At 51.4% G+C, this 57,232-nt stretch carries 58 protein-coding genes and 1 pseudogene (2 of these 59 cut by a window edge); 34 read left to right on the top strand and 25 right to left on the bottom strand.

All coding sequences use genetic code 11. The features are described 5' to 3' along the window. Both prlC and rsmJ read left to right on the top strand, forming a co-directional pair. Positions 1–1,384, top strand: partial view of an oligopeptidase A gene (prlC, locus tag ACJHXA_RS07595; protein WP_001295214.1) — the 3' portion only. 659 nt of this gene lie to the left of the window's left edge; the window shows 1,384 of its 2,043 coding nt (coding positions 660–2,043); its start codon lies beyond the left edge, outside the window; the stop codon is at positions 1,382–1,384. Positions 1,385–1,391: 7 nt separating this feature from the next. Then, positions 1,392–2,144, top strand: a complete 753-nt coding sequence (gene rsmJ / locus ACJHXA_RS07590; RefSeq protein ID WP_000686627.1) for a 16S rRNA (guanine(1516)-N(2))-methyltransferase RsmJ — start codon at positions 1,392–1,394, stop codon at positions 2,142–2,144. 48 nt (positions 2,145–2,192) lie between these two features. Here the strand turns inward: rsmJ and dtpB are convergent, their stop codons facing one another. Beyond that, on the bottom strand, positions 2,193–3,662 hold the full coding sequence (dtpB, locus tag ACJHXA_RS07585) for a dipeptide/tripeptide permease DtpB (protein ID WP_001098647.1): 1,470 nt from the start codon (positions 3,660–3,662) through the stop codon (positions 2,193–2,195). Between the two features lie 165 nt (positions 3,663–3,827). On the opposite strand from dtpB, the gene ACJHXA_RS07580 reads away from it, so the two are divergent. Then, entirely contained in the window at positions 3,828–3,881 is a 54-nt protein-coding gene (locus ACJHXA_RS07580; RefSeq protein WP_212591402.1) for a hypothetical protein, read from the top strand. A 98-nt stretch (positions 3,882–3,979) separates the two neighbouring features. Here the strand turns inward: ACJHXA_RS07580 and uspA are convergent, their stop codons facing one another. Beyond that, positions 3,980–4,414, bottom strand: a complete 435-nt coding sequence (uspA, locus tag ACJHXA_RS07575) for a universal stress protein UspA (RefSeq protein WP_000323571.1) — start codon at positions 4,412–4,414, stop codon at positions 3,980–3,982. Between the two features lie 390 nt (positions 4,415–4,804). On the opposite strand from uspA, the gene uspB reads away from it, so the two are divergent. After that, complete coding sequence (gene uspB, locus ACJHXA_RS07570; RefSeq protein WP_000626187.1) at positions 4,805–5,140, top strand: universal stress protein UspB; 336 nt, start codon at positions 4,805–4,807, stop codon at positions 5,138–5,140. 70 nt (positions 5,141–5,210) lie between these two features. Here uspB and pitA read toward each other — a convergent pair whose 3' ends face one another. Then, complete coding sequence (pitA, locus tag ACJHXA_RS07565) at positions 5,211–6,710, bottom strand: inorganic phosphate transporter PitA (protein ID WP_000902780.1); 1,500 nt, start codon at positions 6,708–6,710, stop codon at positions 5,211–5,213. Between the two features lie 231 nt (positions 6,711–6,941). On the opposite strand from pitA, the gene ACJHXA_RS07560 reads away from it, so the two are divergent. Next, positions 6,942–8,144, top strand: coding sequence for an NAD(P)/FAD-dependent oxidoreductase (locus ACJHXA_RS07560; RefSeq protein ID WP_000439180.1), 1,203 nt, complete (start codon positions 6,942–6,944; stop codon positions 8,142–8,144). 315 nt (positions 8,145–8,459) lie between these two features. On the opposite strand, the gene ACJHXA_RS07555 is transcribed toward ACJHXA_RS07560, so the two are convergent. Further along, a complete protein-coding gene (locus tag ACJHXA_RS07555) occupies positions 8,460–9,512 on the bottom strand; it encodes a DUF2776 domain-containing protein (RefSeq protein WP_001028905.1) in 1,053 nt (350 codons plus the stop codon). Positions 9,513–9,895: 383 nt separating this feature from the next. Here ACJHXA_RS07555 and ACJHXA_RS07550 point away from each other — a divergent pair. From ACJHXA_RS07550 to ACJHXA_RS07515, 8 genes and pseudogenes are all read left to right on the top strand, one after another. Continuing rightward, positions 9,896–11,520: pseudogene (locus tag ACJHXA_RS07550) on the top strand (DUF4049 domain-containing protein). Between the two features lie 261 nt (positions 11,521–11,781). After that, positions 11,782–13,404: a DUF4049 domain-containing protein gene (locus tag ACJHXA_RS07545; protein WP_001315886.1), complete on the top strand. Its 1,623-nt coding sequence runs from the start codon at positions 11,782–11,784 to the stop codon at positions 13,402–13,404. Positions 13,405–13,593: 189 nt separating this feature from the next. After that, positions 13,594–13,707 carry a protein YhiY gene (gene yhiY / locus ACJHXA_RS07540; protein WP_001296785.1) on the top strand — a complete coding sequence of 38 codons (114 nt, stop codon included), beginning with the start codon at positions 13,594–13,596 and terminating at the stop codon, positions 13,705–13,707. A gap of 62 nt (positions 13,708–13,769) precedes the next feature. Continuing rightward, the gene (locus ACJHXA_RS07535) at positions 13,770–14,837 is read left to right on the top strand and encodes an HlyD family secretion protein (RefSeq protein WP_000361467.1); all 1,068 of its coding nucleotides are present in this window, start codon (positions 13,770–13,772) and stop codon (positions 14,835–14,837) included. After that, entirely contained in the window at positions 14,834–17,569 is a 2,736-nt protein-coding gene (gene rbbA / locus ACJHXA_RS07530; RefSeq protein ID WP_000149165.1) for a ribosome-associated ATPase/putative transporter RbbA, read from the top strand. Before ACJHXA_RS07535 ends, rbbA begins: the two co-directional genes overlap by 4 nt. Beyond that, on the top strand, positions 17,569–18,693 hold the full coding sequence (locus ACJHXA_RS07525) for an ABC transporter permease (RefSeq protein WP_001314210.1): 1,125 nt from the start codon (positions 17,569–17,571) through the stop codon (positions 18,691–18,693). Before rbbA ends, ACJHXA_RS07525 begins: the two co-directional genes overlap by 1 nt. A 103-nt stretch (positions 18,694–18,796) precedes the next feature. Continuing rightward, on the top strand, positions 18,797–19,027 hold the full coding sequence (locus tag ACJHXA_RS07520) for a type II toxin-antitoxin system HicA family toxin (protein WP_042014162.1): 231 nt from the start codon (positions 18,797–18,799) through the stop codon (positions 19,025–19,027). Beyond that, on the top strand, positions 19,024–19,383 hold the full coding sequence (locus tag ACJHXA_RS07515; RefSeq protein ID WP_000593555.1) for a type II toxin-antitoxin system HicB family antitoxin: 360 nt from the start codon (positions 19,024–19,026) through the stop codon (positions 19,381–19,383). The genes ACJHXA_RS07520 and ACJHXA_RS07515 overlap by 4 nt, the downstream gene beginning before the upstream one ends. Before the next feature lie 119 nt (positions 19,384–19,502). Here the strand turns inward: ACJHXA_RS07515 and nikR are convergent, their stop codons facing one another. From nikR to ACJHXA_RS07475, 8 genes are all read right to left on the bottom strand, one after another. Further along, positions 19,503–19,904: a nickel-responsive transcriptional regulator NikR gene (nikR, locus tag ACJHXA_RS07510; RefSeq protein WP_001190062.1), complete on the bottom strand. Its 402-nt coding sequence runs from the start codon at positions 19,902–19,904 to the stop codon at positions 19,503–19,505. 5 nt (positions 19,905–19,909) lie between these two features. After that, positions 19,910–20,716 carry a nickel import ATP-binding protein NikE gene (gene nikE / locus ACJHXA_RS07505; RefSeq protein WP_000173666.1) on the bottom strand — a complete coding sequence of 269 codons (807 nt, stop codon included), beginning with the start codon at positions 20,714–20,716 and terminating at the stop codon, positions 19,910–19,912. Further along, positions 20,713–21,477, bottom strand: coding sequence for a nickel import ATP-binding protein NikD (nikD, locus tag ACJHXA_RS07500; RefSeq protein ID WP_001136236.1), 765 nt, complete (start codon positions 21,475–21,477; stop codon positions 20,713–20,715). Before nikD ends, nikE begins: the two co-directional genes overlap by 4 nt. Next, positions 21,477–22,310, bottom strand: coding sequence for a nickel ABC transporter permease subunit NikC (nikC, locus tag ACJHXA_RS07495; protein ID WP_001008963.1), 834 nt, complete (start codon positions 22,308–22,310; stop codon positions 21,477–21,479). Before nikC ends, nikD begins: the two co-directional genes overlap by 1 nt. Then, positions 22,307–23,251, bottom strand: coding sequence for a nickel ABC transporter permease subunit NikB (gene nikB / locus ACJHXA_RS07490; protein ID WP_000947068.1), 945 nt, complete (start codon positions 23,249–23,251; stop codon positions 22,307–22,309). The genes nikC and nikB overlap by 4 nt, the downstream gene beginning before the upstream one ends. Beyond that, positions 23,251–24,825 carry a nickel ABC transporter substrate-binding protein gene (gene nikA / locus ACJHXA_RS07485; protein WP_000953356.1) on the bottom strand — a complete coding sequence of 525 codons (1,575 nt, stop codon included), beginning with the start codon at positions 24,823–24,825 and terminating at the stop codon, positions 23,251–23,253. The genes nikB and nikA overlap by 1 nt, the downstream gene beginning before the upstream one ends. Positions 24,826–24,935: 110 nt before the next feature. After that, positions 24,936–25,523 (bottom strand): 4'-phosphopantetheinyl transferase AcpT, encoded by a 588-nt coding sequence (gene acpT, locus ACJHXA_RS07480; RefSeq protein ID WP_000285784.1) that lies wholly within the window; start codon positions 25,521–25,523, stop codon positions 24,936–24,938. 54 nt (positions 25,524–25,577) lie between these two features. Beyond that, positions 25,578–26,627, bottom strand: a complete 1,050-nt coding sequence (locus ACJHXA_RS07475) for an AI-2E family transporter (RefSeq protein ID WP_001307441.1) — start codon at positions 26,625–26,627, stop codon at positions 25,578–25,580. Between the two features lie 131 nt (positions 26,628–26,758). Between ACJHXA_RS07475 and ACJHXA_RS07470 the strand changes: the two genes are divergently transcribed. Beyond that, positions 26,759–27,976: an MFS transporter gene (locus ACJHXA_RS07470; protein WP_001367032.1), complete on the top strand. Its 1,218-nt coding sequence runs from the start codon at positions 26,759–26,761 to the stop codon at positions 27,974–27,976. A gap of 3 nt (positions 27,977–27,979) precedes the next feature. Here ACJHXA_RS07470 and dcrB read toward each other — a convergent pair whose 3' ends face one another. Both dcrB and ACJHXA_RS07460 read right to left on the bottom strand, forming a co-directional pair. Continuing rightward, positions 27,980–28,537 (bottom strand): phage sensitivity protein DcrB, encoded by a 558-nt coding sequence (gene dcrB / locus ACJHXA_RS07465; protein WP_001245295.1) that lies wholly within the window; start codon positions 28,535–28,537, stop codon positions 27,980–27,982. 72 nt (positions 28,538–28,609) lie between these two features. Continuing rightward, positions 28,610–29,275, bottom strand: coding sequence for a 7-cyano-7-deazaguanine/7-aminomethyl-7-deazaguanine transporter (locus ACJHXA_RS07460; protein ID WP_001100467.1), 666 nt, complete (start codon positions 29,273–29,275; stop codon positions 28,610–28,612). Positions 29,276–29,495: 220 nt separating this feature from the next. Between ACJHXA_RS07460 and tusA the strand changes: the two genes are divergently transcribed. Next, entirely contained in the window at positions 29,496–29,741 is a 246-nt protein-coding gene (gene tusA / locus ACJHXA_RS07455; protein WP_000130621.1) for a sulfurtransferase TusA, read from the top strand. A gap of 101 nt (positions 29,742–29,842) precedes the next feature. On the opposite strand, the gene zntA is transcribed toward tusA, so the two are convergent. Then, positions 29,843–32,041, bottom strand: coding sequence for a Zn(II)/Cd(II)/Pb(II) translocating P-type ATPase ZntA (gene zntA, locus ACJHXA_RS07450; protein WP_000106510.1), 2,199 nt, complete (start codon positions 32,039–32,041; stop codon positions 29,843–29,845). Between the two features lie 73 nt (positions 32,042–32,114). Next, entirely contained in the window at positions 32,115–32,741 is a 627-nt protein-coding gene (locus tag ACJHXA_RS07445) for a lysoplasmalogenase (RefSeq protein ID WP_000964718.1), read from the bottom strand. 140 nt (positions 32,742–32,881) lie between these two features. Here ACJHXA_RS07445 and ACJHXA_RS07440 point away from each other — a divergent pair, with 140 nt between their 5' ends. Then, positions 32,882–33,241 carry a DUF2500 domain-containing protein gene (locus tag ACJHXA_RS07440; RefSeq protein ID WP_000042873.1) on the top strand — a complete coding sequence of 120 codons (360 nt, stop codon included), beginning with the start codon at positions 32,882–32,884 and terminating at the stop codon, positions 33,239–33,241. Between the two features lie 2 nt (positions 33,242–33,243). Here the strand turns inward: ACJHXA_RS07440 and ACJHXA_RS07435 are convergent, their stop codons facing one another. Both ACJHXA_RS07435 and rsmD read right to left on the bottom strand, forming a co-directional pair. Continuing rightward, entirely contained in the window at positions 33,244–33,513 is a 270-nt protein-coding gene (locus tag ACJHXA_RS07435) for a DUF1145 family protein (RefSeq protein ID WP_001295207.1), read from the bottom strand. Then, positions 33,503–34,099, bottom strand: coding sequence for a 16S rRNA (guanine(966)-N(2))-methyltransferase (gene rsmD / locus ACJHXA_RS07430; RefSeq protein WP_000743193.1), 597 nt, complete (start codon positions 34,097–34,099; stop codon positions 33,503–33,505). The genes ACJHXA_RS07435 and rsmD overlap by 11 nt, the downstream gene beginning before the upstream one ends. A gap of 149 nt (positions 34,100–34,248) precedes the next feature. On the opposite strand from rsmD, the gene ftsY reads away from it, so the two are divergent. The 7 genes from ftsY (at position 34,249) to ataT (ending at position 40,890) form a co-directional block, all read left to right on the top strand. After that, positions 34,249–35,745 (top strand): signal recognition particle-docking protein FtsY, encoded by a 1,497-nt coding sequence (gene ftsY, locus ACJHXA_RS07425; RefSeq protein WP_001040689.1) that lies wholly within the window; start codon positions 34,249–34,251, stop codon positions 35,743–35,745. A gap of 2 nt (positions 35,746–35,747) precedes the next feature. Then, the gene (gene ftsE, locus ACJHXA_RS07420) at positions 35,748–36,416 is read left to right on the top strand and encodes a cell division ATP-binding protein FtsE (RefSeq protein WP_000617723.1); all 669 of its coding nucleotides are present in this window, start codon (positions 35,748–35,750) and stop codon (positions 36,414–36,416) included. After that, entirely contained in the window at positions 36,409–37,467 is a 1,059-nt protein-coding gene (gene ftsX / locus ACJHXA_RS07415; protein WP_001042003.1) for a permease-like cell division protein FtsX, read from the top strand. The genes ftsE and ftsX overlap by 8 nt, the downstream gene beginning before the upstream one ends. Positions 37,468–37,711: 244 nt before the next feature. Beyond that, positions 37,712–38,566: an RNA polymerase sigma factor RpoH gene (gene rpoH, locus ACJHXA_RS07410; protein ID WP_000130217.1), complete on the top strand. Its 855-nt coding sequence runs from the start codon at positions 37,712–37,714 to the stop codon at positions 38,564–38,566. Between the two features lie 270 nt (positions 38,567–38,836). Next, positions 38,837–39,940: a branched chain amino acid ABC transporter substrate-binding protein LivJ gene (gene livJ / locus ACJHXA_RS07405; protein WP_001021996.1), complete on the top strand. Its 1,104-nt coding sequence runs from the start codon at positions 38,837–38,839 to the stop codon at positions 39,938–39,940. Positions 39,941–40,089: 149 nt separating this feature from the next. Then, entirely contained in the window at positions 40,090–40,356 is a 267-nt protein-coding gene (gene ataR, locus ACJHXA_RS07400; RefSeq protein ID WP_001277108.1) for a type II toxin-antitoxin system antitoxin AtaR, read from the top strand. A 6-nt stretch (positions 40,357–40,362) separates the two neighbouring features. Beyond that, positions 40,363–40,890: a type II toxin-antitoxin system toxin acetyltransferase AtaT gene (gene ataT / locus ACJHXA_RS07395; protein WP_000342449.1), complete on the top strand. Its 528-nt coding sequence runs from the start codon at positions 40,363–40,365 to the stop codon at positions 40,888–40,890. On the opposite strand, the gene panM is transcribed toward ataT, so the two are convergent. After that, on the bottom strand, positions 40,887–41,270 hold the full coding sequence (gene panM, locus ACJHXA_RS07390) for an aspartate 1-decarboxylase autocleavage activator PanM (RefSeq protein ID WP_119180785.1): 384 nt from the start codon (positions 41,268–41,270) through the stop codon (positions 40,887–40,889). The genes ataT and panM overlap by 4 nt on opposite strands. Positions 41,271–41,693: 423 nt before the next feature. Between panM and livK the strand changes: the two genes are divergently transcribed. The 10 genes from livK to ugpQ all read left to right on the top strand — a co-directional run bounded on the left by livK (position 41,694) and on the right by ugpQ (position 51,881). Next, positions 41,694–42,803, top strand: a complete 1,110-nt coding sequence (gene livK / locus ACJHXA_RS07385) for a high-affinity branched-chain amino acid ABC transporter substrate-binding protein LivK (RefSeq protein WP_000827696.1) — start codon at positions 41,694–41,696, stop codon at positions 42,801–42,803. 47 nt (positions 42,804–42,850) lie between these two features. Next, positions 42,851–43,777: a high-affinity branched-chain amino acid ABC transporter permease LivH gene (gene livH, locus ACJHXA_RS07380; RefSeq protein WP_001295111.1), complete on the top strand. Its 927-nt coding sequence runs from the start codon at positions 42,851–42,853 to the stop codon at positions 43,775–43,777. After that, positions 43,774–45,051 (top strand): branched chain amino acid ABC transporter permease LivM, encoded by a 1,278-nt coding sequence (gene livM / locus ACJHXA_RS07375; protein ID WP_000803771.1) that lies wholly within the window; start codon positions 43,774–43,776, stop codon positions 45,049–45,051. The genes livH and livM overlap by 4 nt, the downstream gene beginning before the upstream one ends. Continuing rightward, positions 45,048–45,815 (top strand): high-affinity branched-chain amino acid ABC transporter ATP-binding protein LivG, encoded by a 768-nt coding sequence (gene livG, locus ACJHXA_RS07370; protein WP_000082101.1) that lies wholly within the window; start codon positions 45,048–45,050, stop codon positions 45,813–45,815. The genes livM and livG overlap by 4 nt, the downstream gene beginning before the upstream one ends. Position 45,816: 1 nt before the next feature. Further along, positions 45,817–46,530, top strand: a complete 714-nt coding sequence (gene livF, locus ACJHXA_RS07365; RefSeq protein WP_000416895.1) for a high-affinity branched-chain amino acid ABC transporter ATP-binding protein LivF — start codon at positions 45,817–45,819, stop codon at positions 46,528–46,530. Between the two features lie 395 nt (positions 46,531–46,925). Then, complete coding sequence (ugpB, locus tag ACJHXA_RS07360) at positions 46,926–48,242, top strand: sn-glycerol-3-phosphate ABC transporter substrate-binding protein UgpB (RefSeq protein WP_000803193.1); 1,317 nt, start codon at positions 46,926–46,928, stop codon at positions 48,240–48,242. A gap of 97 nt (positions 48,243–48,339) precedes the next feature. Beyond that, on the top strand, positions 48,340–49,227 hold the full coding sequence (gene ugpA / locus ACJHXA_RS07355; protein ID WP_000099275.1) for a sn-glycerol-3-phosphate ABC transporter permease UgpA: 888 nt from the start codon (positions 48,340–48,342) through the stop codon (positions 49,225–49,227). Then, positions 49,224–50,069 carry a sn-glycerol-3-phosphate ABC transporter permease UgpE gene (gene ugpE, locus ACJHXA_RS07350; RefSeq protein ID WP_000572179.1) on the top strand — a complete coding sequence of 282 codons (846 nt, stop codon included), beginning with the start codon at positions 49,224–49,226 and terminating at the stop codon, positions 50,067–50,069. The genes ugpA and ugpE overlap by 4 nt, the downstream gene beginning before the upstream one ends. Before the next feature lies 1 nt (position 50,070). Next, positions 50,071–51,141, top strand: coding sequence for a sn-glycerol 3-phosphate ABC transporter ATP binding protein UgpC (gene ugpC / locus ACJHXA_RS07345; RefSeq protein ID WP_000907790.1), 1,071 nt, complete (start codon positions 50,071–50,073; stop codon positions 51,139–51,141). Beyond that, positions 51,138–51,881, top strand: coding sequence for a glycerophosphodiester phosphodiesterase (gene ugpQ, locus ACJHXA_RS07340; protein ID WP_000073609.1), 744 nt, complete (start codon positions 51,138–51,140; stop codon positions 51,879–51,881). Before ugpC ends, ugpQ begins: the two co-directional genes overlap by 4 nt. Here ugpQ and ACJHXA_RS07335 read toward each other — a convergent pair. Continuing rightward, positions 51,868–52,308, bottom strand: coding sequence for a DUF2756 family protein (locus ACJHXA_RS07335; protein ID WP_000825996.1), 441 nt, complete (start codon positions 52,306–52,308; stop codon positions 51,868–51,870). The genes ugpQ and ACJHXA_RS07335 overlap by 14 nt on opposite strands. A gap of 119 nt (positions 52,309–52,427) precedes the next feature. On the opposite strand from ACJHXA_RS07335, the gene ggt reads away from it, so the two are divergent. Next, positions 52,428–54,170 (top strand): gamma-glutamyltransferase, encoded by a 1,743-nt coding sequence (gene ggt, locus ACJHXA_RS07330; protein ID WP_000595084.1) that lies wholly within the window; start codon positions 52,428–52,430, stop codon positions 54,168–54,170. Positions 54,171–54,207: 37 nt separating this feature from the next. Here the strand turns inward: ggt and ACJHXA_RS07325 are convergent, their stop codons facing one another. From ACJHXA_RS07325 to yhhY, 5 genes are all read right to left on the bottom strand, one after another. Beyond that, entirely contained in the window at positions 54,208–54,492 is a 285-nt protein-coding gene (locus ACJHXA_RS07325) for a YrhB family protein (protein WP_000634159.1), read from the bottom strand. 199 nt (positions 54,493–54,691) lie between these two features. Then, the gene (gene yrhD, locus ACJHXA_RS07320; protein WP_001307436.1) at positions 54,692–54,847 is read right to left on the bottom strand and encodes a protein YrhD; all 156 of its coding nucleotides are present in this window, start codon (positions 54,845–54,847) and stop codon (positions 54,692–54,694) included. 94 nt (positions 54,848–54,941) lie between these two features. Further along, positions 54,942–55,436, bottom strand: a complete 495-nt coding sequence (yrhA, locus tag ACJHXA_RS07315) for a protein YrhA (RefSeq protein WP_000988496.1) — start codon at positions 55,434–55,436, stop codon at positions 54,942–54,944. Then, on the bottom strand, positions 55,433–56,611 hold the full coding sequence (gene tssD, locus ACJHXA_RS07310) for an Hcp1 family type VI secretion system effector (protein WP_000065907.1): 1,179 nt from the start codon (positions 56,609–56,611) through the stop codon (positions 55,433–55,435). The genes yrhA and tssD overlap by 4 nt, the downstream gene beginning before the upstream one ends. 233 nt (positions 56,612–56,844) lie before the next feature. Further along, a protein-coding gene (gene yhhY / locus ACJHXA_RS07305; RefSeq protein WP_001295206.1) for an N-acetyltransferase crosses the window boundary here: on the bottom strand, positions 56,845–57,232 show its 3' portion. 101 nt of this gene lie beyond the right edge of the window; the window shows 388 of its 489 coding nt (coding positions 102–489); its start codon lies off the right edge, out of view — the gene reads right to left on this strand; its stop codon occupies positions 56,845–56,847.

Genomic DNA, 57,232 nt, shown 5'->3' with positions numbered 1-57,232 from the left:
GCCGGTAATGACCTACTGCGACAACCAGGCCTTGCGTGAAGAGATGTATCGCGCTTACAGCACCCGCGCCTCCGATCAAGGCCCGAACGCCGGTAAATGGGATAACAGCAAGGTGATGGAAGAGATCCTCGCTCTGCGTCACGAACTGGCGCAACTGCTGGGCTTTGAAAACTACGCCTTTAAATCCCTTGCCACTAAAATGGCAGAAAACCCGCAGCAGGTGCTGGATTTCTTAACCGATCTGGCAAAACGCGCGCGTCCGCAAGGCGAAAAAGAGCTGGCACAACTGCGCGCCTTCGCCAAAGCGGAATTTGGCGTCGATGAGTTGCAGCCGTGGGATATCGCGTACTACAGCGAAAAACAAAAACAGCACCTCTACAGCATCAGCGACGAGCAGCTGCGTCCGTACTTCCCAGAAAACAAAGCGGTTAACGGCCTGTTTGAAGTGGTGAAACGTATTTACGGCATCACCGCTAAAGAGCGTAAAGATGTTGATGTCTGGCATCCGGATGTACGTTTCTTCGAACTGTATGACGAAAATAACGAACTGCGCGGCAGCTTCTACCTCGATCTGTATGCCCGTGAAAACAAGCGCGGCGGGGCGTGGATGGATGACTGCGTAGGCCAGATGCGTAAAGCTGATGGTTCGCTGCAAAAACCGGTCGCGTATTTGACTTGTAACTTCAACCGCCCGGTAAATGGTAAACCGGCGCTGTTCACTCACGACGAAGTGATCACCCTGTTCCACGAGTTCGGTCACGGCCTGCACCATATGCTGACCCGCATCGAAACCGCTGGTGTTTCCGGTATCAGCGGTGTGCCGTGGGATGCGGTCGAACTGCCGAGTCAGTTTATGGAAAACTGGTGCTGGGAGCCGGAGGCGCTGGCGTTTATCTCCGGTCACTACGAAACCGGCGAACCGCTGCCGAAAGAGTTGCTGGATAAAATGCTGGCGGCGAAGAACTACCAGGCGGCGCTGTTTATTCTGCGCCAGCTGGAGTTCGGCCTGTTCGATTTCCGCCTCCATGCCGAGTTCCGCCCGGATCAGGGAGCGAAAATCCTCGAAACTCTGGCAGAAATCAAGAAACTGGTTGCCGTAGTACCGTCTCCATCCTGGGGCCGTTTCCCGCACGCTTTCAGCCATATTTTCGCCGGTGGTTATGCCGCAGGTTACTACAGCTACCTGTGGGCTGACGTACTGGCGGCAGATGCTTTCTCGCGCTTTGAGGAAGAGGGCATTTTCAACCGTGAAACCGGGCAGTCGTTCCTCGACAACATTCTGAGCCGTGGCGGTTCAGAAGAGCCGATGGATCTGTTCAAACGCTTCCGTGGTCGTGAACCGCAGCTGGATGCGATGCTGGAGCATTACGGCATTAAGGGCTGATCATTCAGTGAAAATCTGCTTAATTGATGAAACAGGCACCGGAGACGGTGCCTTATCTGTTCTGGCGGTCCGCTGGGGGCTGGAGCACGATGAAGACAACCTGATGGCGCTGGTGTTAACGCCGGAACATCTGGAATTGCGCAAGCGTGATGAGCCAAAACTTGGCGGCATCTTTGTTGATTTTGTTGGCGGAGCGATGGCGCACCGACGCAAATTCGGCGGTGGTCGCGGTGAGGCGGTGGCGAAAGCGGTGGGCATTAAAGGCGATTATTTGCCGGATGTGGTGGATGCCACCGCAGGGCTGGGGCGCGATGCCTTTGTGCTGGCTTCAGTCGGCTGCCGCGTGCGGATGCTGGAGCGTAATCCAGTCGTTGCCGCATTGCTCGACGACGGCCTGGCGCGTGGTTATGCGGATGCGGAAATCGGCGGCTGGTTGCAGGAGCGGTTGCAGTTAATTCACGCCTCCAGCCTGACGGCGCTGACTGATATTACCCCGCGCCCGCAGGTGGTTTATCTCGACCCGATGTTCCCGCATAAGCAGAAAAGCGCGCTAGTGAAAAAAGAGATGCGTGTCTTTCAGTCGCTGGTGGGACCGGATCTTGATGCCGATGGATTACTGGAGCCTGCACGCTTGCTGGCGACCAAACGCGTGGTGGTAAAGCGCCCGGACTACGCGCCACCGCTGGCGAATGTCGCCACGCCAAACGCGGTAGTCACTAAAGGGCATAGGTTTGATATTTATGCAGGTACGCCAGTGTAAAAGTAAACCAGGGTAGCGATAACGCTACCCTGCTTTCTGCAAGAATAATTAATGGCTTTCCGGCGTCGCAATCATGCGTTTCAGCCACGGCACCATCAACAGCATCACTACTGCAACGCCCAGTGTGACCAGACCAATCTTACCAAACACGTTGGTATAGACGGGCAACGTCTCAAGCGGATCGGTAATGTTGTCCGGCACCGCGGTAAATGTTGCCACATAGCCGCCCAGCAAGAACGCGGCAGCCTGCGTCAGGAACCACATCCCGAGAATAAAGCCCATCAAATGCTGCGGCACCAGGGCAGCAATCATCGCCAGGCCAAGGGCGCTAATAAACAGTTCACCTAAGCTCTGGAATAAGTACACCAGCACGATAAACCATGGCGATGTCAGCCCCTGGGCATCCGCAAACCACATTCCCGCAGCTGCAGCCGTCAAAAAGCCCAGAGAGCACATAAACATGCCGAGAGTAAATTTCATCGGCATCGAGAGGTCTTTGCCTTTGTTACCCAGATGCGTGTAAATGCCTGCCAGTATTGGGCTGGCGAGTACCACCCAGAACGGGTTAAGCGCCTGGAAGCTGACCGGGTTGATGGAAAAACCGAGAATTTCATGATGCACGTTGTTGATGGCAAAGAAGTTCAGCGATGTTGGCATCTGGGCGTAGAGAATGTAAAACACCACCGCTTCGAGCATCAGGACAAAGGCGACAAACATTTTATTGCGCCCGGTTTTATCCAGCTTGAATGCCTGACGAAAGAAGATGATGGTGACGACGATGGAGAGAACAATCAGCACCAGATTGGCGACTTCTACGTTGTGCATCAGCCATGCACATACGAAGATCATCACCACGCTGCCAAGTAATACGTACAACAGTTTGCTGAAGCTCATCGGCTTGAAGTCGGGTTCAGAACCAATGTCTTTCACCATTCCACGACAGGCGATGTAAACCAGTAATGCGATAATTAACCCCGCCCCGCACAGGTTGTAGGTGACTGAATAACCGAATCTATCAGCGATCACAGGGGCCAGCGATAACGCTATCAACGAGCCGATATTGATCGACATATAGAACAGGGTGAATGCGCCATCAAGCCGCGGATCTTTCGGCGGATAGCACTTCGAAAGCAAGCTGGCTGGGTTAGCTTTAAACAGGCCGTTACCGACAGCGATAGTCCCCAGGGCGATGAAAATCAGGTCAGGCTTAAGTAGCGACATGCCGGTCATGAAGTAGCCAATCGCCAGCACAAGTGCTCCGAGAACAATGGTGCGTTTGGTCCCCAGCAGGTGGTCGCCGACATAGCCGCCAATGGAAATGAGGCCATAGACCAGCGCAGCAAAAGCACCAAAAGTGACAAAAGCCTGCTCTTGCGAGAATCCAAGCTGTTTAACGAAGAAAACCGCCAGTACGCCCTGCACGCCGTAGTAGCCGAATCGCTCCCATAACTCGACAAAAAAGATCATGAAAAATGGGCGAGGTTGCTGCAGCATCCCCATGGGTGTTGTTGTATTCATATTTATTAACCTTCCAATACCATCCTGAAAAGTATGAACGCGTAAGGGATAACGCGCGAAAAAGTTTACATCTGTCAGAGATTCTTAATATTGATGCGGTGAATAGATTAATACACTATTACAACAGAAAATAACCAGCTGATCACACTAATGATGGAAAATATGATGGTGTTAAATGTTGTATTGGCAGGAGATTTTGATTGCGTACGCAGATCGTAGGCCAGATAAGGGGTTTACGCTGCATCAGGTAACAAGGCGCGCCAAAAAGCAAAACGCCCGCATATGCGGGCGTTCAGGAACACGTCGTGGAGGGATGATTATTCTTCTTCGTCGCGCAGCGGAACAATCAGCATATCAACGTGAACGGTGTTGATCAGCTGACGTGCGGAAGACATCAGTTTGCTCCAGAAGTCCTGGTGGTGACCACAAACCACCAGATCCATATCGTATTTCTTGATTGCATCGACCAGAACCTGGCCCAGGTCGCCGCTGCCGCTCAGGGTTTCAGTGATTGGGTAGCCTGCATTAGTGGAAAGCTCGGTCAGCGCATGATGTGTCTCTTCAGAGATGCGTTTCTGCATATCACCCAGATTCACATCAATAAGCCCGGTGTATAGGTCAGAGTAGTTTACATCTACGTGGATCAGAGAAACTTTCGCATTGTAGGGGCGAGCCATAGAGACTGCTTTCTCTACCAGAACTTTGCTTTCCGGGGAGAGATCGACTGCGATGAGAATGTGTTTATAAGCCATAGTGTTACTCCTTCCATAAAGTTGTCGATGACTGGCCAGCTAGCGTTTCTTGTGCCGTTACGTCACCCGCGTCCTGCGAACTACGTGCGCGGGGCTAACCCAGCCGTAAAGATTCAGTGTTAAGACCATCCTTACCTTATAGCGACCCGGATGATCCGTCAATCCGCCTTGCTTACCCGTTAGATAAACAAATTTTCGACATGAATATATTGATAGTGGTTAACCTTCTGGAAAAAAAACAACCTGATCTCCTACACTATCTATAGAGCCGCTCGGATGTTGGTCACCACAAAAGCGGTTTCTCCAGGACCTGGTGTTAACTGATTGGCAGCGTATCGGGAGCGGTAGCCCCGGGGTGGAACTCCGCGGGCAGGTCGCCGGGGAGGAGGTATGATAAGCACCGTCGCATTATTTTGGGCTTTATGTGTCGTTTGCATTGTTAACATGGCGCGCTATTTCTCATCACTACGCGCGTTGTTAGTGGTACTGCGTAACTGCGATCCATTGCTCTATCAATATGTTGATGGAGGGGGCTTTTTTACCTCACATGGCCAACCCAACAAACAGGTGCGTCTCGTTTGGTATATCTATGCCCAACGTTATCGCGATCATCACGATGATGAATTTATTCGCCGCTGTGAGCGGGTGCGTCGGCAGTTTATTCTGACCAGCGCATTGTGTGGTCTGGTGGTGGTCAGCCTGATTGCATTGATGATTTGGCATTAAGCACTTCAGCAATAATAACGCATAAAAAAAGCGGGCCAGTAAACTGACCCGCTCGTTTTGGTGTGTACGATTACAGGAACTGCAAGGAGAGCCAGTACAGCCCGCCGGAAAGCAGTACCGCAGCCGGAAGGGTAAACACCCAGGCCATCAGAATGCTGGTCACGGTTTTACGCTGTAAGCCGCCACCATCTACCACCATCGTCCCCGCGACAGAAGAGGAGAGTACGTGAGTAGTGGAAACCGGCATCCCGGTATAACTCGCCAGGCCGATAGACACTGCCGCCGTCATCTGGGCAGACATCCCCTGAGCGTAGGTCATGCCTTTCTTACCGATTTTCTCACCGATAGTCGTTGCCACACGGCGCCAGCCAATCATCGTACCGATACCTAACGCCAGCGCGACCGCCATGATGATCCACACCGGTGCATACTCGATGGTGCTAAGCATGTCAGACTTCAGTTTCTTCAACAGGCGCTGATCGTCAGCACTCACGCCAGGCATCTTCACCACTTTGTCGATAGTGTCAGAAACGCACAGCATAATGCGGCGCATCTGGCTACGTTGATCAAGCGACAGCTTGTCGTAGCTTTCCACATCGGTGGTCAACATACCTTTCAGGCGGTTGAGCGCGTTAATGGTATTCGACGGATGGCAGTGGAACTCCGCAGGTTGCGTTGCGCCAGCTTCCGGAGCCGGTACTAACTGATCAGCACCGGTAGCCTGTTTGAGCAGCGCAGGATGCTGCTCAAAGTAAGCTTCGACGTTGTTGATGGCATCACGGGTACGGGTGATTTCGTAGCCAGTGGCATTCATGTTCACCACGAAGCCTGCTGGCGCGACGCCAATCAATACCAACATAACCAGACCAATGCCTTTCTGACCATCGTTCGCGCCGTGCGAAAACGCCACGCCGATAGCGGAAAGGATCAGCGCGATACGCGTCCAGAACGGCGGCTTTTTCTTGCCGTCTTTCTTTTCACGCTCCGCTGGGGTCAGGTGGATACGGGCGCGTTTCTTGGTGCCGCTCCAGTAGCGACGCAGCAAGAAAATCAGACCGCCAGCAAACACCAGGCCGACAATAGGGGAAACGATCAGAGAACCGAAAATACTTAATACTTTCGGGATATTGAGTGCATCCACCACTGACGTCCCGGTCATCAACGCATTGGTTAAACCAATCCCGATGATCGCGCCAATCAGCGTATGAGAGCTGGATGCAGGTAAACCAAAGTACCAGGTACCCAGGTTCCAGATAATCGCCGCCAGCAACATAGAGAACACCATGGCAAGGCCATGAGACGATCCCATATTAAGCAGCAGATCCGTCGGCAGCATATGCACAATGGCATAGGCAACACTCAGACCACCCAGCAAAACACCCAAAAAGTTGAACACCGCCGCCATAACCACGGCGAGCTGAGAACGCATCGCGCGGGTATAGATAACGGTTGCCACGGCGTTGGCTGTGTCATGGAAACCATTGATGGCTTCGTAGAACAGCACAAAAGCCAGTGCAAGCAATAATAACAGCCCGGTATGCAAATCCAGGCCAGCAAACAAATGTAGCATAGGACGTTACGCCATTTTGAGGACATGAACGCGGCGCATTATCAGTGACTTTCGCGGCGCGGGCAAAGTGAAATATAGACTTTTTTTGATTTGCCTCCTGTATGGATTTCACTCAAAAAATAATTATCTTATATAATTCAGGCAAATACTTCCTTTTAGTAATATTGATGCTGGTGCGACCACTGAGGAATCTTTACAATTCACGCCCGTTTTTTCTAAGAGGAGCGCAACGTGGAAAGGTTTGATGCCATTATTATAGGCGCTGGTGCGGCGGGTATGTTCTGTTCTGCGCTGGCAGGTCAGGCAGGACGCCGGGTTCTGCTGATCGATAATGGTAAAAAACCAGGGCGCAAAATCCTTATGTCTGGCGGTGGGCGCTGCAACTTTACCAACCTTTATGTCGAACCAGGCGCTTATCTGAGCCAGAATCCGCATTTTTGTAAGTCTGCACTCGCGCGTTTTACCCAGTGGGATTTCATTGATCTGGTCAATAAACACGGCATCGCCTGGCACGAGAAAACGTTAGGACAACTCTTCTGCGATGACTCCGCGCAGCAGATTGTCGACATGCTGGTGGATGAGTGCGAGAAGGGCAATGTAACCTTCAGATTGCGTAGCGAAGTGCTGAGTGTGGCGAAGGATGAAACAGGCTTCACGCTTGAACTGAACGGCATGACTGTCGGTTGCGAAAAGCTGGTCATCGCGACCGGTGGGCTGTCAATGCCGGGGCTGGGCGCGTCGCCGTTTGGTTATAAGATTGCCGAACAATTTGGCCTCAACGTGCTGCCGACCCGCGCGGGTCTGGTGCCATTCACTCTGCATAAACCGTTGCTCGAAGAGTTACAGGTGCTGGCGGGCGTGGCGGTGCCTTCCGTGATTACCGCTGAAAACGGCATCGTTTTCCGTGAGAACTTACTCTTCACCCATCGCGGCTTGTCTGGACCGGCGGTGTTGCAGATTTCCAGCTACTGGCAACCGGGTGAATTTGTCAGTATCAATCTGCTACCGGATGTGGATCTCGAAACCTTCCTGAATGAGCAGCGTAACGCACATCCGAATCAGAGCCTGAAAAACACACTGGCGGTTCATCTACCGAAGCGGTTGGTTGAACGCTTACAGCAACTCGGGCAAATCCCGGATGTTTCGCTAAAACAGCTCAACGTGCGTGACCAACAGGCACTGATTAGCACATTGACCGACTGGCGCGTACAACCCAACGGCACTGAAGGCTATCGCACTGCCGAAGTGACGCTCGGCGGCGTGGACACCAACGAACTCTCTTCACGGACGATGGAAGCGCGCAAAGTGCCTGGGCTGTACTTCATCGGCGAAGTGATGGACGTTACCGGCTGGCTGGGGGGCTATAACTTCCAGTGGGCGTGGTCGAGTGCGTGGGCTTGTGCGCAGGATTTGATTGCAGCGAAGTCGTCCTGACCTGTTACCTAAAGATGAAAATTATTAGAGCCGCATTAAAAATGAGCTAATTTTGATAGTGGCTATCTTGTGATTATTTTCTAATGAGCCCGTGAACTGAAACCCTCCAGGCTTAATATAAGGTGGAAGGAAAGGTGATTGAAAACTCACCCAGTGGCCAGATCTTTATAAAATATGAACAGGTTGAAAAAAACAGTAACTTTGTTGTTTTTTTATCCTTAACCACTATGCATTAATGCTGCGTTATTTCATGATGCCTAAGAAAAACCAGCGTTACGCAAATGGTCAACGCTGGTTTTATCCGGTACGTTGCAATTATTTTTTAGCAGAACCTGCTTCTAATATTGAAACGATTGAGAACAACGTAAAGCATACCGCTCCTAAACCGACCAAAACCCGCGAAGGAATAAAATATCCCATGTCGGTCTGCGCCATTTCCGCAAGAAACGATGCCAGGAAAAGGCAAAACAGGCAGGTGAAGACGGGAATCATCGGTATTCTGTTGGCTAACGAACAGGTACGTCTCCATACCAGTGCCAGTAGCCAGACTTTTGAGAATATGCTGTAACAGATCATTCCGAGGCAAATAAGAATAATGCCGGGAGCCAGTCGGGCGCTTGCATCGGAACTGACTAAGACGTATATCCCCTGCAGTACCGTGATTGAGCCGAGAAAAATAACCCAATAACACCACAGCCAGTGTTCTTTAGTTGAAAACGTATTACGTGTTTGATGGACAATTGTGGCAACAAGGCCAATTAGACAGGCACAGATTGCGGTTAACCCAAGCAATACGTGACCCGCGACATAATGCGGAGTTATGTCAGCACTACGTAACAGCGTAATAGACCAAATGAAACCGAGCAGGGTGAGTAAAACGGGAACGGCAATGAGGCAATTACCGATTAATGAAGAATAAGCCTGTACCGGCGTTCCATCGCTCTTGCTCCCCGCTGCATTTTTGGGAATGAGCAGAAAGTGACCGGATGACGCTGCCACCGTCGATACACAGGCGGCAATCATACCAACGCCGAAAATAACATGGCCGGCGACAAACTCGTCTGCCATCACATCATTGCCTGCTAACAGTGCCCAACCCCATATCATGGTGATAATTGACCCCGCATAGCCAATAATGGGGAACAATGTATTGTAAAACGTATTAACGCCGCGCGTGAGCTGCGAAATGATAATAAATGCGGTAGTGAATAATGCCAGGCATATGGCCGCCAGAGAAATCAGCACATGACCCGCGACGAAATACTCGCTTTGCCCTGAACTTTCCAGCACAAAGCCACCTAACGCGATGCAAATTAATCCCATAATCAAAGGGATTAATTTGAAAAGCCACCCGATATATATGTTCACTTTAAACTCCTCAGGTATCCCTGCTAATAATGAAATGTGCATTAATGATAATTTCAGCCTGTTAATATAACGACGAGATATCATTAAAGACAAATGCATAGCATAACTATAGCGGGGTTTACTGTGCCGAGTGCCATTTTTTACCGGTTAAAAGGCCATGATAAATAAATATTTATCCTAAGATTAATTCTTATTCTGTTGTTTTTTTTACAATTATCTTCCAGGGATGGATTGTTTTCCATTATTTAGTAAAAGACCGGATAGTCTCGGTGCTTAAAATCATCGAACATATAAGTATTATTGCTTTGTATCATCGTAAATATGTCTTTCAGACATGTATTGTTTATTTTGTTACTAACAAGTAAAAATATTACAGGTTATTTATGAAAGTATTTCACAATATATTTAAGCACTTCTCTTCAAACCATCAAGATAAGCATTCAGATAAAGTTAACAGTCATCAACACCATGGCAAGGTTGATAAAAAATATCGATCAAACACAGTTGAAGTTAATATGCTGAATGACTTTTCGCAAATAGATAACGATTTAGGCCTGAATATCATCTATTTCCTGCAACATGGTCACTGGAGGGTAAATGAACATAGTCTTCAGATGGAGAAAATATGGTTTTACAATAGTGAGCCATCTATAGATATTCAAGAATATAATAGTTTCGCCGATAATACTACTAACACGTTTATCTTTACAATTATACCAGACAATAACCATGTGATAAAATTATCGTCTCCCATTACAGTTAAGATTGAGTGTAAGGATGGTTATTATTTTATTAATTTCTCCGGAGATAAATCAGACATAATTTATAAATCAGACATAACTTATAAAGTTAATGGGCTTTCTATCATACCTGAAAATTTCTTTACTCTTCTTAGCGGTAATTTTAAAGCTGACTGGCGTTGGGATGTCTCTAAAGAGACGTTTCCTAAGGATAAGTTTGATAGCTATGTTAAATCTGTGTTTTCTAAAATAGACTTTTATAAACAATGTGGTGTGATTAACCCACAAAATGCCAACACGGCTTATTTTGGCGATACAGATGGAAGAGTAGGCGCTGTACTTTATGCATTGCTCGTTTCAGGGCATATAGGCATCAGGGAAAAGGGTTGGAGTTTATTATGTGAATTATTAAAACACGAAAACATGGCTTCATCTGCATACATACATAAAAATAATAAATTGCTCTACAATTTATTAAATACGAGAGACATGATATTGAATGAGTTGCATCAACATGTTTTTTTAAAAGGCGATGCGATTACCCCTTGTATCTTCCTTGGGGATCATACAGGCGATAGATTCAGTACTATTTTTGGTGATAAATATATCCTTACTTTGCTAAATTCTATGCGAAATATGGAGGGTAATAAAGATAGTCGTATAAATAAAAATGTCGTCGTTCTGGCTGGAAATCATGAAATCAATTTTAATGGTAACTATAGTGCACGACTAGCAAATCATAAACTCTCTTCCGGTGATACGTATAACTTAATTAAAACGCTCGATGTTTGTAATTATGACTCAGAAAGGAAAGTTTTAACCAGTCATCACGGAATAATAAGAGATGAAGAAAAAAATGTTATTGTCTCGGTGCTTTGCAGGTTCCATTTAATCAGATGAAAAATCCTACTGATCCTGAGGAATTAGCCAATATTTTTAATAAAAAACATAAAGAACACATGGATGATCCTCTGTTCCATCTAATCCGAAGCAATACTTTGAAACCCACACCTGTATATGCTAATTATTTTGATAACACTACTGATTTCAGACCAGCACGTAAACGTATCTTCATATATGGGGAGACACTCAAAGGTGAAGACCCCAGCAAATACATTAGACAAAAATATGGGCATCATGGGGTCGGGGTAGATCAGAATCAACAATTTGATAATGGTATTATGGGGCTAAATTCCCTGAAGGAAGCACGTGATAAAAATAATAAAATAATTTATTCCTCAGGGCTTAGTTGTTTTCAATCTCATTAAAACTCCATGAATACGGTGGTATGTCTTTTTAATCCTGCCAGTATTTCATAGGTTTTCTTAATCGATTGTAGAGGCATGTTCTGATGACGCCTTTACAATCTTTAGGGACTTTCTCTGCTATGAGATAAGAAATTTCATATTATGCTTTAAGGCTGAATGATTTGTGCAAAATATAATTATTTTTCCATCGAACATGAGGTGTATGTCATAAGATTAAATGTTAACTATGCATTCCTCGCGGTGAATTATATGAGGTAAAAGATGAAAATTGGAACTGTGGCAGGCACTAACGACAGTACAACGACAATCGCAACAAATGATATGGTGCAAGAGCATGTTACTAACTTCACTAAAGAACTGTTTGGGTATATTGCAAATGGTATAGGTGATGATATATCAAGTATTGCCAGGACAATGCTCGGTGAAGTTGTGGAAAAAATTGATGATTGGCAAATAGAACGTTTCCAACAATCTATTCGAGATGACAAAATATCATTTACCATACAAACGAATCATTCAGAAAAATATAGTATGCTATCGGACATGCGCGCTCATATTCTACGTAGGGATAATAATTATCAGTTTATTGTGACAATTAATAGTAAAAATTACGGCTGCTATCTTGATAATACCGATATTAATTGGTGCAGCATTGTTTATTTACTTAATAATATGACAGTAAATGATGATGCTAATGATGTTGCAGTTACTGAGTCGTACAAACCCGTCTGGGACTGGAAAATATCGCAATTCAATGTATCTGATATTAAATTCGAAACAATGATAAACCCCCAGTTCGCTGACAGAACCTATTTCTCCAATTGTTCACCTGTTGATCCCACAAGTACCAGACCAACCTATTTTGGCGATACCGATGGCTCAGTCGGTGCAGTTTTGTACGCGCTTTTTGCAACGGGACATTTGAGAATCATGGCTGAAGGAGAAAATTTCCTTAGCCAGTTGCTTAATATAGAAGATGAAGTTCTCAACGTATTGCTAAGGGAGAACTTTAATGAGCAACTTGACACTAATGTTAATACAATAATCAGTATTCTGAACAGAAGAGATATAGTTTTAGAAAGTCTTCAGCCTTATTTAGTTATTAATAAAGACGCTGTGACGCCATGTACGTTTCTTGGCGACCAAACCGGCGATCGATTTAGTAATATCTGTGGCGATCAATTTATCATCGATTTGTTAAAACGCATAATGAGTATCAATGAAAATGTTCATGTATTAGCTGGAAATCATGAAACGAATTGCAATGGTAACTATATGCAGAACTTCACGCGCATGAAACCACTTGATGAGGATACCTACGCTGGGATAAAAGATTATCCTGTATGTTTCTATGGCCCCAAATACAAAATAATGGCAAATCATCATGGGATAACTTTTGATGATCAGCGAAAACGTTACATTATAGGACCGATAACAGTCTCTAGTGATGAAATGACCAATGCTCTCGAACCGGTCGAATTAGCGGCAATTATCAATAAAAAGCACCATGCTGTAATTAATGGCAAAAAGTTTAAAAATAGCCGGGCTATCTCTTGTCGATCCTTTAATCGTTATTTTTCTGTTTCGACAGATTACAGACCTAAACTTGAAGCACTATTAGCATGCTCACAAATGTTAGGTATAAATCAAGTTGTTGCACATAACGGTAATGGTGGAAGAGAATGTATAGGTGAAACGGGGACAGTTTTAGGTCTTAACGCCCGTGACAGTAAACATGCTGGAAGAATGTTCAGCATGCATAATTGCCAAATTAACCCTGGTGCAGGGCCTGAGATAACCACTCCCTGGAAGTCTTACCAGCATGAAAAAAACAGAAATGGACTTATGCCTTTGATTAGAAGGCGCACAATGTTACAGCTCTGAACCATAGACAACATGAATATTAATGTTACTATCTGGTTGAGACTGTTGATAAAACGTAAAAAGGAATGCTCTGTTCCTGCAACTGAACAGGCGTGAAACGCGATCCAACAGGATGGATACCGTTTTGTCAGCCAGTTTTATAGATCACACTTATGAGTATGCGTGTTTCATTTACGGCCAGGAATGCTGATGATGACAACATTACTACCCGTTTTCACTAAGCCTTCCCCGTTGGCGCTCAATGCTCTGCGCGCTGGTCGTATTTGTCGTTTCCTTCTTATCCCGGATGGAAGAATCCGCTGAACGTCGTTCGGCGGCAGTTGTAACACGCGTCGTTTGCTTACAGGGATTATGGCGGGCCGATTATGGATAAGAGTAAGCGCCATCTGGCGTGGTGGGTTGTCGGGGCACTGGCGGTGGCTGCCGTCGTGGCGTGGTGGCTGTTGCGCCCGGCGGGTGTGCCGGAAGGCTTTGCTGTCAGCAATGGGCGCATTGAAGCGACGGAAGTGGATATCGCCAGCAAAATTGCCGGGCGTATCGACACCATTCTGGTGAAAGAAGGCCAGTTTGTTCGCGAAGGTGAAGTGCTGGCGAAGATGGATACTCGCGTGTTGCAGGAACAGCGACTGGAAGCCATCGCGCAAATCAAAGAGGCACAAAGCGCCGTTGCCGCCGCGCAGGCTTTGCTGGAGCAACGACAAAGCGAAACTCGCGCCGCGCAGTCGCTGGTTAATCAACGCCAGGCAGAACTGGACTCCGTAGCAAAACGTCATATGCGTTCCCGTTCACTGGCCCAACGAGGGGCTATTTCTGCGCAACAGCTGGATGACGACCGCGCCGCCGCTGAGAGCGCCCGAGCTGCGCTGGAATCGGCAAAAGCTCAGGTTTCTGCTTCTAAAGCCGCTATAGAGGCGGCACGTACCAATATCATTCAGGCGCAAACCCGCGTCGAAGCGGCACAAGCCACTGAACGGCGCATTGCCGCAGATATCGATGACAGCGAACTGAAAGCCCCGCGTGACGGACGCGTGCAGTATCGGGTTGCCGAGCCAGGGGAAGTGCTGGCGGCAGGCGGTCGGGTGCTGAATATGGTCGATCTCAGCGACGTCTATATGACCTTCTTCCTGCCAACCGAACAGGCGGGCACGCTGAAACTGGGTGGTGAAGCCCGGCTGATCCTCGATGCCGCGCCAGATCTGCGTATTCCGGCGACCATCAGTTTTGTCGCCAGTGTCGCCCAGTTCACGCCAAAAACCGTCGAAACCAGCGATGAACGGCTGAAACTGATGTTCCGCGTCAAAGCGCGTATCCCACCGGAATTACTCCAGCAGCATCTGGAATATGTCAAAACCGGTTTACCGGGCGTAGCGTGGGTGCGGGTGAATGAAGAACTTCCGTGGCCTGACGACCTCGTGGTGAGGTTGCCGCAATGACGCATCTGGAACTGGTTCCCGTCCCGCCTGTCGCGCAACTGGCGGGCGTGAGCCAGCATTATGGAAAAACCGTTGCGCTGAACAATATTACTCTCGATATTCCGGCCCGCTGTATGGTCGGGCTGATTGGTCCGGATGGCGTCGGGAAGTCGAGCTTATTGTCGTTGATTTCCGGTGCCCGCGTCATTGAGCAGGGCAATGTGATGGTGCTGGGCGGCGATATGCGCGACCCGAGGCATCGCCGCGACGTCTGCCCGCGCATCGCCTGGATGCCGCAGGGGCTGGGCAAAAACCTCTACCACACCTTGTCGGTGTATGAAAACGTCGATTTTTTCGCTCGCCTGTTCGGTCACGACAAAGCGGAGCGGGAAGTGCGAATTAATGAGCTGCTGACCAGCACGGGGTTAGCACCGTTTCGCGATCGTCCGGCAGGGAAACTCTCCGGCGGGATGAAGCAAAAACTTGGGCTGTGCTGCGCGTTAATCCACGACCCGGAACTGTTGATCCTTGATGAGCCAACAACGGGGGTTGACCCGCTCTCCCGCGCCCAGTTCTGGGATCTGATCGACAGTATTCGTCAGCGGCAGAGCAATATGAGCGTGCTGGTCGCCACCGCCTATATGGAAGAGGCCGAACGCTTCGACTGGCTGGTAGCGATGAATGCCGGAGAAGTGCTGGCAACTGGCAGCGCCGAAGAGCTACGGCAGCAAACGCAAAGCGCTACGCTGGAAGAAGCATTTATAAATCTGTTACCGCAAGCGCAACGCCAGGCGCATCAGGCGGTAGTGATCCCACCGTATCAACCTGAAAACGCAGAGATTGCCATCGAAGCGCGCGATCTGACCATGCGTTTTGGTTCCTTCGTTGCCGTTGATCACGTTAATTTCCGCATTCCACGCGGGGAGATTTTTGGATTCCTTGGTTCGAACGGCTGCGGTAAATCCACCACCATGAAAATGCTCACCGGACTGCTGCCCGCCAGCGAAGGTGAGGCGTGGCTGTTCGGGCAACCGGTTGATCCAAAAGATATCGATACCCGCCGTCGGGTGGGCTATATGTCGCAGGCGTTTTCGCTCTATAACGAACTCACCGTGCGGCAAAACCTTGAGTTACATGCCCGTTTGTTTCACATCCCGGAAGCGGAAATTCCCGCAAGAGTGGCTGAAATGAGCGAGCGTTTTAAGCTCAACGACGTTGAAGATATTCTGCCGGAGTCATTGCCGCTCGGCATTCGCCAGCGGCTTTCGCTGGCGGTGGCGGTGATTCATCGCCCGGAGATGTTAATCCTCGATGAGCCTACTTCTGGTGTCGATCCGGTGGCGAGGGATATGTTCTGGCAGTTGATGGTCGATCTCTCGCGCCAGGACAAAGTGACTATCTTCATCTCCACCCACTTCATGAACGAAGCGGAACGTTGCGACCGCATCTCACTGATGCACGCCGGAAAAGTGCTTGCCAGCGGTACACCGCAGGAACTGGTTGAGAAACGCGGAGCCGCCAGTCTGGAAGAGGCATTTATCGCCTATTTGCAGGAAGCGGCAGGACAGAGCAACGAAGCCGAAGCGCCGCCCGTGATACACGACACCACCCACGCGCCGCGTCAGGGATTTAGCCTGCGCCGTCTGTTTAGCTACAGCCGCCGCGAAGCACTGGAACTGCGACGCGATCCGGTACGTTCGACGCTGGCGCTGATGGGAACAGTGATCCTGATGCTGATAATGGGTTACGGCATCAGTATGGATGTGGAAAACCTGCGCTTTGCGGTGCTCGACCGCGACCAGACCGTCAGTAGCCAGGCGTGGACGCTCAATCTCTCCGGTTCCCGTTACTTTATCGAACAGCCGCCGCTCACCAGTTATGACGAGCTTGATCGTCGGATGCGTGCGGGCGATATAACGGTGGCAATTGAGATCCCTCCCAATTTCGGGCGCGATATCGCGCGTGGTACGCCTGTGGAACTCGGCGTCTGGATCGACGGAGCGATGCCGAGCCGTGCCGAAACGGTAAAAGGTTACGTGCAGGCAATGCACCAGAGCTGGCTACAGGATGTGGCGAGCCGACAATCCACACCCGCCAGCCAAAGCGGGCTGATGAATATTGAGACGCGCTATCGCTATAACCCGGACGTAAAAAGCCTGCCAGCGATTGTTCCGGCGGTGATCCCGCTTCTGCTGATGATGATCCCGTCAATGCTAAGCGCCCTTAGCGTGGTGCGGGAAAAAGAGCTTGGGTCGATTATCAACCTTTACGTGACCCCCACCACGCGTAGTGAATTTTTGCTTGGTAAACAGTTGCCATACATCGCGCTGGGGATGCTGAACTTTTTCCTGCTCTGCGGCCTGTCGGTGTTTGTGTTTGGCGTACCGCATAAAGGCAGTTTCCTGACGCTCACCCTGGCGGCGCTGCTGTATATCATCATTGCCACCGGAATGGGGCTGCTGATCTCCACCTTTATGAAAAGCCAGATTGCCGCCATTTTCGGAACGGCGATTATCACGTTGATCCCGGCGACACAGTTTTCCGGGATGATCGATCCGGTAGCTTCGCTGGAAGGGCCTGGACGTTGGATCGGCGAGGTTTACCCGACCAGTCATTTTCTGACTATCGCCCGCGGAACGTTCTCGAAAGCGCTGGATCTGACTGATTTGTGGCAACTTTTTATCCCGTTGCTGATAGCCATCCCGCTGGTGATGGGCTTAAGTATCCTGCTGCTGAAAAAACAGGAGGGATGATGCGCCATTTACGCAATATTTTTAATCTGGGTATCAAAGAGTTGCGCAGTCTGCTCGGTGATAAAGCGATGCTGACGCTGATTGTCTTCTCGTTTACGGTGTCGGTGTATTCGTCAGCGACCGTTACGCCAGGATCGTTGAACCTCGCGCCGATCGCCATTGCCGATATGGATCAATCGCAGTTATCGAACCGGATCGTTAACAGCTTCTATCGCCCGTGGTTTTTGCCACCGGAGATGATCACCGCCGATGAGATGGATGCCGGACTGGACGCCGGACGTTATACCTTTGCGATAAATATTCCGCCTAATTTTCAGCGTGATGTCCTCGCCGGACGCCAGCCGGATATTCAGGTGAACGTCGATGCCACGCGCATGAGCCAGGCATTTACCGGCAATGGGTATATCCAGAATATTATCAACGGTGAAGTGAACAGCTTTGTCGCGCGCTACCGTGATAACAGCGAACCGTTGGTATCGCTGGAAACCCGGATGCGCTTTAACCCGAACCTTGATCCCGCGTGGTTTGGCGGGGTGATGGCAATCATCAACAACATTACCATGCTGGCGATTGTATTGACCGGATCGGCGCTGATCCGCGAGCGTGAACACGGCACGGTGGAACACTTGTTGGTGATGCCGATAACGCCGTTTGAGATCATGATGGCAAAGGTCTGGTCGATGGGGCTGGTGGTGCTGGTGGTGTCGGGATTATCACTGGTGCTGATGGTGAAAGGCGTGCTGGGTGTACCGATTGAAGGCTCGATCCCGCTGTTTATGCTGGGCGTGGCGCTCAGTCTGTTTGCCACCACGTCAATCGGCATTTTTATGGGGACGATAGCGCGTTCAATGCCGCAACTGGGGCTGCTGGTGATTCTGGTGCTGCTGCCGCTGCAAATGCTTTCCGGTGGATCCACGCCGCGCGAAAGTATGCCGCAGATGGTGCAGGACATTATGCTGACCATGCCGACGACACACTTTGTTAGCCTCGCGCAGGCCATTCTCTACCGGGGTGCCGGATTCGAAATCGTCTGGCCGCAGTTCCTGACGCTGATGGCAATTGGCGGCGCGTTTTTCACCATCGCGCTGCTGCGATTCAGGAAGACGATTGGGACAATGGCGTAAGGAAGGGAAACTTGACTTCATACTGTGATGTCATAAAGTGAAGTCATAAGGGAATGTCATGTAAACACAGGTACAGGCTTTACGAAAGAAACAAAAAAACACACTGGATCAGCTATTTAAATCACCTTTACCTCAAGGAATCAAATGGACTGATATAGAATCTCTGGTTAAAGCGTTAGGCGGAGAAATTAAGGAAGGTAGGGGGTCGCGCTGTAAGTTCATACTAAATATGAGCGTTGCGTGTTTCCATCGGCCTCATCCGTCGCCAGATACCGATAAAGGCGCTGTAGAAAGCGTGCGTGACTGGTTACTAAGTATAGGGGTAAAACCATGATCAAACTGAAGACGCCAAACTCTATGGAGATTGCCGGGCAACCTGCTGTTATCACTTACGTGCCAGAACTGAATGCATTTCGTGGCAAATTCCTGGGCTTGTCAGGTTATTGTGATTTTGTCTCTGACAGCATTCAGGGGCTGCAAAAAGAAGGGGAACTTTCCCTGCGAGAGTATCTTGAGGATTGTAAAGCTGCGGGTATTGAGCCGTATGCGCGTACAGAAAAGATTAAGACCTTTACGTTACGCTATCCAGAATCGCTGAGTGAACGCCTTAATAATGCGGCTGCGCAGCAACAAGTCTCTGTTAATACCTATATTATTGAAACACTGAATGAGCGTTTGAATCATTTATAAATTTTAGCGGCGTACATTACGCAGAATATCTGCCTTTACAGGATCTATCTATGCAACTGAACTTAATTTTATAAATTAAGTTCAGTTAATATCTTTTCTTTCCTCGTTTCAGAAATAACTCAATCTTCCTTCGGCAAGCACTGCAAATGCCCGTGCCGCACGCCGCGCTGGGCGATAACGTCATCGGCAAAATGCTGCACGTCGCCCATATCACCTTTCAGCACGGCGATTTCCAGACAGTCGTCGTGATTGATATGCACATGCAGCGTGGCGACGGAGAGATCGTGGTGATGGTGCTGGGTGGAGACAATGCGGCTGGCTAAGTCGCGTTTTTCGTGTTCATACACATAGGAGAGCACCGCGAAACCTTGCGTGCCGTGCTGCTGAGTGGCCTCCTGGGCCAGGGCGCTACGCAGAATATCGCGGATAGCTTCGGAACGGTTGTTATAACCACGACGCTGGCTCAGGCTGTCCAGCGTCTCCAGTAAATCGTCATCAAGCGTGATGGTGACTCGTTGCATTTGCGTTAAACCTTTTCTGTGGTGCGACGGCGCACGGGGAATGCGGGTAATACCGCGTTTTGTAGCACACGTCCGGCGTCAGAGGAAAAGGTTAATTTATCTCCCACCACCTGGGTTTCGACGATTTGTCCGTTGTCCATCACCATCACCCGCTGACAGAAGCGTTCCACCAGGCGTAAGTCGTGGGTGATGAACAGGCAGGCGGTGCCAAACTGTTGTTGTAGCTTTTTCAGCAGGCGAATGACGCCCGCCTGTAACACGAGATCAAGGTTAGAAACGGCTTCATCCAGAATCAGTAGTTTCGGTTCGACCGCCAGCGCGCGAGCCAGGCAGACGCGCTGGAGCTGGCCGCCGCTTAACTGCGGTGGGCGTTTGTCGAGAACGCTGTCATCGAGATCGACCGCCTTCAGCATTTCGCTGGCGCGCGCCAGTTGTTCGGATTTTTTCAGTGATAGCAGGTGGCGCATCGGTTCACGCAGGATCTCGCGCACGGTTTTGCGCGGATTCACGGCGCTGATGGAGTCCTGAAATACCATCTGAATATCGCGGCGGAACGCTTTACGCTGGGCGCGATTGAGTTTCGCCAGCGGTTCGCCGCGCCAGCTAATATTCCCTTGTGAGGGAGACTCTAAGCCTACCAGCAGCCGCGCGAGGGTGCTTTTTCCGCAGCCGCTGCGTCCCAGCAGGGCGACGGTTTCGCCGCTTTTCAGGGTCAGGGAAACGTTATTCAGCACCGCCTGATGTTGATGTTTTCCGCTAAATCCACCGTGGGCATAGTGATGGGAAAGGCCGCAGACGTTAAGTAAGGTCATGATGCCAGCTCCATACCGTAGAGGGCGAGATGAGCGGAAACCAGGCTGCGCGTCACCGTATGTTTGGGGGCGTTAAACAGCGTTTCTACATCGCCCTGTTCGACAATTTTACCTTGTGACATCACCGCCACGTCATCCGCCAGACGCGCCACAACGCCCATATCATGGGTGACCAGCAGCATTCCCGGCGCTTGTTTTTGCATAATGCTTTCCAGCAGATCGAGGATGCGCGCCTGTGCTACCACGTCGAGGTCGGTGGTCGGTTCATCGGCGATGATAAACGGTGATTCACACAGCACCGCCATCGCAATCATCATGCGCTGCAACATGCCGCCGCTCATCTCGAACGGGTACAGCTTCAGCACGCGCGCGGCGTTTTCCAGCCCCACCGCTTCTATGGCAGCGGTAAGCGTAGCGTCATCGGCGGGTTTCCCTAACGCCAGGCAGGTTTCCCGCGCGTGGGTGTGCATGGTGTGCAGTGGATTAAAGGCGCTGCGCGGGTTCTGCATGATGGTGGCAATTTTGATGCCGCGCAGGGCGCAAGGCGAAACCGGTTTGCCATCGGCTAAAATTTCCCCCGCCGTCTGGCGAACGCCAGCGGGCAAAATGCCCAGCGTCGCGGCGCAGGTTAATGATTTCCCGCTGCCGCTACCGCCGACTAACGCCAGCACGCGCCCGCGTTGCAGGGTTAACGATACACCGTGTACCAGCGGCTGCGCGGCCTGTAGCGCGATATTACGTAGTTCAATCTGTTGCGGCATTAGTGTGCGTGCTCCGTCACCAGATGAGGATCCAGATGATCGCGCAGTGCGTCACCCACCAGGTTAAAGGCCATCACGCTGATAAACAGCGCCAGCCCCGGCCAGAACATTTGCAGCGGCTGGGTCCAGATATACTGGCGCGCGTCGTTAATCATCACGCCCCATTCGGCGGTCGGCGCGGTCACACCGAGGCCAAGGAAAGACATCCCCGCGACGTGCAGCATCATATGGCCGATATCCAGCGTTGCCAGCACCAGCAGCGAAGGGATCACCGCGCCTGCCAGATGATCGACAAACACCCGCACATGGCCCGCACCGGAAAGCCGTGACGCCAGCACAAACTCGCGTTGGCGTAGTGAAATCACCAGGCTGCGCACCATGCGTGCATACCACGCCCAGTGCGACAGGGCGATGGCGATAATTACGTTGGTCAGCCCGGTGCCGAGCACGCCAACCATAAAGAACGACAGAATCGAGGTCGGGAAGGTCATAAACATATCGGCGACGCGCATGGTGGCCTGATCAACGCGTCCGCCAATCAGTCCGGCGCTGCCGCCAATCACCAGCCCTAATGTCAGCACCAGCAGCAGGCAGGCCATTACCGAACCGAGCGACACGCGGGTCGCCGCCATCAGCCGCGAGAAAATATCACGCCCTAAGTGATCGGTGCCCAGCCAGTGCTGCGCATCCGGCGAAAGCAGGCGCGACGGCAGATCAATAGCCTGAGGGTCATACGGCAGCCACCACTGGCTGGTAAGCGCAATCAGCGCCAGCAGGGCGATAATGATCAGCGCCAGGCGTACCGACCAGCGGGAAGAGAGGAAAAAGTTCACGCGTGCGCTCCTTCATGACGACGAATGCGCGGGTCCAGCGCGGCGTTGAGCAAATCGACAATCAAATTACAGACCACAAAAACCACCACCATCATCAGCGTAAAGCACTGGATCACCGGATAGTCACGGTTAAAAATCGCCGACACCGCATAGCGCCCGACGCCCGGCCAGGCAAAGATGTTTTCGATAATCATCGTCCCGCCGATCAGTTCGCCGATGTGCATCCCCACGGCGGTGATCATCGGCAGCGAGGCATTGCGCAGGATGTGGCGACGTTCGGTCTGTTTGTCGTTCAGGCCGCGCAGACGCGCCCAGGTGACGTGACGCTGACCGGCGACGTCCAGCATACTGGCGCGCAGTAAACGCGCGTTAATCGCCAGCGACATAAAGGCAATGGAAACCGCAGGCAAAATGATGTGCTGCCAGCCGCCGTAACCCATCGCGGGTAGCCATTGCAGATACACCGAAAACGCCATCACCAGTAAAAACGCCAGCCAGAAGTTAGGCATCGACACGCCAAGAAACGCGATGAAACGTACGGCGAAATCCGGCAGACGGTCGCGGTGGCGCGCCGCCCAGATACCGAGCGGTACGGAAGTGAGCAGAATTAATACCAGCGCCGCACCTGCAAGTTCCAGCGTGGCGGGCAGGAAGTTCAGCATATCGTCCAGTACCGGGCGTTGGCTGGCGAATGAGATACCAAAGTCAAGATGCAGCGCCTTCCACAACCAGGTGCCGTACTGGACGTACAGCGGCTGATCCAGTCCCAGCATGGTGCGGGTAGAGGCCAGCATCTCCGGCGTCGGCGGCAGGTTAGACAGACGCAAATAATCGAGCGCCGGGTCGCCGGTACCGAGGCGCAGCATCAGAAAAATGATCACCGAGGCGGCGAGCACCATCGGGATCAGCAGCAGAAAGCGGCGTAATACGTAACGCAACATTAAGGTTTCACCGGTTTAATCTGTTCGAACGGAATTTCGGTGGCGATCGGCGCGTAGGGGATGTTACCCAGCTCCGGTTTTGATACCACCATCATCGAGATGTAGCTGATAGGCAGATAAACCGCCTCGTCATGCAGACGGGTCAGAATGTCGCGATACAGCGCCTGACGTTGCGTTTCGTCATGGGTCGCCAGCACTTCGCCGATCTCTTTATCAATCAGCGGCTTGTCGGCTAATCCTTGCTGTGCCTGGAAGTCAGCGTGCGACGGTACGCGCATTGAACTCAGGAAGGCGTGTGGATCGTATGGCGCGCCCCAGGTGCGGTGGAAAATCATGCCAAAACGACCGTCGCGCTGACGAGCATAGATACTGCTCTCTTCTTCGCCAATCAGCGAGACATCTGCGCCAATCTGGCGCATATCAGCCTGAATGATTTCCGCCATCGATTTGCTTAACGCATCGGTGCCGATGAACGACAGTTCAATGCGCAGCGGCTGACCATTTTTCTCGCGGATGTCTTTGCCCGCAGGCAGCGTCCAACCGGCTTTTTCCAGCAACTCTTTCGCTTTCTGCGGATCGTACTGGCGCGGTTTCAGGCCGAGATTAGCGTAAGGCACAGAAGGGGCAAACAGGGTGTCGGCGACCTGCTGGGTGCCATATAACGCGTTATCAATCAGCGATTTTTTGTTTACCGCGTAATTAAGAGCTTCACGTACTGCCAGCTCGTTGGTGGGGGCTTTGGCGGTATTGAGCGCCAGCATCACGGTTTCGATCGGCTGTGACAGTTGGGTGTGGTAAGCCGGATTCTGGCTAAAGCGGGCGAAGGTATCGAGCGGTAATAACCCTTCGTTTCCGTACAGCAGGTCGATATCGCCAGTTTCAAACGCCACCGCGCGGGTAGTCGGGTCCGGGATGACGTTAAAGGTGATCTTTTTAATCGCTGGCTTTTCGCCCCAGTAGTTTTCGTTACGGACGAAGACATCGTACTGATTCAGTTTCGATTCCTGCAAAATCCACGGTCCGGTGCCAATCGGCGCTTTAATTCCGTTCATGGTTTCATGGTTTTTAAACTGCGAGGGAGCGATAAAACGGAAAGGACGGGGCAGGGCCAGTTCTTGCAGGAAAGGATAGTAGGCGCTTTTCAGGGTAATTTGCAGCTCTGTTTTACTGAGTGCTTTAACATCAACAATCTGGTTTGCCAGCTCCAGCCAGGCGTGACGTTGACGGTTATCGAGCACTGCGCGGAAGTTTTCTGCCGCCGCCTCGGCATCGAACGGTTCACCGTTGGAGAATTTCACGTCATCACGCAGGGTGAAGGTCCAGGTTTTACCATCTTCTGAATGAGTCCAGCTTTTTGCCAGCCACGGGATCACCGAACCGTCTGCCTGATATTTCACCAATGGTTCATAAACCATGCTCTGGGCGAACATCTGGTTAGGCGTGTAAAGGTGCGGGTTTAGTGGCCCGACATTCACCGGCCAGGCGGTGGTGATTTCATCTGGTGCAGCGGCATGGACGATAAAAGACGCACAAGCCAGCAGCGCAAATAGAGTGCGGCGGAGTGTGGAGAGCATGGTAACCCCAATGGATTAAAATAGGTGGCGGAAATAAGTATGACGATTTTAAGTATTCGTCATACTGATTACCTGTTCTGGATCAATAGATGGGCAGTCGGGTGGGCGGATCAGTTAACTGAATCGATCCATTGCACACTGTCGGCGGTGAGCGTAAAGGGGGTGGGGGTGCAGATCGCCAGGCTTAAATTTTCAAGCTGACAATGGCTGACTGACAGCGAGGAGTGATAGGTGCTGTCTACGCTGACGATTTGCCAGGCGCTGCCGCCACGCTGTTTAACGATGGCTTCTTTGCGCGTCCAGATGCGCCAGAACATTTCCAGTTGCTGATCAGGATGCACGGCGTCCATCTCAGCGTGTTCCCCGAGGCTGAATACGGCGTTCGCCAGCCAGCGCCAGTTGGCGCGCGGGCGAATCACTTCGATATCGCAGCCGACTTCGCCTTCATCACTCAACAGCAGAGCGATATCGTCACCGCTATGGCTTAAGTTGAACCATAGCGGCGTTTCCGGCGCGAATGCAGGTTTGCCTTGTTCGCCATAGATGATCTCCGGTAGCGGGGAAAGCGTGTGCGAAAGCAATGCACGCCCCGCCAGCCAGCGTTCGCGTCGTGGACCTTGCGGTGCTTGCTCGCGTAAACCCGGTGGCAGTGGAGCTGCGCTTAAGGTCGAAACTTTCCCCAGAACTATCCGATACATATCAGGGCCAACGTTTAATGGAAAATGAAAGTGCGTATCGTATCACTTGTCGCCTCATCCCGGTAACCGACTTTTCGGTCTGCCCGGCCCCAGTAAAATCGCCAGTTTGCTGCCACCTTTCGTCGTTTCCATCCAGATTTTACACACGCTGGTTAATGGCACCGAAAGTAGCATCCCTACCGGGCCGAGCAGCCATCCCCAGATTAACAATGAAAGAAATACCACCATGGTGGACATCCCCAGGCGATGGCCCATCATCCGTGGCTCTAAAATATTGCCGATGACCATATGGACAACTAAAAACAATGCGCCGACCAGAATACATTCGTAAATACCATTAAACAGCAGCACCTGAATCATTGGCGGTACGGCGGAAATTACCGCGCCGATATTGGGCACGTAGTTAAGCAAAAACGCCAGTACTGCCCACATCAGCGCAAACTGTACCCCCATCAGCTCCAGCCCCAGCCAGACGATGACACCTGTCCATAAACTGAGTAGCGTCTTCAATGCAAGATAGTGCGAAACGCCTTTAAGTGCGCGGTGTAATCCCGCGATGTGAATCTGTGGATTATTCAGCGCAAAACGCATTTTGTAAGGGACGTGGCGCACTTCAAACAGCATAAAAACTACGGTCATCACCAGCAAAAGCACGCTCGCCATTGCCCCGGAAAGCCCGGTCATTAGCGCTGTGGTGAAGGTAACCACTTTTTCCGAGTCCATCCGCTGCAGCATTCGCTCCGGCGACATATGCAAATTAAGAAAAGGCAACATCTCCTGCAATTTAAAAAGTTTGCGCGTCAGCTCCTTATTAAACTTCGGCAGCATAGAGATAAATTCGTTAAACGATGCCGCCAGTACGCCGACCAGCGCGGTTAGTGTGATCAGCATCACCACCACCACAATCGTAATGGCAACGGGGCGTTTTACTCCCCGTCGAATAAACCAGGTAACGAGCGGGTTGAGGACGATGGCAAAAAACAGCGCCAGTAACAGCTGCACAATGATATCTGCCGCTGCGTGAATGCCCGCGAGGATCACTACCAGCGAGGCCAGCTTGAGCAGAATGTGCATGCCCGTTTTATCGGGTTGAGGGGTTTCCATTGGGGCTTCCTTGTGACTTTTTGTATTAAGTGTAGCGGGAGTCACGCCAGCAATATTCTGATTCTTACTGCTGATTTTCACGTCAGCACATGGTAAAAATGAAACACTGTTGTAAAAATGTGGTGATCCTCATGCCCGAACCCGTAGCCGAACCCGCGCTAAACGGATTGCGCCTGAATTTGCGCATTGTCTCCATTGTCATGTTTAACTTCGCCAGCTACCTCACCATCGGGTTGCCGCTCGCTGTATTACCGGGCTATGTCCATGATGTGATGGGCTTTAGCGCTTTTTGGGCAGGATTGGTTATCAGCCTGCAATACTTCGCCACCTTGCTGAGCCGCCCTCATGCCGGACGTTACGCCGATTTGCTGGGACCCAAAAAGATTGTCGTCTTCGGTTTATGCGGCTGCTTTTTGAGCGGTCTGGGATATCTGACGGCAGGATTAACCGCCAGTCTGCCCGTCATCAGCCTGTTATTACTTTGCCAGGGACGCGTGATCCTTGGGATTGGGCAAAGTTTTGCCGGAACGGGATCGACCCTGTGGGGCGTTGGCGTGGTTGGCTCGCTGCATATCGGGCGGGTGATTTCGTGGAACGGCATTGTCACTTATGGGGCGATGGCGATGGGTGCGCCGTTAGGCGTCGTGTTTTATCACTGGGGCGGCTTGCAGGCGTTAGCGTTAATCATTATGGGCGTGGCGCTGGTGGCCATTTTGTTGGCGATCCCGCGTCCGACGGTAAAAGCCAGTAAAGGCAAACCGCTGCCGTTTCGCGCGGTGCTTGGGAGCGTCTGGCTGTACGGTATGGCGCTGGCACTGGCTTCCGCCGGATTTGGCGTCATCGCCACCTTTATCACGCTGTTTTATGACGCTAAAGGTTGGGACGGTGCGGCTTTCGCGCTGACGCTGTTTAGCTGTGCGTTTGTCGGTACGCGTTTGTTATTCCCTAACGGCATTAACCGTATCGGTGGCTTAAACGTAGCGATGATTTGCTTTAGCGTTGAGATAATCGGCCTGCTACTGGTTGGCGTGGCGACTATGCCGTGGATGGCGAAAATCGGCGTCTTACTGGCGGGGGCCGGGTTTTCGCTGGTGTTCCCGGCATTGGGTGTAGTGGCGGTAAAAGCGGTTCCGCAGCAAAATCAGGGGGCGGCGCTGGCAACTTACACCGTATTTATGGATTTATCGCTTGGCGTGACTGGACCACTGGCTGGGCTGGTGATGAGCTGGGCGGGCGTACCGGTGATTTATCTGGCGGCGGCGGGACTGGTCGCAATCGCGTTATTACTGACGTGGCGATTAAAAAAACGGCCTCCGGAACACGTCCCTGAGGCCGCCTCATCATCTTAAAACTTACTGAATAACCAGCGTATTAATGATGTTTTCTGCGGTGGTCTGCGCTTTTTGCTGATCGTCAGCGGGCAGCGTAATTTGCATGGTCAGCAGTTGATTACCCACGTTACCCAGAATAACGGAAGAGTACGCCGTCTGGCCTTTCGCGGAGATAATACTGTCTAACTGCTGCATTTTGTGACCTTTCAGCTCAATGGCTTTATTGGTTACCACTTGCAGCTGTGGATCGCGGCTACGTTGCTGATCTTCCAGACGCTTCGCCAGCACCGCCAGATCTTCTTTCGGATCATCGCCCATGATGACGATGACTGCTTTCTGCCCGGTGGCGTCGGACCAGACATGCATGTTATTGGCCTGCGTTCCCAGCTTACCGCTCTGGTCGGTCATATCCGCTGGCAGCGAGAAACTTAACTTGCCATCAAGCAGGTTGACGGGATTCCCGGTAGCGTTACTTTCCGCGACCGAACCCTGCGCCGTAGCGTTAGTGTCTTTATCATCACAGGCCGCAAGCCCCATAACCAGCAGGCCAATTCCGACATATTTAACCAGATTGCGCATTGACTTCTTCCTTTCGATAAACGGCCATAACGGCTCATTCATCCATCTTATCACAACTCTGATAACGAACCTTTAACTCGCCTGCAAAGCGTTGATTTCGGATTTATCTGCCAGTCTTTTCAACAGCATATTGAGTAATACGCCATACATTGGCAGGAAGAAAACGATACTGATTAACACTTTGAAACAGTAATCGACCAGCGCGATTTCCATCCAGTGTTCAGCCATAAAGGCATCCGGGCTACGCCAGAAGGCAATGAAGAAAAAGGCCAGCGTGTCACTGACGTTACCGAACAGTGTGGACGCTGTCGGTGCCAGCCACCAGCGGCGACTTTGACGCAGGCGGTTAAAAACGTGCACGTCGAGGATTTGCCCCAGCGCGTAGGCCATGAAACTGGCGGTGGCGATACGGGCGACAAACAGGTTGAAGTGGGCGAGTGCGCCGAATCCCTGCCATGAACCCATATAGAACAGCGACGAGATGACATAGGAGATTAATAACGCAGGGATCATTACCGCGAAGATAATGCGTCGGGCCAGCGGTGCGCCAAAAATACGCACGGTCAGGTCGGTCGCGAGAAAGATAAACGGAAAACTAAACGCGCCCCAGGTGGTATGAAAACCAAAAATGGAGACCGGAAGCTGGACCAGATAGTTACTGGAGGTGATCACCAGCAGATGAAATAACGATAACCAGAACAACGCCTTATAGCGTTGAGTTTGCGAGAAAACGTTCATATTGTACCTTTTTGATTAACCATTGGGGTGAGGGAACCCAATACGTACGACACGTCTGTTATCTTAACATAATAACGTGCTTACCCTTTTTTCGAGCCGCCGCATGATACTGCTTTACGTTGACAATGCAATGGTTAATTTTCACGCAATCGTTAACCTGGTTTGCTTACGGACTCACAGGGCGTAAACTAGCGCCGTTTTTTTAAGTGATGAGAAGAAAATGACCGATCTCTTTTCCAGCCCTGACCACACACTCGACGCGCTTGGCCTGCGCTGCCCGGAACCGGTGATGATGGTGCGCAAAACCGTGCGCAATATGCAGCCTGGCGAAACTTTACTGATTATCGCCGACGATCCGGCGACGACCCGCGATATTCCTGGGTTTTGTACCTTTATGGAACACGAACTGGTTGCGAAAGAGACGGATGGACTGCCTTATCGTTATTTGATTCGTAAAGGCGGTTGATGGGGAAAGATTGGCTTCGATGCCGCCTTTTCCCCTCACCCTAACCCTCTCCCCAGAGGAGCGAGGGGACCGATCGCGCTCAATGTTGCGATCGGTTTGCCTTATCTCCTGCGCAACAATCTTAACGCATTCGCTGTTACCAGCACGGTCGCACCGGTATCTGCCAGCACCGCCAGCCATAGTCCGGTCATCCCTAGCAGCGTGGTGACGAGGAAGATCCCTTTCAGCCCCAGCGCAATAGTGATGTTCTGGCGGATATTGGCGTGAGTGGCGCGTGCCAGTTCAATCATTTGCACCAGGCCGCGCAGGTGGTTATGGGTTAATGCTGCGTCGGCGGTTTCCAGCGCCACGTCTGTGCCACTGCCCATTGCAATCCCAATGGCGGCAGCTTTCATCGCTGGCGCGTCGTTAATACCATCACCGACCATCGCCAGGGGCGCATGTTGATTCAGCTTGGTCACCGCTTTGACTTTATCTTCCGGCAATAGGCCCGCTTTAAACTCCAGCCCCAGCTCCCCGGCAATTGCCGCCGCTGCGCGTGGATTATCGCCGGTGAGGATCACTCCTTTAACCCCCAGCGCGTTCAGTTCACTGATGGCAGTTGCTGCGTCGGCGCGCAGGGTATCCTGCAATGCAATGATACCCAGCACGTCATCATTACGTACTACCAGCACAACCGTTTGCCCGGCGCTTTCCAGTTCATTAATCAAACCAGCAAATGCATCAGCGGGATGTTTCCCGGCAGCGCAAATCAATACGCGCTCACCGTTAACCTGCGCTTCAATGCCAGACCCGACCAGCGCCCGCTGTGATTCGGCGGTGGGAATGGCGAGTTCAGCAACCTGTGCTTCGCGTACGATGGCCTGCGCCAGTGGATGCGTCGCGCCTTGCTCGACCGCCGCCGCCAGTGTCAGCAGTTCAGATTCACTAATACCCGTTGCCGGATGAATCGCGGTAACGCGCGGTTTACCGACGGTCAGCGTACCGGTTTTATCAAACGCCACCTGAGTAACACGACCCAGCTGTTCCAGCGCCGCTCCGCCTTTAATCAACGCCCCACGACGTGCCGCTGCTGCCAGCCCGGAGGTAATCGCCGCGGGCGTGGAGATAACTAACGCACACGGGCAGCCAATCAGCAGCAGCGTCAGGCCTTTATAAATCCACTCTTGCCAGCTGGCGGCAAACAGCAGCGGCGGCACCAGCGTTACCAGCAGGGCGACGGCCATAATTGCTGGCGTATAAATGCGGCTGAAACGGTCGATAAACCGCTCAATGGGGGCGCGGCGCTCTTCGGCTTCTTCGATCAGTTTCAGAATCCGGTCAATGGCGCTGGCACCCGGTTCTGACAGCACTTCCAGCGTTACCAGACGGTCTACGCTGGTGGCTCCAGCAGGGACTTTATCGCCCGTCGCGCGCTCCACCGGAATGGATTCTCCGGTCAGGGCGCTTTCATCAAAACTGGCAAACGGTGAGAGCAATTTACCGTCGGCAGGCAAACGCCCACCTGCGGCGACTTCAATCACATCGCCAGGGCGCAGGCTGTTAATCGCCACCTCTTCCCGCTCACCGTTACGCAGGCGCGTGGCGGTTTCTGGTTTCAGCGCCATTAACGCGCTGACCCCTTGACGTGCGCGGCTGGCGGCCCAGCCTTCCAGTCGTTCGCCAATCAAAAACAGCAGCAACACCATCGCAGCTTCAGCCGTTGCGCCAATAAACAGCGCACCAATAGCGGCTACGCTCATTAACGTTTCAATGGCGAAGTAGCTGCCGGATTTGATCAACCGTAATGCCTGACGAGCAATCGGGTACAGCCCAACCAGCGTGGTCGCGATAAACGCCAGTTGCCCGAACGGATGATTGAACTGCTCCAGACCCCAGCTGATTGCCATCATCACGATTAGCGTAATCAGCGACAGATTCTCTTTCAGGCGTGATGCTTGCGGTTCTTCGGCGGCCTGTTCATCGCGCAGGGAATAGCCTGCTTTTTGCACCGCAGATTCAACTTGTGCACGAATGTCATTGTCGGCATCGACCACCAGTTTTTCGGTGGCGAACAACACCTGCACCTGATTCACGCCTGCAAGCTGGCGCACAGCATTTTCTACCTTGCGCGCACAGGCGGCGCAGTCCATGCCGCTGACTTTCCAGCTATAGCGGGTGCCGGAGACGTTTTCAGAGAGCGTTGGCGAGCTGGAACATGCGCCGTCGCAGCAACAGTCGTTGGCGTTCTGTACCGCAGTTAGCGGTTTGAACGCAGCAAATTGAGGGGCTTTCTTGCCGTGATTGTCAGGAGTCGACATGGCATCCTCCGGTTAAGTTTTTTCTCATTAACCGAAGGATACACTCTGGAGTCGACTCCAGAGTCAAGTTTTATCAGAGATACAGCGAGCGGACGATGAGGAAGTGACCGGCAAAGTAGCAGGCCGCAGCAATCGCGTTATCCGCACGGAAGCGTCGGCGATAGTGACTACCCAGCCAGACAAAGTTACTGATAAACAGCAACGAAGCGCCGACAAACGCAGAGAGCGCCGGAGCGGTCGGACGGAAGAACCACAGTTCACCTGCCAGCCACACCATCACCAGCGTCATGCCGATAAACGTGCAGATAGGCCAACGATACTCTTCCAGCCGCGTCCAGATAATCGCCAGTAACAGCGCGCCCAGAACCAGCAGCACCAGTGGCAGAGGCCAGAAGAAAGAGAGCGTCATCTGACTGGCGAAATAGATGGTGTACAGCAGGTGCGAGAGGAAAAACGCGCCGATGGCGTACATCAGACGTTGACGTGGCAACAGGGTTAGCGCATCGCCCAGCAGTGAGGCGCACAGCCCCGCCAGCACCAGATAGCTAATGGCGTCGAACATCGGCGCTTGCCAGGCCAGTAACAGCAGGAGAAGAAGGGTTAATGGTTTAAATACCCAGCGTTGCCAGGTTGGCCCACGATACGATGCATCCACAGATAGCCATGCGGAAAGACAGACAGCGATAAACGACCAAAGCATCTTAGTTCCTTGAATTCGTTATTTTTTCGTAAGCGGAATGCCTACGGTCTTGCTTCCAGTTTAGTGGCGAGGGTGGACGGATGACAACACCATAACTGGCAGGGTATGCTTAATTCCGCATTTTCCGATGAGGGATAAAGATGAGCAAACCACCTCTTTTCTTTATTGTTATCATTGGCTTAATCATCGTCGCCGCATCGTTTCGTTTTATGCAACAACGACGGGAAAAAGCTGATAATGATATGGCACCACTCCAGCAAAAGCTGGTGTTGGTGAGCAACAAGCGGGAAAAACCGATTAACGATCGCCGTTCGCGCCAGCAGGAAGTGACTCCGGCAGGCACCAGTATGCGCTATGAGGCAAGCTTCAAACCGCAAAGCGGAGGAATGGAGCAGACGTTTCGCCTCGACGCCCAGCAGTACCACGCCCTGACAGTGGGCGATAAAGGTACGCTGAGCTATAAAGGAACGCGCTTTGTCAGCTTTGTAGGCGAACAATAAGGTTATTTTTTAACTTTAAATTTCTTCTGCCAGACCAGCAGTTCAAACACGCCGAAAAGGAAAATCCGTACCTTTTCGGCGGTGGTCATCTGCGGGCCATCTTTCGGTAAAGTGGATTTCAATAGCGCCAGCTGCATACCATGCATCAGCACGGTAAAAATCAGCGCCACGTTAACGAAAATATTCAGCGGACGTGGGAAGGGATGCACCAGGTTGAGGATTAAAAATCCCCAAACACAGAGCATTAACAAACGACCAATATTAATCAGCATCACTTTCTCCTTGTGCTTCGCGTTGATACAGCCGATAAGCCACCTGACCCGCCACTTTTTCCCGATGTAATGACCAGTTTGCCGGAACAGTGGGCAGACCGTTTTCGACTTCGCTTTCGACATAAATCAGGGCTTCGTCAGCCAGCCAGCCGTTATCTTCCAGTAAATTTATCGTCTCTTCTAACAAGCCACGGCGGAACGGTGGATCGACAAACACGATATTATGCGGTGTGCCTTTTTGCGCCAGGAATGACATTGCGTTGCTGTTCACCACGCGTGCATTGCCTGCTTTTAGTGTCGCCAGATTCTTAATTAACTGCTGAGAAACCGCGCGATCCATCTCAATCAACGTGGCCCCCGCAGCATAGCGCGACAACGCTTCCAGCCCCAGCGCGCCGCTCCCGGCGAAGCAATCCAGACATTGGGCGTCAACAATGACCGGAGCCAGCCAGTTAAACAACGTTTCGCGTACGCGGTCGGTGGTGGGGCGCAGACCTGGGCTATCAGGAACCGGGAGTTTACGGCCTCGCCACTGCCCGCCAATAATGCGGATTTGGCCGCTGCCGGAATGATTCGGTTTTTTCATGATAAATTGCTCAATCCGCCAGATAACACATACTTGCAGGCGGTGATGTGAATTAAGTTAAGTGATAGACTATTTCATCATTTTTTTAGCTGCTATGTACATAGCGTTAACGCTGTGCCATGAAGCAACAGCGAGGAGTGTAGTCGCAAATGGCGAAAGAAAAAAAACGTGGCTTTTTTTCCTGGCTGGGCTTTGGTCAAAAAGAGCAGACCCCGGAAAAAGAGACAGAAGTTCAGAATGAACAAACGGTTGTAGAAGAAATCGTTCAGGCGCAAGAGCCTGTGAAGGCTTCTGAACAAGCCGTCGAAGAGCAGCCGCAGGCGCATACTGAGGCCGAGGCGGAAACTTTTGCTGCCGACGTTGTGGAAGTCACTGAACAGGTTGCTGAAAGTGAAAAAGCGCAGCCTGAAGCGGAAGTCGTTGCACAACCGGAACCGGTCGTAGAAGAAACGCCGGAGCCAGTGGCTATCGAACGTGAAGAGCTGCCGTTGCCGGAAGACGTCAACGCCGAAGAGGTTTCGCCAGAAGAGTGGCAGGCTGAAGCGGAAACCGTAGAGATTGTCGAAGCGGCGGAAGAAGAAGCGGCTAAAGAAGAAATCACCGACGAAGAGCTGGAAGCACAGGCGCTGGCTGCCGAAGCGGCAGAAGAAGCGGTGATAGTGGTTCCTCCGGCAGAAGAAGAGCAGCCGGTTGAAGAAATTGCCCAGGAGCAGGAAAAACCGACCAAAGAAGGTTTCTTCGCGCGCCTGAAACGCAGCCTGTTAAAAACCAAAGAAAATCTCGGTTCCGGATTTATCAGCCTGTTCCGCGGTAAAAAAATCGACGATGATCTGTTTGAAGAGCTGGAAGAACAGCTGTTGATCGCCGATGTGGGCGTGGAAACCACACGTAAAATCATCACCAATCTGACGGAAGGCGCATCCCGCAAGCAGCTTCGTGATGCCGAGGCCCTCTATGGCCTGCTGAAAGAAGAGATGGGCGAGATTCTGGCGAAAGTCGATGAGCCGCTGAATGTTGAAGGTAAAACGCCGTTCGTGATCCTGATGGTAGGCGTCAACGGTGTGGGTAAAACCACGACGATTGGTAAGCTGGCGCGTCAGTTTGAGCAGCAGGGTAAATCGGTGATGCTGGCGGCGGGCGATACTTTCCGTGCAGCAGCGGTTGAACAGCTTCAGGTCTGGGGGCAGCGCAACAATATTCCGGTGATTGCCCAGCATACCGGTGCGGATTCCGCCTCTGTTATCTTCGACGCCATTCAGGCCGCTAAAGCGCGTAATATCGACGTCCTGATTGCCGATACCGCCGGACGCCTGCAGAACAAATCGCACCTGATGGAAGAGTTGAAGAAAATCGTCCGCGTGATGAAGAAACTCGACGTTGAAGCGCCGCATGAAGTTATGCTGACTATCGATGCCAGCACCGGGCAGAACGCGGTAAGCCAGGCCAAACTGTTCCATGAAGCTGTTGGCTTAACCGGCATCACGCTAACGAAACTGGACGGCACGGCGAAAGGCGGGGTAATTTTCTCGGTGGCTGACCAGTTTGGTATCCCTATCCGCTACATTGGTGTCGGCGAACGTATTGAGGATTTGCGTCCGTTTAAGGCGGACGACTTTATAGAGGCACTTTTTGCCCGAGAGGATTAACAATGATTCGCTTTGAACATGTCAGCAAGGCTTATCTCGGTGGGAGACAGGCGCTGCAGGGCGTTACGTTCCATATGCAGCCGGGTGAGATGGCGTTTCTGACCGGTCATTCCGGCGCAGGGAAAAGTACCCTCCTGAAGCTGATCTGTGGGATTGAGCGGCCCAGCGCCGGGAAAATCTGGTTTAGCGGCCATGACATCACGCGTCTGAAAAACCGTGAAGTTCCGTTTCTGCGCCGCCAGATTGGCATGATTTTCCAGGATCACCATCTACTGATGGACCGTACTGTCTACGATAACGTGGCAATCCCGCTGATTATCGCCGGTGCCAGCGGTGACGATATTCGTCGCCGGGTGTCGGCGGCACTGGATAAAGTCGGGCTACTGGACAAAGCGAAGAACTTCCCTATTCAGCTTTCTGGCGGTGAACAACAGCGTGTTGGCATTGCCCGCGCGGTGGTGAACAAGCCCGCGGTACTGCTGGCGGACGAACCGACTGGTAACCTGGACGACGCGTTGTCGGAAGGGATTCTACGTCTGTTTGAAGAGTTTAACCGCGTTGGGGTAACCGTATTGATGGCAACGCACGACATCAACCTGATCTCGCGGCGTTCCTATCGCATGCTCACCCTGAGCGATGGTCACTTGCATGGAGGCGTGGGCCATGAATAAGCGCGATGCAATCAATCATATTCGGCAGTTTGGCGGGCGTCTGGATCGCTTCCGTAAATCGGTCGGCGGCTCTGGCGACGGCGGTCGTAACGCGCCAAAACGCGCGAAATCCTCGCCAAAACCGGTAAATCGCAAAACCAACGTTTTCAACGAACAGGTGCGCTATGCCTTCCACGGCGCATTGCAGGATCTGAAAAGCAAACCGTTCGCCACGTTTTTAACGGTGATGGTTATCGCCATCTCCCTGACGCTGCCCAGTGTCTGTTATATGGTGTACAAAAACGTTAACCAGGCGGCGACGCAATATTATCCGTCACCGCAAATCACTGTTTACTTGCAAAAAACGCTGGACGATGACGCCGCAGCAGGCGTGGTAGCACAGCTACAGGCCGAGCAGGGCGTGGAGAAAGTGAACTATCTTTCTCGTGAAGACGCACTGGGCGAGTTCCGTAACTGGTCTGGTTTTGGTGGTGCGCTGGATATGCTGGAAGAAAACCCGCTTCCGGCAGTGGCGGTGGTGATCCCGAAACTCGATTTTCAGGGGACGGAATCACTGAATACGCTGCGTGATCGTATCACCCAGATTAACGGCATTGACGAAGTGCGGATGGATGACAGCTGGTTTGCCCGTCTGGCGGCGTTGACCGGGCTGGTCGGGCGCGTTTCCGCGATGATCGGCGTGTTGATGGTGGCAGCAGTGTTCCTCGTCATCGGCAACAGTGTGCGTCTGAGCATCTTTGCTCGCCGTGACTCCATTAACGTGCAGAAACTGATTGGTGCGACGGATGGTTTCATCCTGCGCCCGTTCCTGTACGGAGGCGCATTGCTGGGATTTTCTGGCGCATTGCTGTCATTAATTTTGTCAGAAATTCTGGTACTGCGTTTGTCATCGGCGGTTGCAGAAGTGGCACAGGTTTTCGGAACGAAGTTTGATATCAATGGCTTATCGTTCGATGAATGCCTGCTGTTGCTGCTGGTTTGCTCTATGATTGGCTGGGTGGCAGCGTGGCTTGCCACGGTACAACATTTACGCCACTTTACGCCTGAATAATAAAAGCGTGTTATACTCTTTCCCTGCAATGGGTTCCGTAGCAGGGAAAGAGACCCCGTTGTCTCTTCCCGGTATTTCATCTCTATGTCACATTTTGTGCGTAATTTATTCACAAGCTTGCATTGAACTTGTGGATAAAATCACGGTCTGATAAAACAGTGAATGATAACCTCGTTGCTCTTAAGCTCTGGCACAGTTGTTGCTACCACTGAAGCGCCAGAAGATATCGATTGAGAGGATTTGAATGACTGACAAAATGCAAAGTTTAGCTTTAGCCCCAGTTGGCAACCTGGATTCCTACATCCGGGCAGCTAACGCGTGGCCGATGTTGTCGGCTGACGAGGAGCGGGCGCTGGCTGAAAAGCTGCATTACCATGGCGATCTGGAAGCAGCTAAAACGCTGATCCTGTCTCACCTGCGGTTTGTTGTTCATATTGCTCGTAATTATGCGGGCTATGGCCTGCCACAGGCGGATTTGATTCAGGAAGGTAACATCGGCCTGATGAAAGCAGTGCGCCGTTTCAACCCGGAAGTGGGTGTGCGCCTGGTCTCCTTCGCCGTCCACTGGATCAAAGCAGAGATCCACGAATACGTTCTGCGTAACTGGCGTATCGTCAAAGTTGCGACTACCAAAGCGCAGCGCAAACTGTTCTTCAACCTGCGTAAAACTAAGCAGCGTCTGGGCTGGTTTAACCAGGATGAAGTCGAAATGGTGGCCCGTGAACTGGGCGTAACCAGCAAAGACGTTCGTGAGATGGAATCACGTATGGCGGCACAGGACATGACCTTTGACCTGTCTTCCGACGACGATTCCGACAGCCAGCCGATGGCACCGGTGCTCTATCTGCAGGATAAATCATCTAACTTTGCCGACGGCATCGAAGATGATAACTGGGAAGAGCAGGCGGCAAACCGTCTGACCGACGCGATGCAGGGTCTGGACGAACGCAGCCAGGACATCATCCGTGCGCGCTGGCTGGACGAAGACAACAAGTCCACGTTGCAGGAACTGGCTGACCGTTACGGTGTTTCCGCCGAGCGTGTGCGCCAGCTGGAAAAGAACGCGATGAAAAAACTTCGCGCTGCCATTGAAGCGTAATTTCTACTACTAAGCAGAGAACCCTGGATGAGAATCCGGGGTTTTTGTTTTTTGGGCCTCTACAATAATCAATTCCCCCTCCGGCAAAACGTCAATCCCCACGCAGATTGTTAATAAACTGTCAAAATAGCTATTCCAATATCATAAAAATGGGGTATGTTTTAGCAGAGTATGCTGCTAAAGCACGGGTAGTCATGCATAAAACGAAATAAAGTGCTGAATCACAACACCACAACACACGTAATAACCAGAAGAATGGGGATTCTCAGGATGAACATAAAGGGTAAAGCGTTACTGGCAGGATGTATCGCGCTGGCATTCAGCAATATGGCTCTGGCAGAAGATATTAAAGTCGCGGTCGTGGGCGCAATGTCCGGTCCGGTTGCGCAGTACGGTGACCAGGAGTTTACCGGCGCAGAGCAGGCGGTTGCGGATATCAACGCTAAAGGCGGCATTAAAGGCAACAAACTGCAAATCGTAAAATATGACGATGCCTGTGACCCGAAACAGGCGGTTGCGGTGGCGAACAAAGTCGTTAACGACGGCATTAAATATGTGATTGGTCACCTCTGTTCTTCATCAACGCAGCCTGCGTCTGACATCTACGAAGACGAAGGCATTTTAATGATCACCCCAGCGGCAACCGCGCCGGAGCTGACCGCCCGTGGCTATCAGCTGATCCTGCGCACCACCGGCCTGGACTCCGACCAGGGGCCGACGGCGGCGAAATATATTCTTGAGAAAGTGAAACCGCAGCGTATTGCTATCGTTCACGACAAACAGCAATACGGCGAAGGTCTGGCGCGAGCGGTGCAGGACGGCCTGAAGAAAGGCAATGCTAACGTGGTGTTCTTTGATGGTATCACCGCCGGGGAAAAAGATTTCTCAACGCTGGTGGCGCGTCTGAAAAAAGAGAATATCGACTTCGTTTACTACGGCGGTTATCACCCGGAAATGGGGCAAATCCTGCGTCAGGCACGCGCGGCAGGGCTGAAAACTCAGTTTATGGGGCCGGAAGGTGTGGCTAACGTTTCGCTGTCTAACATTGCGGGCGAATCAGCGGAAGGGCTGCTGGTGACCAAGCCGAAGAACTACGATCAGGTTCCGGCGAACAAACCCATTGTTGACGCCATCAAAGCGAAAAAACAGGATCCAAGTGGCGCGTTCGTCTGGACCACCTACGCCGCGCTGCAATCTTTGCAGGCGGGCCTGAATCAGTCTGACGATCCGGCTGAAATCGCCAAATACCTGAAAGCGAACTCGGTTGATACCGTGATGGGGCCGCTGACGTGGGATGAGAAAGGCGATCTGAAAGGCTTTGAGTTCGGCGTATTTGACTGGCACGCCAACGGCACGGCAACCGATGCGAAGTAACAGATAGATAAATGAAAATGCCCGATGCGCTGAACTGCCATCGGGTTTTTTTGTGTTTGTCGAAATGGTTGTAGAAAGATTAAACAATCCAGGATATGCTTAATGTACGGTGACATACCGTACATATTATACGGAGCAGGAGAGTTCACATGTCTGCTGTTAAAAAGCAGCGTATCGATCTGCGTTTAACTGACGATGACAAAAGTATGATTGAGGAAGCGGCAGCGATATCTAATCAGTCCGTCAGCCAATTTATGTTGAACAGCGCTTCGCAGCGGGCTGCGGAAGTGATTGAACAGCATCGGCGGGTGATCCTCAATGAGGAATCCTGGACGCGGGTGATGGATGCGCTGAGTAATCCACCGTCACCTGGTGAAAAGCTAAAACGTGCGGCAAAACGTCTTCAGGGAATGTAATAATTTATGGATGATCTGACGATAGAGATTCTGACCGATGATGCAGATTATGATCTACAGCGATTCGACTGCGGCGAGGAAGCGTTAAATCTCTTTCTGACGACACATCTCGTTCGTCAACATCGCAACAAAATTCTGCGAGCGTATATCCTTTGTCGCAACACTCCAGAACGTCAGGTGCTGGGATATTACACATTATGCGGCAGTTGTTTTGAACGAGCCGCATTGCCCTCGAAATCGAAACAGAAAAAAATTCCCTACAAAAATATTCCCAGCGTTACTCTTGGGCGTCTGGCAATTGATCGTTCATTACAGGGGCAGGGATGGGGAGCAACACTGGTTGCTCATGCCATGAAAGTCGTCTGGTCAGCCTCTTTAGCGGTAGGTATTCACGGTCTTTTTGTCGAGGCGCTGAATAAAAAAGCCCATACGTTTTATCAATCGCTGGGCTTTATCCCGTTGGTCGGAGAAAACGAAAATGCGTTATTTTTCCCAACCAAATCCATCGAACTGCTTTTCACACAGAGCGATTAACGCTTCTCCCAGCCGCCCTGTTGCGCCGTAAATCCCAGTGCCTGCATAAACGCCGTCATCACACCGCGATCTTCCACGCCTGCATCCGCCATCCACCAGCATGAAACGCCAGGATTGTTACGCAAAACCTCTTCCAGCAGATATTGCCCCACACCGCGACGTCGGGTGACTTCCCGCACACGCAGGGAATCCAGTGCTCCCTCGGTGCCGCTTAAGGTTACCCGTACGGCAGCGAGCAGGCGCTCGTTAAAACGCGCGGCGTAGATACGGTGGTTATCGTCAACCTGTAAAGAGGAAGGGGAATACTCCGGCCAGATTTTTTGCAGGCCAATCCGGTCCTGGTCGCTAAAGTTTTCTAATCGAATGATGGTCAGCTTCATGGGTAACCCGTGTAAATCACAAAAGTGGAACCAGTGTAGCGAAATAATTTAATCGGAGGCTTTCTCTTTTTTATTTCTTTTGGCAGGTGATTAATTTTTTAACAGCAATAATTACAAAGTTAAAACATTAGAGAATGAAAAATACCCAGCATAATCCCCTGAATGGTAGTGAATTATTCCGCCCTTTGTGCCGTTATTTTATGCTGACAAAGGCACTTTTTTCTGTTTATCTATCAATAAATTCAGAATATTATCTGTTCTTAATCGACTGAAAAATAGGGATTTTAATCACTATTATCACAAAATACTGCGCTAAACCCTTAATCAGACAGGCAAAAACAGTGCAGTATAAAAAAAGAACAGTCTGATTTGTTAACACATAAAAACAAAGCAACACAACATCACGAATGGGGATTTTTGACTATGAAACGGAATGCGAAAACTATCATCGCAGGGATGATTGCACTGGCAATTTCACACACCGCTATGGCTGACGATATTAAAGTTGCCGTTGTCGGCGCGATGTCCGGCCCGATTGCCCAGTGGGGCGATATGGAATTTAACGGCGCGCGTCAGGCGATTAAAGACATTAATGCCAAAGGGGGAATTAAAGGCGATAAGCTGGTGGGCGTGGAATATGACGACGCCTGCGACCCGAAACAAGCCGTTGCGGTCGCCAACAAAATCGTTAACGACGGCATTAAATACGTTATTGGTCATCTGTGTTCTTCTTCTACCCAACCTGCGTCAGATATCTACGAAGACGAAGGTATTCTGATGATCTCGCCGGGAGCGACCAACCCGGAGCTGACCCAACGCGGTTATCAACACATTATGCGTACTGCCGGGCTGGACTCTTCCCAGGGGCCTACGGCAGCAAAATACATTCTTGAGACGGTGAAGCCCCAGCGCATCGCCATCATTCACGACAAACAACAGTATGGCGAAGGGCTGGCGCGTTCGGTGCAGGACGGGCTAAAAGCGGCTAACGCCAACGTCGTCTTCTTCGACGGTATTACCGCCGGGGAGAAAGATTTCTCCGCGCTGATCGCCCGCCTGAAAAAAGAAAACATCGACTTCGTTTACTACGGCGGTTACTACCCGGAAATGGGGCAGATGCTGCGCCAGGCCCGTTCCGTTGGCCTGAAAACTCAGTTTATGGGGCCGGAAGGTGTGGGTAACGCATCATTGTCGAATATTGCCGGTGATGCTGCCGAAGGCATGTTGGTCACTATGCCAAAACGCTATGACCAGGATCCGGCAAACCAGGGCATCGTTGATGCGCTGAAAGCAGACAAGAAAGATCCGTCCGGGCCTTATGTCTGGATCACCTACGCGGCGGTGCAATCTCTGGCGACTGCCCTTGAGCGTACTGGCAGCGATGAGCCGCTGGCGCTGGTGAAAGATTTAAAAGCTAACGGTGCAAACACCGTGATTGGGCCGCTGAACTGGGATGAAAAAGGCGATCTTAAGGGATTTGATTTTGGTGTCTTCCAGTGGCACGCCGACGGTTCATCCACGGCAGCCAAGTGATCATCCCACCGCCCGTAAAATGCGGGCGGGTTTAGAAAGGTTACCTTATGTCTGAGCAGTTTTTGTATTTCTTGCAGCAGATGTTTAACGGCGTCACGCTGGGCAGTACCTACGCGCTGATAGCCATCGGCTACACCATGGTTTACGGCATTATCGGCATGATCAACTTCGCCCACGGCGAGGTTTATATGATTGGCAGCTACGTCTCATTTATGATCATCGCCGCGCTGATGATGATGGGCATTGATACCGGCTGGCTGCTGGTGGCGGCGGGATTCGTCGGCGCAATCGTCATTGCCAGCGCCTACGGCTGGAGTATCGAACGGGTAGCCTATCGCCCGGTGCGTAACTCTAAGCGCCTGATTGCGCTCATCTCGGCAATCGGCATGTCCATCTTCCTGCAAAACTACGTTAGCCTGACCGAAGGTTCGCGTGACGTGGCGCTGCCCAGTCTGTTTAACGGGCAGTGGGTGGTGGGCCATAGCGAAAACTTCTCTGCCTCTATTACTACCATGCAGGCGGTGATTTGGATTGTTACCTTCCTCGCCATGCTGGCGCTGACGATTTTCATTCGCTATTCCCGTATGGGGCGCGCCTGTCGTGCCTGCGCGGAAGATCTGAAAATGGCGAGCCTGCTTGGCATCAACACCGACCGGGTGATTGCGCTGACCTTTGTGATTGGCGCGGCGATGGCGGCGGTGGCGGGTGTGCTGCTCGGTCAGTTCTACGGTGTGATTAACCCCTACATCGGCTTTATGGCCGGGATGAAAGCCTTTACCGCGGCGGTGCTCGGCGGGATTGGCAGCATTCCGGGGGCGATGATTGGCGGGCTGATCCTGGGGATTGCGGAGGCGCTCTCTTCTGCCTATCTGAGTACGGAATATAAAGATGTGGTCTCATTTGCCCTGCTGATCCTGGTACTGCTGGTGATGCCGACCGGTATTCTGGGGCGCCCGGAGGTAGAGAAAGTATGAAACCGATGCATATTGCAATGGCGCTGCTCTCTGCCGCGATGTTCTTTATCCTCGCTGGCGTCTTTATGGGCGTACAGCTGGAGCTGGACGGCACCAAACTGGTGGTCGACACGGCTTCGGATGTCCGTTGGCAGTGGGTGTTTATCGGCACGGCGGTGGTCTTTTTCTTCCAGATTTTGCGACCTGCTTTCCAGAAAGGGTTGAAAAGCGTTTCCGGGCCGAAGTTTATTCTGCCCGCGATTGATGGCTCCACGGTGAAGCAGAAACTGTTCCTCGTGGCGCTGTTGGTGCTTGCGGTGGCGTGGCCGTTTATGGTTTCACGCGGGACGGTGGATATCGCCACCCTGACCATGATCTACATTATCCTCGGCCTCGGGCTGAACGTGGTGGTAGGGCTTTCCGGCCTGCTGGTGCTGGGGTACGGCGGTTTTTACGCCATCGGCGCTTACACTTTTGCGCTGCTCAATCACTATTACGGCTTGGGCTTCTGGACCTGTCTGCCGATTGCCGGGTTAATGGCAGCGGCGGCGGGCTTCCTGCTCGGCTTTCCGGTGCTGCGTCTGCGTGGTGATTATCTGGCGATCGTTACCCTCGGCTTCGGCGAAATTGTGCGCATATTGCTGCTCAATAACACCGAAATTACCGGCGGCCCGAACGGAATCAGTCAGATCCCGAAACCGACTTTCTTCGGCCTTGAGTTCAGCCGTACCGCCCGTGAAGGCGGTTGGGACACGTTCAGTAATTTCTTTGGCCTGAAATACGATCCCTCCGATCGCGTCATCTTCCTGTATCTGGTGGCGTTGCTGCTGGTGGTGCTAAGCCTGTTTGTCATTAACCGCCTGCTGCGGATGCCGCTGGGGCGTGCGTGGGAAGCGTTGCGTGAAGATGAGATCGCCTGCCGTTCGCTGGGCTTAAGCCCGCGTCGTATCAAGCTGACCGCTTTTACCATCAGTGCCGCGTTTGCCGGTTTTGCCGGAACGCTGTTTGCTGCGCGCCAGGGCTTTGTCAGCCCGGAATCCTTCACCTTTGCTGAATCGGCGTTTGTACTGGCGATAGTGGTGCTCGGCGGTATGGGATCGCAGTTTGCGGTGATTCTGGCGGCAATTTTGCTGGTGGTGTCGCGCGAGTTGATGCGTGATTTCAACGAATACAGCATGTTAATGCTCGGTGGTTTGATGGTGCTGATGATGATCTGGCGTCCGCAGGGCTTGCTGCCCATGACGCGCCCGCAACTGAAGCTGAAAAACGGCGCAGCGAAAGGAGAGCAGGCATGAGTCAGCCATTATTATCTGTGAACGGCCTGATGATGCGCTTCGGCGGCCTGCTGGCGGTGAACAACGTCAATCTTGAACTGTACCCGCAGGAGATCGTCTCGTTAATCGGCCCTAACGGTGCCGGAAAAACCACGGTTTTTAACTGCCTGACCGGTTTCTACAAACCCACCGGCGGCACCATTTTACTGCGCGATCAGCATCTTGAAGGTTTACCGGGGCAGCAAATTGCCCGCATGGGCGTGGTGCGCACCTTCCAGCATGTGCGTCTGTTCCGTGAAATGACGGTAATTGAAAACCTGCTGGTGGCGCAGCATCAGCAACTGAAAACCGGGCTGTTCTCTGGCCTGTTGAAAACGCCTTCTTTCCGTCGCGCCCAGAGCGAAGCGCTCGACCGCGCCGCCACCTGGCTTGAGCGCATTGGTTTGCTGGAACACGCCAACCGTCAGGCGAGTAACCTGGCCTATGGTGACCAACGCCGTCTGGAGATTGCCCGCTGCATGGTGACGCAGCCGGAGATTTTAATGCTCGACGAACCGGCGGCAGGTCTTAACCCAAAAGAAACCAAAGAGCTGGATGAGCTGATTGCCGAACTGCGCAATCATCACAACACCACTATCTTGTTGATTGAACACGATATGAAGCTGGTGATGGGGATTTCAGACCGAATTTATGTGGTCAATCAGGGGACGCCACTGGCAAACGGTACGCCGGAGCAAATCCGTAATAACCCGGACGTGATCCGTGCCTATTTAGGTGAGGCATAAGATGGAAAAAGTCATGTTGTCCTTTGACAAAGTCAGCGCCCACTACGGCAAAATCCAGGCGCTGCATGAGGTGAGCCTGCATATCAATCAGGGCGAGATTGTCACCCTCATTGGCGCGAACGGGGCGGGGAAAACCACCTTGCTCGGCACGTTATGCGGCGATCCGCGCGCTACCAGCGGGCGAATTGTGTTTGATGATAAAGACATTACCGACTGGCAGACGGCGAAAATCATGCGCGAAGCGGTAGCGATTGTCCCGGAAGGGCGTCGCGTCTTCTCGCGGATGACGGTGGAAGAGAACCTGGCGATGGGCGGCTTTTTTGCCGAACGCGACCAGTTCCAGGAGCGCATAAAGTGGGTGTATGAACTGTTTCCACGTCTGCATGAGCGCCGTGTTCAGCGGGCAGGCACCATGTCCGGCGGTGAGCAACAAATGCTGGCGATTGGTCGCGCGCTGATGAGCAACCCGCGTTTGCTGCTACTTGATGAGCCATCGCTCGGTCTTGCGCCGATTATCATCCAGCAAATTTTCGACACCATCGAGCAGCTGCGCGAGCAGGGGATGACTATCTTCCTCGTCGAGCAGAACGCCAACCAGGCGCTAAAGCTGGCGGATCGCGGCTACGTGCTGGAAAACGGCCATGTGGTGCTCTCCGATACCGGCGACGCGCTGCTGGCGAACGAAGCAGTGAGAAGTGCGTATTTAGGCGGGTAATAACACGTTGATTGATAAGGCGTCAAAAGACTCCTTTGAGACAGGTGACAAATGTAAAATTGCCTGATGCGCTGCGCTTATCAGGCCTACTGGGTGAGTTGCAATATATTGAATTTGCACGATCTTGTAGGCCGGATAAGGCGTTTACGCCGCATCCGGCATGAAACGATGAGTAATCTGTAGAGTTTGATTCAGACCTTCTATTTTCCGCTTATCCGTGCCCCATCTCCCATTTTCCCTCACCCACGCCGTCACCGCCTTGTCATCTTTCTGACACCTTACTATCTTACAAATGTAACAAAAAAGTTATTTTTCTGTAATTCGAGCATGTCATGTTACCCCGCGAGCATAAAACGCGTGAATTCGCGCATTCGGTACAACAAGAGAGATAAACGATGAAACCGTTACATTATACAGCTTCAGCACTGGCGCTCGGACTGGCGTTAATGGGGAATGCACAGGCAGTGACGACCATTCCGTTCTGGCATTCTATGGAAGGGGAACTGGGTAAAGAGGTGGATTCTCTGGCCCAACGTTTTAACGCCGAAAATCCGGATTACAAAATTGTACCGACCTATAAAGGCAACTACGAACAGAATTTAAGCGCGGGGATTGCCGCATTTCGTACCGGCAACGCTCCGGCTATTTTGCAGGTTTATGAAGTTGGCACCGCCACCATGATGGCATCGAAAGCCATTAAACCGGTATATGACGTGTTTAAAGAGGCGGGGATTCAATTCGATGAGTCGCAGTTTGTGCCGACGGTTTCCGGTTACTACTCCGACAGCAAAACGGGCCACTTACTCTCCCAGCCATTCAACAGCTCGACCCCCGTTCTCTATTACAACAAAGACGCCTTCAAGAAAGCAGGATTAGACCCGGAACAACCGCCGAAAACCTGGCAGGATCTGGCGGACTATGCCGCGAAACTGAAAGCCTCCGGTATGAAGTGCGGCTACGCCAGCGGCTGGCAGGGCTGGATCCAACTGGAAAACTTTAGCGCCTGGAACGGTCTGCCGTTTGCCAGCAAAAACAACGGCTTTGACGGCACGGACGCGGTGCTGGAGTTCAACAAGCCGGAGCAGGTGAAACACATCGCCATGCTCGAGGAGATGAACAAGAAGGGCGACTTCAGCTACGTCGGTCGTAAGGATGAATCCACCGAGAAGTTCTATAACGGTGATTGCGCGATGACCACCGCCTCTTCCGGTTCTCTCGCTAATATTCGTGAGTACGCCAAATTTAACTATGGCGTAGGCATGATGCCTTACGACGCCGATGCGAAAGATGCACCGCAAAACGCCATTATCGGCGGGGCCAGCCTGTGGGTGATGCAGGGCAAAAATAAAGAAACGTATACCGGCGTGGCGAAGTTCCTCGACTTCCTCGCGAAGCCAGAAAACGCTGCCGAGTGGCATCAGAAAACCGGTTATCTGCCAATCACCAAAGCAGCGTATGACCTGACCCGTGAGCAGGGCTTTTACGAGAAAAACCCAGGGGCGGATACCGCGACGCGTCAGATGCTGAATAAGCCGCCGTTGCCGTTCACCAAAGGGCTGCGTCTGGGCAACATGCCGCAGATCCGCGTGATTGTGGATGAAGAGCTGGAGAGCGTGTGGACCGGTAAGAAGACACCACAGCAGGCACTGGATACCGCCGTTGAGCGTGGAAATCAGTTGCTGCGCCGCTTTGAGAAATCGACGAAGTCTTAATCAGTGTAATGTCGGATGCGTTTCGCTTATCTGACCTGGCATCGCGTGTAGGCCGGATAAGCGAAGCGCATCCGGCACAGTTCAGGAATTAACCGTAATGTCATCATCCCGTCCGGTGTTCCGCTCGCGCTGGCTGCCTTATCTGCTGGTCGCGCCGCAGCTCATCATCACCGTTATCTTTTTTATCTGGCCTGCGGGCGAAGCGTTGTGGTACTCGCTACAAAGCGTCGATCCGTTTGGTTTCTCCAGCCAGTTTGTCGGCCTGGATAACTTCGTCGCGCTGTTTCATGACAGCTACTATCTCGACTCCTTCTGGACGACGATAAAATTCAGCACCTTTGTCACCGTCAGCGGTTTGCTGGTGTCGCTGTTCTTCGCGGCGTTGGTGGAGTACATCGTGCGCGGCAGCCGTTTCTATCAAACCTTGATGCTGCTGCCGTATGCCGTGGCTCCCGCCGTTGCCGCCGTATTGTGGATCTTCCTGTTTAACCCCGGTCGTGGGCTGATCACCCATTTTCTCGCTGAGTTCGGTTATGACTGGAACCATGCGCAGAACAGCGGTCAGGCAATGTTTCTGGTGGTGTTTGCCTCGGTGTGGAAGCAAATCAGCTACAACTTTCTGTTCTTCTATGCCGCGCTGCACTCCATTCCCCGTTCATTGATTGAAGCTGCAGCCATCGACGGTGCAGGCCCAATTCGCCGCTTCTTTAAGATTGCGCTGCCGCTTATCGCTCCGGTGAGTTTCTTCCTGCTGGTAGTGAACCTGGTGTATGCCTTCTTCGACACCTTCCCGGTGATCGACGCCGCCACGTCCGGCGGGCCGGTTCAGGCCACCACGACGCTGATTTATAAGATCTACCGCGAAGGTTTTACCGGACTGGATCTGGCTTCGTCTGCCGCACAGTCGGTGGTGTTGATGTTCCTCGTCATCGTGCTGACGGTGGTGCAGTTCCGCTATGTTGAAAGCAAGGTGCGTTACCAATGATTGAGAACCGTCCGTGGCTGACGATATTCAGCCATACCATGCTGATCCTCGGGATCGCGGTGATCCTCTTCCCGCTGTACGTGGCGTTTGTCGCGGCGACGCTGGATAAACAGGCCGTCTATGCCGCGCCGATGACGCTCATCCCCGGCACATATCTGCTGGAAAATATCCACAACATCTGGGTTAACGGGGTAGGTACGAATAGCGCGCCGTTCTGGCGGATGTTGCTTAACAGCTTTGTGATGGCGTTCAGCATTACGCTCGGCAAAATTACCGTCTCGATGCTCTCGGCATTTGCCATTGTCTGGTTTCGTTTTCCGCTACGTAACCTCTTCTTCTGGATGATTTTTATCACCCTGATGCTGCCGGTTGAAGTACGTATCTTCCCGACGGTGGAAGTCATCGCCAACCTGAAGATGCTCGACAGCTACGCCGGTTTAACGCTGCCGCTGATGGCCTCGGCGACCGCTACTTTCCTGTTCCGCCAGTTCTTTATGACGCTGCCGGATGAGCTGGTGGAAGCCGCGCGGATCGACGGCGCATCGCCAATGCGCTTCTTTTGCGACATCGTTTTTCCGCTCTCCAAAACTAATCTGGCGGCGCTGTTTGTGATCACCTTTATCTACGGCTGGAATCAGTATTTGTGGCCGTTGTTGATTATTACCGACGTTGATCTCGGCACCACCGTGGCAGGGATCAAAGGGATGATCGCCACTGGCGAAGGCACCACGGAATGGAACTCAGTGATGGCGGCGATGTTGTTAACCCTGATCCCACCAGTAGTGATTGTTTTAGTGATGCAGCGTGCCTTCGTGCGCGGCCTGGTCGATAGTGAGAAATAAGATGGCAGGACTGAAATTACAGGCAGTAACCAAAAGCTGGGATGGCAAAACCCAGGTCATTAAACCGCTGACCCTTGATGTGGCAGATGGCGAATTTATCGTGATGGTCGGGCCGTCTGGCTGCGGGAAATCGACGCTGCTGCGCATGGTTGCCGGGCTGGAGCGGGTGACCGAAGGCGATATCTGGATCAACGACCAGCGCGTGACCGAAATGGAGCCGAAAGATCGCGGGATTGCGATGGTGTTCCAGAACTACGCGCTTTATCCGCATATGAGCGTCGAAGAAAACATGGCGTGGGGGCTGAAAATTCGCGGCATGGGCAAGCAGCAAATAGCCGAGCGCGTTAAAGAAGCGGCGCGCATTCTGGAGCTGGATGGCCTGCTTAAGCGCCGCCCGCGCGAGCTATCCGGCGGTCAGCGTCAGCGTGTGGCGATGGGTCGCGCGATTGTGCGCGATCCGGCGGTGTTCCTGTTTGATGAGCCGCTCTCTAACCTCGATGCCAAGCTGCGCGTGCAGATGCGCCTTGAGCTGCAACAGCTGCACCGTCGCCTGAAAACGACTTCACTCTACGTTACTCACGATCAGGTTGAAGCGATGACGCTCGCCCAGCGAGTAATGGTGATGAACGGCGGCGTTGCCGAACAGATTGGCACACCAGTTGAAGTCTACGAAAAGCCCGCCAGCCTGTTTGTAGCGAGTTTTATCGGCAGTCCGGCGATGAACCTGCTGACAGGCCGCGTGAATAACGAAGGCACGCATTTCGAACTGGACGGCGGTATTGAGCTGCCGCTAAACGGTGGCTACCGTCAGTATGCCGGGCGTAAAATGACTCTCGGCATTCGCCCGGAACATATTGCGCTAAGCTCGCAGGCAGAAGGCGGCGTACCGCTGGTGATGGACACGCTGGAGATCCTCGGCGCAGATAACCTGGCGCACGGACGCTGGGGCGAGCAGAAGCTGGTGGTGCGACTGGCGCATCAGGAGCGCCCGACGGCAGGCAGCACGCTGTGGCTGCATCTGGCGGAAAATCAGCTGCATCTTTTTGATGGTGAAACAGGACAACGAGTATGAGTAACTGGCCTTATCCCCGCATCGTCGCTCATCGTGGCGGCGGTAAGCTGGCCCCGGAAAACACCCTGGCGGCAATCGACGTCGGGGCAAAATACGGTCATAAGATGATCGAATTTGACGCGAAGTTATCGAAAGATGGCGAGATCTTCCTGCTCCATGACGACAATCTCGAACGCACCAGCAACGGCTGGGGCGTCGCGGGTGAACTGAACTGGCAGGATTTACTGCGCGTGGATGCGGGCAGTTGGTACAGCAAAGCGTTTAAAGGTGAGTCGCTGCCGTTGCTTTCGCAGGTGGCGGAACGCTGTCGCGAACACGGGATGATGGCGAATATCGAAATCAAACCCACCACTGGCACTGGACCATTAACGGGCAAAATGGTGGCGCTGGCGGCACGCCAACTGTGGGCCGGTATGACGCCGCCGCTGCTGTCATCGTTTGAGATTGATGCTTTAGAAGCTGCACAGCTGGCGGCACCGGAACTGCCGCGTGGTTTATTGCTTGATGAGTGGCGCGACGACTGGCGCGAACTGACCGCGCGGCTGGGCTGCGTCTCTATTCATCTCAATCATAAGTTACTCGATAAAGTGCGAGTGATGCAGTTGAAAGACGCCGGACTGCGGATTCTGGTTTATACCGTCAATAAACCCCAGCGCGCGGCAGAGTTGCTGCGCTGGGGCGTGGATTGCATCTGTACCGATGCGATTGACGTGATTGGTCCGAACTTTACGGCCCAATAGTTTTCAACGGAATGTCAGGCTGCGGCGTGCTGGGCTGATTCAGCATGTCGCCGTTTCTCCTCTCCGGCAGCATATGCTGCTGATTCAACGAACTATCCGGATTACGGTTGCTGTTTAACATCCCGCCGTTGGTGTTGGGCAGCATTTGCTGCCGGGCGGGATTTCGCTCCCCCGGCTGTGACTGCAACACCCGCTGAGAATTATTGTTTATCTGGTTTTCTAAATGCTGCTGTTGCAACTGAGTTTGCGTTTTCAGTTGCTGATTCAGCATCCCTTTTTGCTGGATTTGCTGAGTCTGCATCTGGGTTTGCATCCGCTGCTGGCTGGGTATCTGATACCCCGGCTGGTTAGGGTTGTTCAGAGTATTAATGGGCTGTGCAAAGCCGACAAACGGCAGGAGTGCCGTAAGAATCAGAAGTCGTTTCATCGCGTATCCTCCTCTGAAGATATCCTTTAAGTTTACTCGCTTCCCGACAAAACGATGATTAATTCAGAGTTATATACCAGGCTTAGCTGGGGTTGCCCCTTAATCTCTGGAGAATAACGATGATAAAACCGACGTTTTTACGCCGGGTGGCCATTGCTGCTCTGCTCTCAGGAAGTTGTTTTAGCGCCGCCGCCGCGCCTCCTGCGCCGCCCGTCTCGTATGGTGTGGAGGAAGATGTCTTCCACCCGGTACGCGCGAAACAGGGAATGGTAGCGTCTGTGGACGCCACTGCCACTCAGGTGGGGGTGGATATTCTCAAGGAGGGCGGGAATGCCGTTGATGCCGCCGTGGCGGTGGGCTACGCGCTGGCGGTAACGCATCCGCAGGCAGGGAATCTGGGCGGTGGTGGTTTTATGCTGATCCGCTCGAAAAATGGCAATACCACCGCTATCGATTTCCGCGAAATGGCACCCGCTAAAGCGACCCGCGATATGTTCCTTGATGACCAGGGCAACCCGGACAGCAAAAAATCACTCACTTCGCATCTGGCTTCCGGCACACCAGGTACGGTCGCTGGTTTCTCGCTGGCGTTGGATAAGTACGGCACTATGCCGTTGAACAAAGTGGTGCAGCCCGCGTTCAAACTGGCACGCGATGGTTTTATCGTTAACGATGCTTTGGCAGACGATCTCAAAACCTACGGTAGCGAAGTGTTGCCGAATCACGAAAACAGCAAAGCTATCTTCTGGAAAGAGGGCGAACCGCTGAAAAAGGGCGACACGCTGGTGCAGGCGAACCTGGCAAAGAGCCTGGAGATGATTGCTGAAAACGGCCCGGACGAATTCTATAAAGGCACGATTGCGGAACAGATCGCCCAGGAGATGCAGAAAAACGGTGGCTTGATCACTAAAGAAGATTTAGCGGCCTATAAAGCGGTCGAACGCACTCCGATAAGCGGCGATTATCGCGGGTATCAGGTTTACTCCATGCCACCGCCATCCTCCGGCGGGATCCATATCGTACAAATCCTCAATATTCTGGAAAACTTCGATATGAAGAAATACGGCTTTGGCAGCGCCGATGCGATGCAAATCATGGCAGAAGCGGAGAAATACGCCTACGCCGACCGCTCGGAATATCTTGGCGACCCGGATTTTGTCAAAGTCCCGTGGCAGGCACTGACCAATAAAGCCTATGCCAAATCCATTGCCGATCAAATTGATATCAACAAAGCGAAGCCGTCCAGTGAGATTCGCCCTGGCAAGCTTGCGCCTTATGAGAGTAATCAAACTACCCATTACTCTGTAGTGGATAAAGACGGTAACGCGGTGGCGGTGACCTATACGCTGAACACCACCTTCGGTACGGGTATTGTCGCGGGCGAGAGCGGTATTCTGCTTAATAACCAGATGGATGATTTCTCCGCCAAACCGGGCGTACCGAACGTTTACGGGCTGGTGGGCGGTGATGCCAACGCCGTCGGGCCGAACAAACGCCCGCTGTCGTCGATGTCGCCGACCATTGTGGTGAAAGACGGTAAAACCTGGCTGGTTACCGGTAGCCCAGGCGGTAGCCGGATCATCACTACAGTGCTGCAAATGGTGGTGAATAGCATCGATTATGGCATGAACGTCGCCGAAGCGACCAATGCGCCGCGTTTCCACCATCAGTGGTTGCCGGACGAGCTGCGTGTCGAAAAAGGGTTTAGCCCGGATACGCTCAAGCTGCTGGAAGCAAAAGGTCAGAAAGTGGCGCTGAAAGAGGCGATGGGCAGTACACAAAGCATTATGGTTGGGCCGGACGGTGAGTTGTACGGCGCATCCGACCCGCGCTCGGTGGATGATTTAACGGCGGGGTACTAAGGTTAGCGGCCCTCTTCGTGGGAAGAGGGCTATTTTGTCAGGGCAAGCCGAAGGTAGCCTTTTTTATTTCGTAATCCTGTAGATATTCTTCCAGCGGCTTTGCCGTTCCCAGAGAATGAATTTCACCACTGTCTTTATCAATAATAAAAGGTGCGTTACCAGCTAAGCGCGCGGCCTCATCTCCAGTTTCGAGAAATTCTCGTGCTTCGAAACAGAAATACCAGCCCTGGCTAAAGCGTCCATGTAGAGTAATGACGACCGGGAGATCTGCATCATCAAGGTAATGGTTCGCTTTCGCGAATGCGTCGTGATAAGTAATCATAATTATAATAAATATTATTGTTGAGTGTTATATTATTATTCCTGTGTGATACATTGAGCAAAGACGCGTTCATCTTCGTCAAAGATATTATTAAATGCTGGTTTTGAAAAAAGTTCATCGGATAAGATATAGTCACGAAATAAGTATCTGCTAATATTTTATGATTTCTTTTTCAGAACGTCGAACGGGATTTTCTTATTTAAGATATCAGAATCTTATGATTCGGGTAAAATTCTAAATAAATCAACATGTCATTAAAATCATCATAGCCATTAGCTATTTCGGCTAAAATAGAGACTACATGTCTTCGGTCCATCTCACTTAAGGAGTGTAGTTCCGTTGTAAGTTTTTCCATAGCTTGCACTGCTAAATTTCGAACAAGGAATTTTCTGCTGGTAATCTCTAAAAAGATGGCATGGTTTACAATGATTTTTGTTTCCTTTTGATTATTATGAACAACTGTCCATGATTTCGTTTAAGAATGAAGAGAAATCACTAAACGAACTGAATATATTTTCTGTGCCAATATTATCTCTAATTTCAAAAAAGTTACTTTTAATGTCATAAGTAAATATTGAAATGCTATCATCCCCGATCACTAACCGTTCTTGTAGATCAGGGTTTATGAAATCATCATTATTTCTATAAAATTCATTTACGGCAAAAAGGTTTTTAACTGAAGGTTCTGGAATCGAGAGGCTAAATAATCGTAATCCATTAACTTCGAATCCATCCATTGCTCTTAAAAAAGTAAGATAATCAGGTTGATTCTTAAAAAGAATACTAACTTCATTACATAACTTCTCCAGGCAATTAGTTGAATTAGAATTAAATTCTATTTGGATTATACTTTCAATAAATGATTCCTTGAGCGGTGCTTCAAATGGATAGTCTAAATCATTCATCATTTTTATTAATTTATTTATTTGGGTTTTAGTCATCATTTTGTGTGGTCCATAATATTTTTCATGGGAGGATAAATTGAGCCAGATAGAATGGCCCAGGGAGTGATTTTGCTTTCACCTACTAATATTCCCTTAGCTATTCGTGATTGCATGTTAGTAAAAACTTTATGATATGGTTCGTTTTCGATTAATACTAAATTTTCGAAATCATTAGTACCACCATCATCTAGAGATAGTTTATGGTGAACATTATAATTTAGAGGAACATTGCCCTTTCTCATTCTTAAAAGGTCTTCGGCGTTGAATCTTCCAGATGCTTCGGAGGTTTTTGCAAGTTTGATAAGAAAATTTTTTCTTACAGTTTTATTAAACTCCTTTCGTAAGTTAGCTAAGTCTTTTGAAGGTCTCTTAATGTATATTATTTCTATTATGTCTATACCATCAAGAAGTTTTTGTTGACCTCTAAGTTTGCCTAAGTAACTATTTATTTCTGTATATGTATCAACATTAGAACGCTTTGTTAAAAGAATAGATGCTGTTGCTATCGCTATGCCCGCTGTTTTTTCATTTAGTATTTGATCATAGCCTTTTATTGCATCTCCACCCAGTTTTTCCGCAGTATCTCTGAATCCTTCAATGTTCCCATTGTATACGCCACCAGCAGCAAGTAGCCTGCCAATAGCTTTGCTGTTTAACGTTTTGAAACGATTATTTGTTTGGTTTTTTGAATTTGGTAAAAACAAACGGTTATAATTTTCAGGGAGTGCCAAATAGCTGAACTCGGTATTTGCGATAAGATGTTGACAGAGGATAAATTCATAACTAATAGTTATTGTTTCTGTATCCAGTTGGTTTTCAATGATCTGGTGATGAATAGCCGATAAAAAAGCGCCCCTTAGTTGTATATAATAATACTTTTCCCATCTACCAAATCTATTTATTCGATAGAAGTCAAATCCCATAAATAATTGTTCATTATTGTTAATGGAATTAATAAATAATGGAGTGCTTTTATCAATTAATTTACAAAATGTTATACCATGGAACTGTGAACCAAGCCCCGTATTATTAATATTATTTAAGAGTGAGAATGTAAATATTTCATCCTCATGCCCGCTCTGCCAACGATTACCTGTAGACTCAGAAGTCCCACAACCTGCGGAGATGCTTCCTTGTTGTTCTCCCGTTACTGTCAGGTAAACAATATTACTCATCCCTGAAAAGTCCTTTTATGGCATGCTATTTTATCAATGGCAATATTATGCTTGTTAATTGTTATTTATTTACTCCAGGAAATTGTAGGCGTATATATTAAAAAAAATATTACACTTTAGGAAGTAATTATGAGTTAAATCTCAATTTATGTATTGGGCAAATAAATACCTTAAAGGAAGGTATGTCGATTTTGAATGACACCCTTTTTCCATCTCAGAAAAAGGGCACTATCTTACTTCACCCGCGCCATATAATATGCATCGACATATTCACCATTACGCAATGCGTACTTCTTACCAGTCCCTTCAATTTCAAAGCCGTATTTTTTATAGACCTTAATTGCCGGGGCGTTATCGACAAACACGGTTAGTTCAATGCGATCTACCCGCAACCAGTTGTCGCACATTTCAATCATCTCTCGCATCAGGGCGCTGGCGACGCCGCGGTTCTTCCAACGAGAGTCGACACAGATACCAAAATCGGCAACATGACTGCGGCGTGGGCGCTGTTGCACGTCAATGGTGAGATGGCCCACGACGTCTCCATCAATACAGGCGACGAGTTGCTTGATGCCGGGACGATCGGCGAGTCGCTCCTGCCACATATGATCGGAAGGATGA

Source organism: Escherichia sp. WS33, assembly GCF_046486385.1.
GTDB lineage: Bacteria > Pseudomonadota > Gammaproteobacteria > Enterobacterales > Enterobacteriaceae > ECMA0423.
This window is presented reverse-complemented; position numbering and strand designations above follow the sequence as displayed.

Coding starts and splice junctions, on each gene's coding strand:
- dtpB (WP_001098647.1), bottom strand. CDS start 3,662: ATGAATACAACAACACCCATGGGGATGCTGCAGCAACCTCGCCCATTT.
- uspA (WP_000323571.1), bottom strand. CDS start 4,414: ATGGCTTATAAACACATTCTCATCGCAGTCGATCTCTCCCCGGAAAGC.
- uspB (WP_000626187.1), top strand. CDS start 4,805: ATGATAAGCACCGTCGCATTATTTTGGGCTTTATGTGTCGTTTGCATT.
- pitA (WP_000902780.1), bottom strand. CDS start 6,710: ATGCTACATTTGTTTGCTGGCCTGGATTTGCATACCGGGCTGTTATTA.
- ACJHXA_RS07545 (WP_001315886.1), top strand. CDS start 11,782: ATGAAAATTGGAACTGTGGCAGGCACTAACGACAGTACAACGACAATC.
- yhiY (WP_001296785.1), top strand. CDS start 13,594: ATGATGACAACATTACTACCCGTTTTCACTAAGCCTTCCCCGTTGGCG.
- ACJHXA_RS07535 (WP_000361467.1), top strand. CDS start 13,770: ATGGATAAGAGTAAGCGCCATCTGGCGTGGTGGGTTGTCGGGGCACTG.
- rbbA (WP_000149165.1), top strand. CDS start 14,834: ATGACGCATCTGGAACTGGTTCCCGTCCCGCCTGTCGCGCAACTGGCG.
- ACJHXA_RS07525 (WP_001314210.1), top strand. CDS start 17,569: ATGCGCCATTTACGCAATATTTTTAATCTGGGTATCAAAGAGTTGCGC.
- ACJHXA_RS07515 (WP_000593555.1), top strand. CDS start 19,024: ATGATCAAACTGAAGACGCCAAACTCTATGGAGATTGCCGGGCAACCT.
- nikR (WP_001190062.1), bottom strand. CDS start 19,904: ATGCAACGAGTCACCATCACGCTTGATGACGATTTACTGGAGACGCTG.
- nikE (WP_000173666.1), bottom strand. CDS start 20,716: ATGACCTTACTTAACGTCTGCGGCCTTTCCCATCACTATGCCCACGGT.
- nikD (WP_001136236.1), bottom strand. CDS start 21,477: ATGCCGCAACAGATTGAACTACGTAATATCGCGCTACAGGCCGCGCAG.
- nikB (WP_000947068.1), bottom strand. CDS start 23,251: ATGTTGCGTTACGTATTACGCCGCTTTCTGCTGCTGATCCCGATGGTG.
- nikA (WP_000953356.1), bottom strand. CDS start 24,825: ATGCTCTCCACACTCCGCCGCACTCTATTTGCGCTGCTGGCTTGTGCG.
- acpT (WP_000285784.1), bottom strand. CDS start 25,523: ATGTATCGGATAGTTCTGGGGAAAGTTTCGACCTTAAGCGCAGCTCCA.
- ACJHXA_RS07475 (WP_001307441.1), bottom strand. CDS start 26,627: ATGGAAACCCCTCAACCCGATAAAACGGGCATGCACATTCTGCTCAAG.
- ACJHXA_RS07470 (WP_001367032.1), top strand. CDS start 26,759: ATGCCCGAACCCGTAGCCGAACCCGCGCTAAACGGATTGCGCCTGAAT.
- dcrB (WP_001245295.1), bottom strand. CDS start 28,537: ATGCGCAATCTGGTTAAATATGTCGGAATTGGCCTGCTGGTTATGGGG.
- ACJHXA_RS07460 (WP_001100467.1), bottom strand. CDS start 29,275: ATGAACGTTTTCTCGCAAACTCAACGCTATAAGGCGTTGTTCTGGTTA.
- tusA (WP_000130621.1), top strand. CDS start 29,496: ATGACCGATCTCTTTTCCAGCCCTGACCACACACTCGACGCGCTTGGC.
- zntA (WP_000106510.1), bottom strand. CDS start 32,041: ATGTCGACTCCTGACAATCACGGCAAGAAAGCCCCTCAATTTGCTGCG.
- ACJHXA_RS07445 (WP_000964718.1), bottom strand. CDS start 32,741: ATGCTTTGGTCGTTTATCGCTGTCTGTCTTTCCGCATGGCTATCTGTG.
- ACJHXA_RS07440 (WP_000042873.1), top strand. CDS start 32,882: ATGAGCAAACCACCTCTTTTCTTTATTGTTATCATTGGCTTAATCATC.
- ACJHXA_RS07435 (WP_001295207.1), bottom strand. CDS start 33,513: ATGCTGATTAATATTGGTCGTTTGTTAATGCTCTGTGTTTGGGGATTT.
- rsmD (WP_000743193.1), bottom strand. CDS start 34,099: ATGAAAAAACCGAATCATTCCGGCAGCGGCCAAATCCGCATTATTGGC.
- ftsY (WP_001040689.1), top strand. CDS start 34,249: ATGGCGAAAGAAAAAAAACGTGGCTTTTTTTCCTGGCTGGGCTTTGGT.
- ftsE (WP_000617723.1), top strand. CDS start 35,748: ATGATTCGCTTTGAACATGTCAGCAAGGCTTATCTCGGTGGGAGACAG.
- ftsX (WP_001042003.1), top strand. CDS start 36,409: ATGAATAAGCGCGATGCAATCAATCATATTCGGCAGTTTGGCGGGCGT.
- rpoH (WP_000130217.1), top strand. CDS start 37,712: ATGACTGACAAAATGCAAAGTTTAGCTTTAGCCCCAGTTGGCAACCTG.
- livJ (WP_001021996.1), top strand. CDS start 38,837: ATGAACATAAAGGGTAAAGCGTTACTGGCAGGATGTATCGCGCTGGCA.
- ataR (WP_001277108.1), top strand. CDS start 40,090: ATGTCTGCTGTTAAAAAGCAGCGTATCGATCTGCGTTTAACTGACGAT.
- ataT (WP_000342449.1), top strand. CDS start 40,363: ATGGATGATCTGACGATAGAGATTCTGACCGATGATGCAGATTATGAT.
- panM (WP_119180785.1), bottom strand. CDS start 41,270: ATGAAGCTGACCATCATTCGATTAGAAAACTTTAGCGACCAGGACCGG.
- livK (WP_000827696.1), top strand. CDS start 41,694: ATGAAACGGAATGCGAAAACTATCATCGCAGGGATGATTGCACTGGCA.
- livH (WP_001295111.1), top strand. CDS start 42,851: ATGTCTGAGCAGTTTTTGTATTTCTTGCAGCAGATGTTTAACGGCGTC.
- livM (WP_000803771.1), top strand. CDS start 43,774: ATGAAACCGATGCATATTGCAATGGCGCTGCTCTCTGCCGCGATGTTC.
- livG (WP_000082101.1), top strand. CDS start 45,048: ATGAGTCAGCCATTATTATCTGTGAACGGCCTGATGATGCGCTTCGGC.
- livF (WP_000416895.1), top strand. CDS start 45,817: ATGGAAAAAGTCATGTTGTCCTTTGACAAAGTCAGCGCCCACTACGGC.
- ugpB (WP_000803193.1), top strand. CDS start 46,926: ATGAAACCGTTACATTATACAGCTTCAGCACTGGCGCTCGGACTGGCG.
- ugpA (WP_000099275.1), top strand. CDS start 48,340: ATGTCATCATCCCGTCCGGTGTTCCGCTCGCGCTGGCTGCCTTATCTG.
- ugpE (WP_000572179.1), top strand. CDS start 49,224: ATGATTGAGAACCGTCCGTGGCTGACGATATTCAGCCATACCATGCTG.
- ugpC (WP_000907790.1), top strand. CDS start 50,071: ATGGCAGGACTGAAATTACAGGCAGTAACCAAAAGCTGGGATGGCAAA.
- ugpQ (WP_000073609.1), top strand. CDS start 51,138: ATGAGTAACTGGCCTTATCCCCGCATCGTCGCTCATCGTGGCGGCGGT.
- ACJHXA_RS07335 (WP_000825996.1), bottom strand. CDS start 52,308: ATGAAACGACTTCTGATTCTTACGGCACTCCTGCCGTTTGTCGGCTTT.
- ggt (WP_000595084.1), top strand. CDS start 52,428: ATGATAAAACCGACGTTTTTACGCCGGGTGGCCATTGCTGCTCTGCTC.
- ACJHXA_RS07325 (WP_000634159.1), bottom strand. CDS start 54,492: ATGATTACTTATCACGACGCATTCGCGAAAGCGAACCATTACCTTGAT.
- yrhD (WP_001307436.1), bottom strand. CDS start 54,847: ATGGAAAAACTTACAACGGAACTACACTCCTTAAGTGAGATGGACCGA.
- yrhA (WP_000988496.1), bottom strand. CDS start 55,436: ATGATGACTAAAACCCAAATAAATAAATTAATAAAAATGATGAATGAT.
- tssD (WP_000065907.1), bottom strand. CDS start 56,611: ATGAGTAATATTGTTTACCTGACAGTAACGGGAGAACAACAAGGAAGC.